Here is a 56,272-nt window from a genome sequence, read left to right as displayed (position 1 = left end):
CGCCGGCCGTCTCCTTCATCGTCGGCGAGGAGAGCCAGCCGAGCATCGGCAGCAAGCTGCTGGGCGTGGTGGAACACCTGCTGCACCCGGACGGCACGCATGACAGCCGCCTCGTCACCATCGACGGCCTTGCGCTGAACGACATCGTGAAGCTGCCGCACCTCTATGCCCGGCCGGTGGCCGCGGCCTGATCCCGGAGAAAGACCCATGAACCGCCGCCAGATCCTGCTCGCCGGCCTCGCCGCCGGCCTGCCCTTCGGCCCTGCCGCCGCCCAGGCCGCGCGCGCCACCTGCTACAACTGCCCGCCGGAATGGGCCGATTGGGGCGGCATGCTCCGCCTGCTGCAGAACCGCATCAACCTGACCGTGCCGCCGGACAACAAGAACTCCGGCCAGTCCCTCGCCGCGCTGATCGCGGAGCGCGCCCGCCCGGTGGCCGATGTGGTCTATCTCGGCGGCCAGGTCGGCCCGCAGGCGCGCGAGGCCGGCGTGCTGGCGCCCTACAAGCCGGCGCGCTTCGACCGCATCCCGGCCGGGCTGAAGGATGCGGAGGGCCATTGGTTCACCATCCATTCCGGCACGCTGGGCCTGTTCGTGAACACCCAGGCGCTGGGCAACCGGCCGGTGCCGGAAAGCTGGAACGACCTGCTGAAGCCCGCCTATCGCGGCATGGTCGGCTATCTCGACCCCACCTCCGCCGCGGTGGGCCAGGTGGGCGTGGTTGCGGTGAACCTGGCGCTCGGCGGCAGCTACGAGAATTTCGACCCGGCGATGACCTTCTTCCGCCGCCTGCGCGAAAACCAGCCGATCGTGCCGAAGCAGACCGCCTATGCGCGCGTGCTGTCGGGCGAGATCCCGATCCTGTTCGACTACGACTTCAACGCCTATCGCGCGCAGTACAGCGACGGCGCCCCGACCCGCTTCGTCATCCCGGCGGAGGGCACGCAGGTGCTGCCCTATGTCATGGGCCTGGTCGCGAATGGCCCGAACCCGGACAATGGCAAGCGCATGCTGGATTTCGTGCTGTCCGACGAGGGCCAGCGCCACTGGGCCGGCGCCTTCCTGCGCCCGGTCTTCCCGGAGCTGATGACCGAGGCGGCGCAGGCCCGCTTCCTGCCGGCCGCCGACTATGCCCGCGCCACGCCGCTCGATGTCCGCCGCCTGGCCGGCGCCGTCCGCAGCCTGGCCGAGCGCTACCAGCGCGAGGTCGGCTGATGCCCGACCGCCTGCGCGCGGCGCTGCTGATCGCGCCCGCGCTGGCGGTCTTCCTCGCCTTCTTCCTGGTGCCGCTCGGCCAGTTGGCCGTGGCCGGCGGCGCCGGCGGCTACACGACGATCCTGACGGAGCCGCGCTACTGGCGCAGCCTGGCCTCCACCCTGCTGGTGGCGGCCGGGACCACGGCGATCACCCTGGCGATCGCCACCGCCGTCGGGCTGTTCCTGGCGCGCACGCGCTTCCCCGGGCGCGGCACGCTGCTGGCGCTGCTGACCCTGCCGCTGGCCTTTCCGGGCGTGGTGGTGGGCTATCTGGTGATCATGCTGGCGGGTCGGCAGGGGCTGGTCGCCAACATCTCCCTCGCCCTGGGCGGCGACCGGATTGTCTTTGCCTATTCGCTGTCCGGGCTGCTGCTCGGCTATGTGTATTTCTCCATCCCGCGCACCCTGCTGACGGTGATGGCGGCGGCCGAGAAGCTGGATCCGCGGCTGGAGGAGGCGGCGCGCTCGCTCGGCGCGTCCTCCTTCGGGGTGCTGCGCGACGTGCTGCTGCCGGGGCTCGCGCCGGCGCTGACCGCGGCGGGTGCGATCTGCTTCGCCACCGCGACCGGCGCCTTCGGCACCGCCTTCGCCCTGGCCTCGCGCATCGATGTGCTGCCGATGGTGATCTATACCGAATTCACCCTGCAGGCGAACCTTGCGGTGGCGGCCGCCCTGTCCTTCCTGCTCGGCCTGGCCACATGGGCGGTGCTGGCGCTGGCCCGCGGCGCCAGCGGGGGCGCGGCGGCATGAGGAGGGGGATCGGCTTCTGGACCGGGCTGGGCTTCACCCTGCTGATCTCGGCCTTCCTGATCCTGCCGGTGCTGGCTTCCGTCATCGCCGGCGTCACCGCCAACCAGTTCGTCGGCCTGTCCAGCGGCCTCACCACGCGCTGGCTGGTGGAGGTCTGGGCGAATTACGGCGGCACCGTGCTGCTTTCCCTGCGCATCGCGCTGGCCACCCTGGCGGTGACGCTGCTGATCGGCATTCCCGCCGCCTATGTGCTGGCGCGCCATGCCGGCGTGACGGCGCGGCTGGTGGAGGAGGCGCTGGTGATGCCCGTTGCGGTGCCGGGCATCGCCACCGCGCTGGGCCTGATCCTGGCCTATGGCGCGGTGGGCGATCTGCGCGCTTCCTGGCTGTTCATCCTGGCCGGGCATGTCGTGTTCTGCCTGCCCTTCATGCTGCGCTCGGTGCTGGCGGTGCTGCTGGCGCTGGACCTGAAGGGGCTGGAGGAGGCGGCGCGGGCCTGCGGCGCCTCCTGGCCGCAGCGCTTCCTGGGCGTGGTGCTGCCCAATGTCAGCGGCGGCGTCCTGGCCGGCAGCCTGATGGTCGTCACCCTTTCGCTCGGCGAGTTCAACATGACGCTGCTGCTGCACACGCCCTTCACCCGCACCCTGCCGGTGGGGCTGGCGGATGCCTACACCGCGCTGCGCACCGAGATGGCCAGCGCCTACACGCTGATCTTCTTCGTGCTGATCGTGCCGCTGCTGAGCGCCATGCAATGGGCGGCGAGCCGCGCCGAGCGGCTGGGGCGATGAGCGTCGCCATCCGCCTTGCCGGCTGCGGCAGGACGTGGCCCGGCGGCAGCATCGCGCTGCATCCGCTCGACCTCGACATCGCGGCCGGGGAGACGCTGGTGCTGCTCGGCCCCTCCGGCTGCGGCAAGACCACGCTGCTGCGGCTGATCGCCGGGCTGGAGGCGCCGGATGCCGGCGGCCGGGTATTCTTCGACGGCGAGGATGTGACGCGCCTGCCGATCGAGCGGCGGCATGTCGGCATGGTGTTCCAGTCCTACGCGCTGTTCCCGAACATGGATGTGGCGGGCAACATCGGCTACGGGCTGCGCGTGCGCGGCGTGGCGCGCGCCGCGGCGCGGCGGCGCGTCGATGAGATGCTGGCGATGATGCGCCTGGACGGGCTCGGCGGCCGGCGGATCGAGGCGCTGTCCGGTGGCCAGCGGCAGCGCGTGGCGCTGGCCCGCGCCATCGCGCCGCGGCCCCGCGTGCTGCTGCTGGACGAGCCGCTTTCAGCCCTGGATGCGCGCCTGCGCGAGCAGCTGCGGCAGGAGATCGACGCGCTGTTGCGCAGCCTCGGCATCACCGCGGTCTATGTGACGCATGACCAGGCGGAGGCGATGGCGCTGGGCGACCGCATCGCCGCCATGGAGAAGGGGCGCATCGCGCAGATCGGCACCGGGCGCGACCTGTACCACCGCCCCGCCAATGACTTCGTGGCTGGCTTCGTCGGCGACACCAACCGCCTGGCCACGCCGGAGGGGGAGCGGCTGGTCCGGCCGGAGCACCTCGCCCTGCGCCGCAGCGCCACCGGGGGCTTCACCGTGGTGCAGGCGACCTTCCTTGGCCCCGTCGTCCGGGTGTTGCTGCGCGATGCGGCCGGGCGGGAATTGCGGGCCGATGTGCCGGACGAGGACGTGCCGGCGCCGGGCGAGCGGGTGGCGGTCCTGTTCCAGGGTCGCAGCCTTGAAACGGAGGCGGCGGCATCCCCCGCCTGAAGCGGGGCGTCGCCCCGGTACCCCGAAACCCCTGGCCGGCGCGCCTGGGTGGTCTCGTTCCAGCCGCACGGAGGTTTCACCTTCGTGCCCCTCAGGCGCCGCGCATCTGCGCGGCTTGGCTTCGCGGCACTCGCCGCGGCGCCCATTGGCCCGGCCTACAACGTCATCGGCCGGTCAGCAAACCGTCATTCGCCTGACCATGCCGCCGGAGGATTTTGCGGGCGCCCTGAACGGCCAGCCGGCGAAGGATCTCCCCGATGCATGCCCTCCGCAGATTCGTCCTGTTTGCCGCCCTTCTCCTGGGCCTTGCCGCCCGTCCGGCCGAAGCGCGCGAGCTGGTGATCTACAACGCCAGCGACAGCGTCAACACGCCGCTGGTTGCCGCCTTCCGCCAGGCGCATCCCGATATCCGCGTGACCTTCGTCTCCGGCTCCACCGGCCCGATCACGGAACGGGCGATCGCCGAGCGGCAGCGGCCGCAGGCGGATGTCGTCTATCTGGTGAACAATCTGGCGCTCGAGCAGCTGAAGACCGCCGGCGTCTTCGAACCCTATCGCCCGCGCGGCGCCGAGCTCGCGCCGCAGTTCCGCGAGCCGGATGATTTCTACGTCATGCATTTCGCCACCACCATGTGCATGGTGGTGAACACCGAGCGCCTGGCCGAGCGCCGGCTGCCCATGCCGGTCGCCTGGGAGGATCTGGTGCGCCCGGTCTATCGCGGCGAGATCTCGCTGCCCTCGCCGCTGCGCTCCGGCACGGGTGTGGCCATCCTGACCACCTTCGTCGACGCCTTCGGCTGGAACTTCGTCGAGAACCTGCACCAGAACGTGCGGAGCTACTCGGATGGCGGCTCGGGCGGGGCGCAGCTGGCGGCGCGCGGCGAACTGGCCATCGGCCTGTCCTTCGACACCACCTGCCACGCGCAGAAGGCGCAGGGCCGCCCGGTCGAGATCGTCTATGGCCGGATCACGCCCAACGTCATGGAGGGCGGGGGGCTGGTGGCCGGTGCGCGCAACCGCGCCGAGGCGCAGCTGTTCCTCGACTTCATGGCGAGCGAGGCGGCGGCGCGCGTGCTGACGAGGCTGGTCGGCGCCACCGCCGTGCCCGGCCACGGGCTGGTCGACCTGAACAGCATCACCCTGTGGCAGATGCGCCGCCCGGTGGACCTGGCGGCGTTCCGTCGCAGCTTCACCGAACGGTTCCAGCGCTGAGCGGCGCCGCGCCGCGGCTGCGGCTGGAGGCCGTCCGCAAGGCCTTCGGCAGCGCCCGCGCGGTGGATGGCGTCAGCCTCGCCGTCGGCGCGGGCGAATTCGTCACGCTGCTCGGCGCCTCGGGCTGCGGCAAGACGACCTTGCTGCGCATCGCCGCCGGCTTCACCGCCCCCGATGGCGGGCGGGTCGCGATCGACGGCGCCGATGCCACGGCGGCGGCGCCGGCGGCGCGCGGCATGGGCTTCGTCTTCCAATCCTACGCGCTGTTCCCGACCAAGACGGCGGCCGAGAATATCGGCTTCGCGCTGCGCGTCGCCGGTCGCCCCCGGGCGGAGAGCGCGGCGCGGGTGCGCGAGGTCGCGGCGATGGTCGCCATCCTGCCGCTGCTCGACCGCTACCCGCATGAATTGTCGGGCGGCCAGCAGCAACGCGTGGCGCTGGCCCGTGCCATCGCGCCGGCGCCGCGGATGCTGCTGCTGGACGAACCCCTGGCGGCGCTGGATGCGCGCATCCGCCACCGTCTGCGCGACGAGATCCGCGCCCTGACCGACCGGCTCGGCATGACCGCGCTCTATGTCACGCATGACCAGGAGGAGGCGCTGGCGATCTCCGACCGGGTGGTGGTGATGCGCGACGGGCGGATCGAGCAGGAGGCCGCCCCGGCCGACCTCTATCTGCGCCCGGCCAGCCGCTTCGTCGCCGAATTCGTCGGCCAGGCCACCCTGCTGGAGGCCGAGATCGTGCAAGGCGTGCCGCAGGCGCTCGGCATCGCCTGGCCGCTGGCGGCGGCGCGCGCCGACGGTCCCTGCCTGATGGTGCTGCGGCCGGAGGAACTGGCCGCGGACCCGGACGGCCCGCTGCGCGGCATCGTCGAATCGGCCCGCTTCCTGGGCGCCATGCTGCGCGTGGGCCTGGTGCTGCCCTGCGGCACCCGCATCGCGGCCGACCTGCCGGCACGGCACCTGCGCCCCGCCCCCGGCGAGGCGCTGGCGCTGCGGCCCATCGCGGCGCCGGCGCTGGTGCCACGGTGAACTGGCGGCGCCGCCTGCCGGGCTGGCTGCTGGCGGCCCTGGTCGCGCTGCCGGTGTTGCTGTTCATCTTCTGGCCGATCGCCGCCGTGCTGGGGCGCGGCTTCGTCGTCACCGGGCCGATGCCGGAGTGGCGCCTGCATGAGGCCACGCAACAGGCCCTGGCGCTGCTGCCGGAGGTGCGGCGAGAGGCCGCCCTGGCGCGCTGGTCGGTGCCGCGGAACCCGCAGGAGGAGGTGGAGGCGCTGGCCACCGCCTTCCGCCTTGCCGGCGTCACCCCGCCCTGGGACCTCGCCGCCCCCTTCGAGGCGCAGCGTGAGGCCGCCGCCGGCGCGCGCGCCGCCCTGCCGGCGGCGGCGCGGGCGCGGCTGGAGGCGGCGCTGCCGCTGGCCGCGGTGATGCGCCATCGGCGCGTCGCCCTGGCCTTCCAGGTCCGCGACCAGCTTTCCCCCGAGGCCTTCGAGGCGCTGCGCACCGGCGAGGAGTGGCGGATCGGCCTCGACCACTACCGCGCGCCCTTCGACGACCCGCATCTGCGCCGCGCCGCGCTGAACAGCCTGGGCTTCGCGCTGTTCGCCTGCCTCGTCACCACGCCGATCGCCTTCGCCCTGGCCTTCGCGGTGCATCGCGGCGGGGTGCGCTGGCCCGGCCTGCTGCGGGCCGTGACGCTGCTGCCGCTGGTCGCCCCGCCGGTGCTGGTGGCCAGCGCCATCATCATGCTGTTCGGTCGCCGCGGCCTGGTCACGGATGCGCTGCTGGAGAAGGGGCTCGGCCTGATTGATGCCGACGAGACCAACATCTACGGCATCGCCGGCGTGCTGCTGGCGCAGGTGCTGTCCTTCGTCCCGGCCGCCTTCATCGTGCTGGACAACACGCTGCGCCGCCAGGATGGGCGGGTGGAGGAGGCGGCCGGCATCCTCGGTGCCTCCCGCGCGCAGACCTTCCGTGAGGTGACGCTGCCGCTGGCCGTGCCGGGGCTGAAGCGCGCGGTGGTGCTGGTGTTCATCCTGAGCCTGACGGATTTCGGCAACCCGCTGCTGCTGGCCGGGCGCGACGTGCCGGTGATCGCCGCCGTCATCTACGATGAGATGACGGCCTTCCGGAACACCGGCCTCGCTTCCGCGCTGTGCGTGCTGCTGCTGGCGCCCGGGCTTGCCCTGCACCTGGCGCTGGAGCGCATCGGCCGGCGCAAGCGCTACGATACCGGCGCGGGGGCGGGCACGGCGCCGGAGGCGGCGCTGCCCAGGGCCTGGCGCGGCGGCCTGGGGGCGCTGGCGCTGCTGGTCGCCGGCGCCATCCTGGCGGTCTATGCGACCGTGGTCGCCGGCGCCTTCACGGTGGAATGGGGTGTCGCCTGGCGCCCGACCTTCGCGCATTTCGCCGCCGCCGGCACCGGCTATGGCAGCAGCGAGCGCGGCGTCGCCGTGGTCTGGGATACCCTCTGGGTCGCCGCCCTGGCCGCGCCGCTCGGCGGCACGCTGGGCGTGGCACTGGCCTTCGTGATCGAGCGCATCCGCCCGCCGGGGCGGGAGGTGCTGGCCTTCCTGGCGCTGCTGCCCGCGGTGCTGCCGGGGCTGATCTTCGGCATCGGCTACATCCTGGCCTTCAACCTGCCCTTCGGCCTGGAATCCCTGGCGCTGACCGGCACCGGCGCGGTGCTGGTGCTGAACATCCTGTTCGGGAACATGTTCGTCGCCGTGCTGGCGGCGCGCGCCAGCCTGCAGCGCATGGATCCCGCCATCGAGGAAGCCGCCGAGGGGCTCGGCGCGGGGCTGCTGCGCCGGCTGGCGGAGGTCACGCTGCCGCTGCTGCGCGGCGCCCTGCTGCTCGGCACGCTCTATGTCTTCGTCGACGGCATGACCACGCTCTCCTCCGTCATCTTCCTGGTCAGCGGTGACCACAAGCTGGCCTCGGTGGCCATCTTCAACCATGCCGGCAGCGGCGATTTCGGCCAGGCGGCGGCGAAGAGCGTGGTGATCCTGGCCTGGGCCGGCGTGGCGATGGCGGGCATCTGGTGGCTGGAACAACGCGGCGGACGCCGCCTGGCGGGGCTCCGATGAACGATCTCGTGGCACGCGACGCCGCGGCCTTCTTCCACCAGCGCGGCTCCTCGCCCTGCCTCGCCGCGCTGCGCGCCGTGGGCGGCTGCTGGATCGAGGATGCCGATGGCCACCGGATGCTGGATTTCCACGGCAACACCGTGCACCACATCGGCCACGCGCATCCACGGCTGATCGCGGCGCTGCAGGCGCAGTTGCAGGAGCTGCCCTTCTGCCCGCGCCGGCACACCAACGCCCCGGCGGTGGAACTGGCGGAGGCGCTGCTGGCGCGCTGGCCCGGGACGCAGGGAAACGGGCCTCGCGGGCGGGTGCTGTTCGCCACCGGCGGGTCGGACGCGATGGAGATCGCGCTGAAGCTCGCCCGCGTGGCGACCGGGCGGCATGAGAGCATTTCCCTCGAAGGCAGCTATCACGGCGATGGGCTGGGCGCGCTCGGCCTCGGCTCGGCGCGGCACGATCCGCGGCTCGGCCCGCTATTGACCGGGCGGCATCATGTGACGCCCTATTGGGTGGATGCGGACCGCATGCTGGCCGAGATGCACGCTGCCTTCGCCGCCAGCCGCACCGGCATCGCCGCGGTGGTGGCGGAGCCGATGCGCTCCAACTGCCACGTCCCGCCGCCAGGCCTCTGGGCCGCGGTGCGCGCGCTGTGCGACGCGCAGGGCGCCAGGCTGATCTTCGACGAGATTCCCTCCGGCCTCGGCAAGACCGGGCGCTTCTTCGCCTTCGAGCATGTCGGCGTGGTGCCGGATGCGGTGGTGCTGGGCAAGGCGCTCGGCGGCGGGGTGGTGCCGATCGCGGCCGTGATCGCCGATGCGGCGCTGAACGTGGCGCCGGAGCTCAATCTCGGCCACTACACGCATGAGAAGAACCCGCTGACCTGCCGCGCCGCGGTGGAGACGCTGCGCATCATCGAGGCGGAAGGGCTGGTGGCGCGGGCGGAGGCCATGGGCGCGGCCTTGCGCAGGGCGGTGACGGCGGCCACCGGCCTCGCGCCGCGCGGGCTCGGCCTGCTGCTGGCGCTGCCGCTGCAAGGCGCCTGGGCGGGAAGGGCGGAGGCGCTGGTGGCGCGGCTGCGACCGCTCGGCCTTTCCTGCACCACCAAGGGGCGCGATGCGATCGGCCTGTCGCCGCCGCTGGTCATCGCGGCGGCGGAGATCGCGCAGGCGACGGGCATGCTGGAGCAGGCCCTGCGCGACTGAACCGGGCCGCGCCCGGCGCCATGGTCCGGACAAGGCGACCGCTTGTCGTGGCGGCGGCACCACGCCGCGGTGTGTCACGACCCTGCCGCCAAGCCGTCACCGGTCGGCAGCCGAGCGCATCCTAGTGTCCGCGTCGCGAGCAGGAGATCAGGTCCGATGGCTGTACTGACACGTCGCGCCGCGCTGGCGCTGCCCACCGCGGTGCTGGCCGCGCCCGCGCTGGCGCAGCGCCGCCCGCTGGTGCTGGAGATGCCCTCCTACCAGCTGCGGGAGGGCTTCGGCCCCTGGTGGCGTGCGGCGGCGGAGGCGTTCGGCCAGCGCAACCCCGGCCTGCGCGTGAACCTCGTCGAAGTGCCGTTCGAGCCGCACCACGCGCAGCTGACCACCCGCTTCATCGCGAAGAATCCGCCCGACCTCTGCCACATCAGCGCGCGCTACTTCTACGGCTTCGCCGACCAGGGCTTCCTGGAGCCGCTGGATGCGCGGCTCGCCGCCATCGGCTGGCGGGAGCAGGACTTCATCCCGGCGCAGCGCGACATGCGCCGCGACGGGCGGGTCTATGCGCAGCTGCTGCTCGGCTACGCCTATGGGCTGTTCTACAACGAGGCGATGTTCCAGCAGGCCGGCGTCGCGCTGCCGACCAGCATGGCCGAGCTGGTTTCGGCCGCGCAGCGCCTGACGCGGGACCGCGACGGCGACGGCCGCATCGACCAGTTCGGCCTGGTCTGGCCGACCGCCAATACCTCCGGCACCTATGTCTATCTGACCTACCTCATCACCGGGCTGAACCGCGACTGGGTGGAGCAGGGGCGGCTGCTGCCGATGCCGGTGCTGCGCGAGGCGCTGGAAGTGGTGCAGACCCTGCTGCGCAGCGGCGCCACGCCGCCCGGGCTCGACACCAACCCGGCGCGCCAGCTGTTCTGGCAGGGCAATGCGGCGATGATCATCGACGGGTCCTGGGGTACCGCCTATCGCAAGGACAGCCCCGAGGCGCTGCAGCCGGCGCTGAAGGTGGCGCCCCTGCCGCTGCCGAACCAGGCGGCCGGCGCCTCCAACGTGCTGGCCATCCCGGCGGATGCGGCGCCCGAGCGCAAGGACGCGGCCTTCGCCTTCCTGGCGATGATCCAGTCGGCCGAGTGGCAGCAGAAATACGCCGAGATCGGCGGCAACCCGCCCGCGCGCCTCGGCATGCTCACGCCGGAGGCGCGCCGCATCTGGCCGGAACTGCCGATCTTCGAGAAGGCGGCGGCAGAGAGCACGGGAAGCTTCATGCCGCGCGGCAAGGAAGGCGAGTTCGCCCGCTTCAACGCGGTGGTGGGCGAGCATGTCACCGCCATGGTCGCCGGGCGGCAGGATGCGGCGCGGGCTGCGGAGCAGATGCATCGCGACCTGACGCGCGCCGTCTTCTGAGGGTGCGGCGGCGGCGCAGCGCGGTGGAGGCGGAGAAGGCCCGTCTGCTGGCCCTCTGCGCCCTGCCGGCCGCGGTGACGGTCCTGGTCCTGGTGGCCTGGCCCATCTGGCTGACCTTCGAGCTGAGCCTGCACCGCGTCCGCCTGTTCGACATCCTGCGCGACCGTCCGCTGGCCTTCACCACGGCGAATTACGAGCGCCTGCTGGGCGATGCGCGCTTCTGGGAGTCGCTCGCCAATACCGGCATCTTCGTGACCGGCTCGGTCGGGCTGGCCATCCTGTGGGGCCTCGGCAGCGCCCTGCTGCTCGATCGCCGCTTCCCCTGCCGTGCCGCGGTGCGGCTGGCGGTCATCCTGCCCTGGGCGGTCCCGGCCAGCATCGGCAGCCTGGTCTGGATGTTCCTGGCCGATGGGCATCTGGGTCTGTTCAACCACCTGCTGCTCTCGATCGGCCTGATCGCCGAGCCGATCGCCTTTCTCGTCCACCATCAATTCGCGATGCCGATGGTGATCCTGGCCCAGGCCTGGCACGCCTACCCCTTCTTCACCGTCATGCTGCTGGCGGCGCTGCAGGCGGTGCCGGCCGAGCTTCACGATGCCGCCCGGGTGGATGGCGCGACGCCGCTGCAGCGCTTCCGGCACATCACCCTGCCGGCGCTGCGCAACACGCTGGTGGTGACCGGCTTCCTCAGCGTGCTGGCCGCCATCCGCGACGTGGAGACCATCTTGGTCATGACCGGCGGCGGGCCCGGGCGGGCGACCGAGACGCTCGCGGTGCGGATCTGGAACGAGAGCTTCCGATTCTACGATATCGGCTTCGGCGCGGCGCAGGGCGTCGTCGCCTTCACGCTCTCGCTGCTGCTGATGGGCTTCGCGCTGCGGCGGCTGATGCGGAGCTTCTGGGGATGAGGCGGCTTGCGCGCCGCGCCGGCATGGCCATGGGCATCACCCTGCTGCTCTGCCTGGCGCTGTTCCCGATCTACTGGATGCTGATCACCGCGCTGCGCCCGAAATCCGTCACCATGGTCTGGCCGCCGCGGCTGCTGCCGGACCCGGGCGAGCTGAGCCTGGCGACGATCACCGCGGTGGCTCGGGACACGCCCGCGCTCGGCTGGGCGTGGAACTCGCTGCTGATCGCGGTGCTGACGACGCTGGCCGTCGTCCTCGTCGCCACCCTGGCGGGCTATGCGCTGTCGCGGGCGCAGGGCGGTGCGGCACGCGGGCTTGGCACGGTGATCCTGGTGGCGAAGATGCTGCCGTCGACGCTGCTGGTCGTGCCGCTCTACGTCATGTTCCATCGCGCCGGGCTGCTCGGCGGGCCCCTCACGGTGGTGCTCGCGAACCTGGCCTTCGCCGCGCCCTTCGCCACCTGGATGATGAAGGGCTTCTTCGACAGCATCCCGCCGATGATCGAGGAGGCGGCGCTGCTGGATGGCTGCAGTCATCTCGGCGCGCTGCGGCGCGTGGCGCTGCCGCTGGCGATGCCCGGCATCGCCGCCGTCGCGCTCTATGCCTTCATCGTGTCGTGGAACGATTTCCTCTTCGCCCGCGCCTTCCTGCCGGGCGGTGCGGACACGACCCTGACCGTGGGCGCCACGCAGTTCCTGTCCGAGACGGAGATGGAATGGAACCGCGTGATGGCGGTCGCGCTGCTGGCGACGCTGGCGGTCGGTGCCCTGTTCCTCTGGCTGCAGCGGCACTTCGTCAGCGGCCTGACGCGCGGGCATGATTGACCGGGAGGCCGCCGCCTGAAGGATCGCCCGGGCGACACCACCCGGGCGAGCGAGCATGGGCCGGTCACGGCGTCGTGGGGTGCCGACCGGGCGGGCGCCCGGCCCGTCAGGCGACGGGGATGGTGCCGCCGTCGATGATGTATTCGGTCCCGGTGATCGTGGCCGCGCGCGGCGAGACGAGGAAGGCGATCAGCTCGGCCACCTCCTCCGGCGCGTTCGGGCGGCCGATCGGGATGCCGCCGAGCGAGTCCATGAGCCCCTGCCGGGCCGTCGCCGCGTCGCTGCCGGCCTCCCTGGCCAGGCGTGCGATGAGCGCCGTGGCCGAGGCGGTCTCGGTGAAGCCGGGGGCCACGCGAACCACCCGCACGCCATGCCGCGCCACCTCGTTGGACAGGCCCTTGCTGTAGGTCGAGAGCCCGGCCTTGGCGGCGGCATAGGCCAGCGTCGCATCATACAGCGGCAGCCGCGCCTGGATCGAGGTGACATGCACGACGACGCCATGACCCTGGCGGATCATGCCCGGGAGCAGCGCGCGGTCGAGCCGCACCGCCGGGAACAGGTTGAGCTCCAATTCCTTCCGCCACTCGCCATCGTCCAGCGCGGCGAAGCCGCCGGCGGGCGCCGCCGAGCCGCCGACGACATGGACCAGGATGTCGAGGCCGCCCAGCACCCGCTCCACCGCGGCGGCGATGGCCGCGCAGCCTTCCGCGGTGGTGATGTCGGCGGCCAGCCAGGCAGGCTCATCCGCCGCATCGGGCCGCGGCGAACGCGCGGTGGCGAGAACCGCGGCGCCGGCGGCGCGAAGCCGCCGCACCACGGCCTCGCCGATGCCCTGGCCGGCCGCGGTGACCAGGGCGCGGCGGCCGGCCAGTTCACCGGCCGGCATCACGCGGCCTCCAGATCGACGATGAGGCCGTCGCGCAGCCGGAAGGCGAAGTCGATCTCGGCCGGGCTGCCGGGGAACTGGCCGGTGACCAGGCTGGTCACCACCAGCCGGCCATCGCGGGCCTGCACGCGCAGCGGTTCATGGGTGTGCCGGTACTTCGCCTGCGCCTCGGCGTGCCAGGCCTCGATGGCCGGAAGCCCGGCCATGCTGCGGCCTTCGTCACGCACGGTCGCGTCAGGCGCGAAGCAGTCGCGGAGGCTGGCGGCCTTGTCGGCGGCGAAAAACCGGGCAACCGGCGGGGGCAGGTCAGGTGACATGGCGGGTTCCTCTGGCTGTCGTCGCCCCGGGGCGGGGCCGACGGGCTTGCATCGGGACAGAGGTGCGACGAAGATATGGTTATGGCAAGTACACACAAAAAAGTAAGCTACCATCCCGATCGCGCGGATCGCGGCCATACCCCGCTTTCCGCCGCATCGGGCGTCGAACAGGCCATCGGGTTCCTCGAGGGGCGCTGGAAGCTGCTGATCCTGTTTCACCTCTTCGGTGGCAAGGCGCGTCGCTTCTCCGAACTGGAACGCGCCATTCCGGGGGTGACCCAGAAGATGCTGATCCAGCAGCTCAGGGCGCTGGAGCGCGACGGCATCGTGCACCGTGTCGCGCATCACGAGGTACCGCCGCGGGTCGAATACAGCCTCACCCCCTGGGGACAGGCGCTGTGCCCAGCCCTGGATTCCCTGCTGGCCTGGGCCGCGCAGCGCCCCGAGGAAGCCGAGACCGGGGAGGCAGCGCCCGACGGGGCGAACGCCGATTGAGCCGGTTCGGCACGGGGCGTGCGGTGCCCTGGTGACGGGCCGGGCGGATCGCGACCTGCCGCGCCGGCGCGGCAGCCGGGTCAGTCGGCTTCCGCCCGCCCGGCATTGCCGTGGATCAGGGACCGGCCCGCATCGATGCCGCCCGCGGTCTCGAGGGCGAATCGCTCGGCGTCGCGATGCCGGATGCTGCGCATCACCTCCTCCGCCGCCTCGGGCGCGTCGCCCAGTCGCAGCAGGGCTTCGCGCCCCAGCGCCATGGCGCTTTCGAAGGTCTCGCGGATCTGATACGCGGCCCCCGCCGCGACGAGAGCGAGCGCATGTTCCCGGTCGGCCGCGCGGGCCAGCACGGGGACGGCGGGAAATGCGTGCCGCGCCAGCGCGACGATGCGGGTGACGGCCTCCGCATCATCGGCGGCGGCGATGATGAGGCTTGCCTCGGCGGCGCCCGCCGCGTGCAGGATGTCGAGCCGGGATCCGTCGCCGTACCAGACCTTGAAGCCGAACGCCCCGGCATCGCGGATCGCCTGTGGATCCGTCTCGATGATCGAGAGGCTGTAGCCGCGCGCGAGGAGCGGCTGGCTGACGATCTGGCCGACGCGGCCGAACCCGATCAGCAGCACGCGGCCGGACAGGCCCTTGGCCGCTTCCACGCCGTCCAGCGACGGCGCGGGCTTCGGCGCGAGCCGGTCGTGCAGGATCATCATCAGCGGCGTCAGCACCATCGAGCAGATGATGATCGCCGTCAGCGTCGCATGCCACGCCGCGGTGAGGATCCCGACCTGCGTGGCCGAGGCGTAGAGCACGAAGGCGAACTCGCCGCCCTGCGCCATCATCACCATGCGCTCCAGCGCCTCCGCTTGCGGCGCCTTCAGCAGGCGCGCCACGGCGTAGATCACGGCCATCTTCAGGATCATGAAGGCCGGGACGGAGATGGCGACCACGACCCAGTTGGCGGCGATGATCGCGAGGTCCAGCGCCATGCCGACGCCGAGGAAGAACAGTCCCAGCAGCAGGCCGCGAAAGGGTTCGACATCCGCCTCCAACTGATGCCGGAAGGAGGATTCCGACAGCAGCACGCCGGCGAGGAAGGCGCCCATGGCCATGGAGAGCCCGCCTGCCTGCATCAGCATCGCGGCCCCCAGCACCACCAGCAGTGCCGCCGCCGTCATCACCTCACGCGCGCCGAAGCGCGCGAGCAGGCGGAACATCGGGTCGAGCAGATAGCGCCCGGCCAGCACCAGCACCGCAACGGCGCCGAGGCCGATGGCCACGCCCAGCAGCCGGTCTGCCGCCGACGCATCGGCCCCGCCGGGGGCGAGAAACGCGACCAGGGCGAGCAGCGGCACGATCGCCATGTCCTCCAGCAGCAGGATGGCGACGATCCGCCGCCCCTTGGGCAGCCCCATCGCCCCACGTTCCTGCAGCACCTGCATCACGATCGCGGTCGAGGTCAGCACGAAGCCGGTGCCCGCCACGAAGCTCGCCGCCGTCGGATAGCCGAGGGCCAGGCCGACGGTGATCAGCGCGGCGATCGCCAGGGTGACCTGCAGCAGGCCGAGCCCGAAGATCTCGCCCCGCATGGCCCAGAGCCGCGAGGGCTGCATCTCCAGCCCAATCACGAACAGGAAGAGCACCACGCCCAGCTCGGCCACATGGATGATGGACTGCGCATCGTGGAAGAAGCCGAGGCCATAGGGGCCGATCGCGAGGCCGGCAGCGAGGTAGCCCAGCACCGAGCCGAGCCCCGCCCGCCGGAAGGCCGGCACGGCGACCACCGCCGCCGCGAGCAGCACCACGATGGGCAGGAGATCGAAGGCGCCATGCGCGGCAGCCTCTGCGGCATGGGAGACGCCTTGCGCGGCCATGGGTCGGAACCTTGCCAATTGCCAAGCGAGCAATGCCGCCAGCGCGATCGGCAGAGTAACGACCGCGCGCGGGACCGGCAACTCCTGGGCAACCGTCGCGCCGGCCCTGTCGACGCCGACCCATGGGCCGGCCAGGGCAACGGCGAACCAGGCCGGGATGACGCCCCGGGCCCCCGCCGCCACGCCGGCGACGTCACCGCCCCGGAGCCGCCCGAGCCGCAGGAACAGGCCGAGGAGGCCGCACCCGCCGGGGATGACAAGCCGCCTGTGCATGGGGCGCACCGGTTCCGTGCGGAGTCACGTCCGGCCACCACCGGCCCCGGGCCTTCATCGATGACGCGCGGCAGGCGTCCCGCCTGCCCCAACGCCGCTCAAATCTGGCCACCCCCGCCCTGTGCGTCTGGCGGCGATGGCCTGGGTGGAAACCGGCAGAGAACGTGCCCCTGGTTTCGAATTGTCGCAGCCGCTTGCTGGCGCGACAGCGGACAACTGCCGGGGTCAGCCCGCGGCGGCGAGGGCAAGTCCCAGTTCACCCGCCTTCGCGAGGAGCGGGACGCGCACCGCCGCCACGAACTCGTCGGCCGACAGGCGCATGGCGGGCGCAGCGACACTGAGCGCCGCGATGGCGTGGCGGCTTCCATCCAGCACCGGGACCGCGAGGACCCGCAGGCCATTCACGCTCGCCCAGTCGATCAGCGCGACTCCCTCGCGCCGCACCTGCGCGAGGCGGGCGCGCAGCGCGTCCGGTGATTGCGGTACGCCAGGCCCGGTGCGGTCGAAGCGACTGGCGCGCAAGACGTTCTCCAACTCCTCCTCGGGGAGGAAGGCCAGCACCGCGTGCCCGATCGCCGATGCAGCAGCATGGATGCGTGAACCCACGCGGATATCCACGCCCATTCGGACGAGCCCGGCCTGCGCACGCTCGACATAGACGATGTCCGCACCGTCGAGGACGCCGAGGCTGGCCGCCTCGTTCACCTCGCCGACGAGGCTGCGGAGCGCGGGGCGGGCGAGGTCACGAAGGGCGGTGCGTGCGATCGCGTTGAAGCCGAGCTCGAGCGGCTTGAGCGTCAGGCGGAAGCGCCGCGTCCCCGGCACCTTCGCGACGTAGCCGAGCGAGACGAGCGTGTTCAGCATCCGGAAGGTCGTGCCGTCATCCAGGCCGGCACGTCGCGCGATTTCGCTCTGCAGCAGGTCCGGCTCCTCGGCCGTGAAGGTCTCCAGCACGCGGAAGCCCTTCGCGAGCGAGTGGACGAGGTTCTTGTCCTTTGCGCCGGCTGCATCGCCTTCGGCGGATTTCGACATCCGAAAGATCCTTCGCAATTCCTGTTGACAGCGGCGGAAGCGCGTCGTTACACGACGAACGCGAATGGCGAAGTTTTCTTCGCAATCCGAAGAATAGTCAAGCGACTCAGGAGGACGCGCCACCAATGCCCCTCGACCATGCGAAGACCCGCGCGCGCCTGCGCATCGCGGTCGATATCGGCGGCACCTTCACCGACCTCGCCGCCTTCGACGAGGCCGCTGGCGAGTTGCGCTTCGGCAAGGCGTTGACCACGCATGGCCGACTGGTGGACGGCATCCAGGACACGGTGGACATCGCCGGCGTGGCCTTCGCCGACGCGCATCTGTTCCTGCATGGCTCCACCATCGCCATCAACACGCTGCTGGAGCGCACCGGTGCCAGGACCGTGCTGCTGGTCACCGAGGGCTTTCGCGACATCTACGAGATCGGCCGCGTCAACCGCCCCGACGCCTACAACCTCTTCTTCAGGAAGCACGTGCCGCTGGTCGACCGCTCCTCGCGCTTCGAGGTGCATGAGCGGCTGCTCGCGAGCGGGGCGGTCCACAAGCCGCTGGACGAGGACCACCTGCGCGGCGTGTTGCGTTCCCTGGAGCCGGGCCAGGTGGAGGCGGTCGCGATCCTCCTGCTGCACTCCTATCGCAACCCCGCTCATGAGGTTCGGGTCAAGCAGATCGTGCAGGAGGAACTGCCGGGCGCCTTTGTCACCGCCTCCCACGAATTGTCGCAGGAGTATCGCGAGTTCGAGCGCGTCTCCACGGTCGCGGCCAACGCCTATGTCGGACCGCGGGTCGCAACCTATCTGGGCGAGCTTTCCGAGCATCTGGCCCGGTACAATTTCGACGGCGCCTTCTTCGTCGTGCAATCCACCGGCGGCCTGTTCCCGGTGGAGCACGCCCGGCGTGACTGCGTCCGCATGCTGGAGAGCGGGCCGGCGGCAGGCGTGATCGGCACCCAGGCGATCTGCGAGGGGCTGGGCCTGAAGGATGCCATTGCCTTCGACATGGGCGGCACCACGGCGAAGGCCGGGGTCATCTACCAGGGCAAGCCGCTGACCACCGGCTCCGCGCTCCTTGGCGGCTATGACCAGGCGCTGCCGATCCAGATCCCGATGACGGACATCTTCGAGGTCGGCACCGGGGGCGGCTCCATCGCGCGGCTCGAACAGGGCAATGCGCTGCGCGTCGGGCCGCAGAGCGCGGGCTCCATGCCGGGGCCGGTCTGCTACGGGCGCGGCGGCACGGAGCCGACCGTGACGGATGCGAACCTTCTCCTCGGCCGGCTCGACCCGGACCACTTCCTCGGCGGCACGATGGCCCTCGATCTCGCTGGTGCGGCGCGCGCCATGCAGGAGAGGATCGCCGGCCCGCTCGGCATGGAGGTGCTGGCCGCAGCCGACGGCATCCTGCGCATCGCCGTCACCACCATGTCCTACGCCGTGAAGGCGGTGACGACCGAGCGTGGGCTCGATGTCGGCGGCTTCACCATGGCGGTCTACGGCGGCGCGGGGCCGCTGCACGCCTCGGCCATCGCGCGCGAGATCGGGATCCGCCGCGTCATGATTCCCTACGCGCCCGGCTATTTCTCGGCCTATGGCATGCTGTTCTCCGATCTGCGCTACGACTACGTCCGCTCCTGCTTCCGCCGCCTGGCCACGGCCGATTTCGCCGAGATCGAGGGCCTCTATCTGGCGATGGAGGAGGAGGGCCGCGCGGCGATCGAGGGCTCGGCGGTGCGCCCCGAGCGCATCGAGATCGAGCGCGCCGCAGACATGCGCTATGTCGGCCAGGAACATGCGGTGACGGTGGAGCTGCCGCGCGACGTGTTCGGCGGGGGCGACCGCGCGGCGATCAAGCGCCATTTCGACGCCCAGCACCAGCTGCGCTACGGCACCAGCGCGCCGGGCGAACCGGCGGAGCTGGTCTCGCTCCGCGCCACCGTCTCCGGCATCATGCGCAAGCCGCCGCGCCACACCGTGCCCGCCGGCGGGCCGGTGCCGGAGCCCGAGGCGCTGATGCGCCGCAAACCTGCCTATTTCGGCCGGCTGATGGACACCCCGGTCTATGCGCGGGATCGGCTGAAGGCCGGCAACCGCCTCGCCGGCCCCGCCCTGATCGAGGAGCACGCCTCCACCACCGTGCTGCAGCCCGGCGATACGCTGGAGGTCGATGCCGCCGGCAACCTTCTCATCGCCATCGGGAGTGACGCGCGATGACCGACATCCTTTCGACCTCCGCCGCGAAGGTGGATGCCGTCACGGTCGAGATCGTCCGCCGCGGCCTGATCGCCGTGACGGAGGAGATGAAGACCAACCTGATGCGCACGGCCTACAACCTCATCATCTATGAGGCGCTGGACTTCACCGTGGGCCTGTTCACGAAGGAGGGCGAGACGGTCTCCATCGGCCTCGGCCTGCCGATGTTCATCCGCGGCATGTCGGAGACGGTGAAGGCGAAGATCCGCCATTTCGGCTACGAGAACATCCATGAGGGCGACATCCTCGTCACCAACGACGCCTACACCACCGGCTCGCACCTCAACCACTTCACCTTCACCATGCCGATCTTCCACGGGGGCGCGCTGATCGGCTTCACCTGCTGCATGGCGCATTGGCTCGATGTCGGCGGCACGCTCGGCACGGTGACCACGGACATCTACTCCGAGGGCATCCAGATCCCGATCGTGAAGTACCGCAAGCGCGGCGAGGTGAACCAGGACCTGGTAGACATCATCGCGATGAACGTCCGCCTGGCCGACAAGGCGATGGGCGATCTGCGCGCGCAGATCGTGGCGGTGACGACGGGCGAGCGCCGCTACCTCGAGCTCGTCACCCGCTATGGCTGGCAGGCGGTGCGGGATTCCATCACCGTCATCATGGACCATTCCGAGGCGCTGGCGCGCGCCAACACCGCGAACATCCCCGACGGCATCTATGAGGCCGAGAGCTTCATGGATGACGATGGGCTCGAGATCGGCGAGGCCGTGCCGATCCGCGTGCGCGTCGAGAAGCGGGGCGAGGAGGTGACGATCGACCTCTCCGAGGTCGCCAAGCAGGTGCGCGGCTTCTACAATTCCGGTGTGACCACCGGCATCGCCTGCGCGCAGGTGGCGTTCAAATGCCTCGCCACGCCGACCGACTATCCGGTGAACGAGGGCAGCTTCCGCAACCTCAAGGTCATCATGCCGATGGGCACGGTGGTCAGCGCCGAGCGTCCCGCGCCGATGCGCGTGTGGATGACCTATCCGATGACGGTGATCGACACGATCTTCAAGGCGATGGCGAAGGCCATCCCGGGCCGCGTCGCCGCCGGCCACCATGCCGACCTGGTGTTCCCCAACATCCACGGTATCAACCCGGCCGACGGCAAGTTCTACATCGTCGGCATCGGCCCGCTCGGCGGCGGCTGGGGTGCCAAGGCGACGGAGGACGGCATGTCGGCCACCGTCTGCATCAATGACGGCGACACCCACAACAGCCCGACCGAGCAGCTTGAGGCGAAGTATCCCGTGCTGGTCGAACGCTACGCGCTGCGCGAGGACAGCGGCGGCGCCGGGCGCTTCCGCGGCGGCCTGGGCTGCGAGCAGGTGGTGCAGGCTCTCGCCCCCTTCCAGCTCACCACGCGCATCGACCGCGTGCATTGCAAGCCCTGGGGCCTGGATGGCGGGCAGGATGCGGCCGGCAACGGCATCGGGCTGCGCCGCGGCGGCGAATGGCAGGCGGAATTCCCGAATGCGAAGGTGTTCAACGTGCGCCTCAAGGCCGGGGATGCCTACATGATGCGCTCGGGCGGCGGCGGCGGCTTCGGCCCGCCGGTGGAACGCGACCCCGCCCGCGTCGCCCACGACGTGCGGGAAGGCTATGTCTCGCGCGCCATCGCCCTTTCCGCCTATCGCGTGGTGCTCGATGCCACAGGCGCAGTGGATGAGGCCGCGACGCGCCGGCTGCGCGCGCAGAGCGACATTGCTGCGCCGCCGCTGCCCGGGGCCGCGGATGAGGCCGGCCCGCAGCTCGAAGTCAGCCCGGGCTGAGCCGCCATGGCGCCGCAGGAGACGGACAGCCTGGCGGAGCGGACGGCGCGACTTGCCGCGCTGTGGCGCGCCGTCTCCTCCCGCCCGCTGCATCCGGCGGGCTGCACCTGCATGGGGCATTTCCTGATCCCCGCGATGAACGCCCGCGACATGGAGGCCGACATCCTCGACTACATGCGCGGCCGCTATGCCGCGGAGGGCCTGGCGCCCCTGGCCGCGCTGCTGGATGCGCGCGAGGCGGAGCGCGAGGCCGGCGACATCCCGGCGCGCCCCTTCCGCGCCTGGCTCGCGCATCTGCCGACCGCGGGGATCGAGCCCGGCGCGCTGGACCGCTTCCTCACCGACCTGACCGCGACGCTCGAATCCTTCGAGCCCGCCGGCCCCCCGCCCAATCGCCTGATCTGCACCTGACCCTGAACCGGCAAGGATACCCGCATGCGCTTCGTCTCGTTCCTCCATGATGGCCGCCCGGCCTGCGGGCTGATGCAGGGCGAGCACATCCTCCTCGCCCCTGCCTCGGCGCATGCCGACCTCAAGGCGGCGATCGCGGCCGATGCGTTGGCCGATCTGGGCCGTGCCTGCGAGGCGGCCGGCCAGCGCGTCGCCTTCGCCGATGTCGCCCTGCTGCCGGTGATCCCGAACCCGGGCAAGATCCTGTGCGTCGGGCTGAACTACGAGATGCATCGCCGCGAGACCGGCCGCGATGTCGTCGAGAACCCCACCATCTTCACGCGCTTCGCCGACAGCCAGGCGGCGCATGGGCAGGATCTGCTGCGGCCCAGGGTCTCGACCGACTTCGACTATGAGGGCGAGCTGGCCGTGGTGATCGGCAAGGGCGGCCGCTACATCGCGCCCGAGGCGGCGATGGCCCATGTCGCTGGCTATGCCTGCTACAATGACGGCTCGGTGCGCGACTGGCAGCGCCACACGATCCAGTTCACGCCGGGCAAGAACTTCCCGCAGACCGGCGGCTTCGGCCCCTGGCTCGTTACCCCCGATGAGATCCCCGACCTCGACAAGCTGCGCCTGACCACGCGCGTCAACGGCGCCACGGTGCAGGAGGCGACGCTGGACCACATGATCTTCGACGTGCCGCGGATCATTGCCTACTGCTCCTCCTTCACACCCCTCTCGCCCGGGGACGTGATCGCCACGGGCACGCCGGGTGGCGTGGGGGCGAAGCGCAAGCCGCCGCTCTGGCTCAAGCCGGGCGATATGGTGGAGGTCGAGATCACCGGCATCGGCGTGCTCCGCAACGGGATCGCCGACGAGGCGGCCTGAGCCGCGACGAACTGCAACGACAGAAACAAGAACGGAGGAAACAGATGATTCGGCGAAGGAACATGCTGGGTGGCCTGACTGCGATGGGAACCGGGGCGCTGGCCGCCCTGCCGGCGCGGGCACAGCAGGCGACCTATCCCAGCCGACCGATCCGCATGATCGTGCCCTTCGCCCCGGGCGGTGGCGTGGATGCGGTCGGCCGGGTCGTGGCCCAGCGACTGACGGAGCGGATGGGTGTGCCGGTGGTGATCGAGAACCGCTCGGGCGCCAGCGGCACGGTCGGCGGGCAGGTGGTCCAGACCGCAGCGGCGGATGGCTACACGCTGCTCTTCTCGGCTTCGACGCATGTGATGGCGCGGCAGGTGCTGCGTCGCGCACCCTATGATCCCCTGGCCGATTTCACGCCGGTGGCACAGATCGGTGCGGCACCCATGCTGCTGGTGCTGTCGCCGAACCGACCCCAGGCAAGCATCACCGAGATCGTGGCGGATGCGCGGCGGAACCCGGAGCAATGGACCTTCGGCGCCTCGGCGCTCGGCTCCGCCGGGCACCTTGCGACGATCCTGTTCCTGAAGCTGGCGGGGCTGGACCTGGTGGTTGCGCCCTATCGTGGCACAGCGCCGGCGCTGACGGATGTGGCCGCCGGCAATGTTCAGATGATGATCGACCCGGTCCTGGCGCTGCTGCCGCTGGTGCAGAGCGGGGGCGTGAAGGGTGTGGCGATCACCGCCGCGGCCCGGAGCACGCTCGCCCCCAACCTCCCGACCACCGCCGAGGCCGGAATGCCGGGCCTGGTCTTCGCCTCCTGGTATGGCGTCTGGGGGCCGAAGGACCTGCCGGCGCCGATTGCCACGACGCTCGAGGGGCATTTGGGCGAGATCATGCGCGAGCCCGCCATGGTGCGGCGCTTCACGGCGCTGGGGCTGGAGCCTGTCTACAGCGCGGGCGAGGCCTTCCGTGGCTTCATCGCGGCCGATGTCAGCCGGAACAGCGAACTGCTGCGAAGCGCGAATTTTCACCCGGATTAGCGGGATCCGGCCGCGGATCCACCGCGGTTGGAGCGCGGCACGTCTGGCAGCCGCCGGGTAATCTGCGCCTCGCCTTCGACGACGGCGGCCGGCGGCCGGCGGTTGTCTGGGCGTCTCAACCTTACCCCTGACCTGCCCGTCTTCGAAGCGCTCCGCCTGAACGTTGGACGGGCGGCAGCGACGGGGCGGCAGCGACGGGGCGGCTGGGATGGCGGCGCAGAAGGCGAACACGCCGGAGGAGATCCTGGAGAAGCGCGGGCAGGAGGGGGCTCTGCCCGGCCAGGGCAGGACGGTGGCGGAGGCGATTCGGGCGATCGGGGTGACGGAGCCGACCGACGAGCCCGGACGGACGGCGTTCGGCGGGCTGACGCTGGACCGGATGCAGCGGCTGAAGGCATTGCCGCGCGAGGGGAAAGCGGCAAGCCGCGCGGCTGCCCGCCGCTCAGCCGATGCGGGAAGCCGCGCGAAGCGGCACCGGATCACGTATCCTGACAGCGACGGCGGCGCGAAGCAGCACATCCCAATCTCCGCAGGCGAGCAGCAACCACAAGGACACCCCATGCCGCGCCTCCACCCGCACCTGGAACGCCATCTGGTCTCGCGCATCGGATGGCTGCGAGCCGCAGTGCTCGGGGCAAATGACGGCATCGTGTCGACCGCCAGCCTGATCGTCGGCGTCGCGGCGGCCGCCACCACGCAGAGCGACATCCTCATCGCCGGCGTCGCCGGGCTGGTCGCGGGTGCAATGTCGATGGCGGCCGGCGAATACGTCTCGGTCAGCTCGCAATCCGACACGGAACAGGCCGACCTTGCGCGGGAAAGCCAGGAACTGCGGGACGATCCCGTCTTCGAGCATGAGGAACTGGCCGAGATCTACGTCCAACGTGGGGTGGAACGCGACCTGGCCCGGCGGGTCGCCGAGCAGTTGATGGCCAAGGATGCGCTGGGCGCCCATGCGCAGGATGAACTTGGGATGTCCGAAATCACCACCGCGCGCCCGACCCAGGCCGCACTGACCTCCGCCGCCACCTTTGCCGTCGGCGCCGCGATGCCCCTGCTGATGGTGATCGTCGCACCGACCCATCTCCTTGTCTGGGTCGTCTCCGGCGCCTCGCTTGCCTTTCTGGCCGTGCTGGGAGCCGTTGGGGCCCAAGCCGGCGGTGCGAATGTCCTTCGCGCCACGGCGAGGGTCACGTTCTGGGGCGCGCTCGCCATGGCATTGACGGCCGGCATCGGCGCGCTGTTCGGCACGGTGGTTCGATGTTGCCAGATCCCGGTGATCGTGACCGACCGCCGCCTCGATCGCCGGCCTGGCGACGCGCCACCTGGCGCGGCGGCCCTTCGGCCGCGCGCCTGCCTTCGGCGGGCGCCGCTTCCATCAATGGAATCCGGCAGGATCGCGGCGGAGAACCGCCTGGGGCGCGGTGGAGAACCCTCAAGCCGCTGCCACCGGCTCAGTCCAGCCGCGTCTTTCGCAGCCGAAGCGCGTTCGCGACCACGCTCACCGACGACAGCGCCATCGCCGCTGCCGCGATGATGGGCGACAGGAGAATGCCGAACATCGGATACAGCACGCCAGCGGCGATCGGCACGCCGGCCGCATTGTAGGCGAAGGCGAAGACCAGGTTCTGCCGGATGTTGCCCATCACGGCTTGGGACAGATGCCGCGCCCGCACGATCCCCATCAGATCCCCGCCGAGCAGCGTGATTCCCGCACTTTCGATGGCGACCGCCGTGCCGGTGCCCATGGCGATGCCGACTTCGGCTGCCGCCAGCCCCGGCGCGTCGTTCACCCCATCGCCCGCCATGGCGACGCGGCGTCCCTCGGCCTTCAGCCTTTCGATGATGCGCTGCTTGTCCTCGGGCAGGACCTCCGCCTCGACCTCTGTGATGCCGAGGCGCCGCGCCACGGCCTCCGCCGTCGTGCGGTTATCGCCCGTCAGCATCACCACCCGCACGCCCTCCTTCGCGAGGCTTGCAAGCGCCGCCGCCGTGGTCTCCTTCACCGGATCAGCCACGGCGACGATCCCGAAGGCGCGGCCATCCACCGCCACGAAGAAGACGGTGGCGCCATCGCCACGTAGGCGCTCGGCTTCCGCCGACAGGGCGCCGACATCGACCTTGGCCTCGTCCATCAGCCGGGCATTGCCGACCGCGACCTGGCGCCCCTCGACCGCCCCGGTTACGCCTCTCCCGAGCGGCGCGTCGAAGCCCTCGACGGGCGGCACGGTGATGCCGCGCTTCTCTGCCGCACGCACCACGGCCTCGGCCAGGGGATGCTGGCTGGGCCGCTCCAACCCAGCCGCCAGGCGCAACACATCCTCCTCGGCCACACCCGGCGCGGGAATCACCGCCACGACATCCGGCCGGCCCTGGGTGAGCGTGCCGGTCTTGTCCACCACGAGCGTGTCGATCCGCTCCATACGCTCCAGCGCCTCGGCGTTCTTGATCAGCACGCCGGCCTGCGCGCCCCGGCCCACACCCACCATGATGGACATCGGTGTCGCCAGGCCCAGCGCACAAGGGCAGGCGATGATCAGCACCGTCACCGCTGCGACCAGCGCGAAGGTGAGGCGGGGCTCAGGCCCCCAGACCGACCAGACTGCGAAAGCGAGCAGCGCAATGCCCACGACCACGGGCACAAACCAGCCGCTGACCTGGTCGGCCAGGCGCTGGATCGGCGCGCGCGAGCGCTGTGCGCCCGCAACCATGCGGACGATCTGCGCCAACACCGTGTCCTGGCCGACGCGGTCGGCGCGCATGACGAAGCTGCCCTGGCCGTTCAGCGTGCCGCCGACGACCTGGTCGCCCACCGTCTTGGTGACCGGCACTGCCTCACCCGTCACCAGGCTCTCATCGACGTTGGAGCCGCCCTCCAGCACCGCGCCGTCGAGCGGCACCTTGTCACCAGGACGGACTCGCAGCCGGTCACCGACGATGATGGCGGCCAGCGGCACCTCCTCGTCCGATCCGTCTTCGCGCAGCCGCCGCGCCTGGGCCGGTGCGAGGTCGAGCAGCGCGCGGATGGCGCCGCCGGTCTGCTCGCGCGCCCGCAGCTCCAGCAGCTGGCCAAGCAGGACCAGCACGACGATCACGGCAGCGGCCTCGAAGTACACGGCAACCGAACCATCCGCCGCACGGAAGGCGGAGGGGAAGATGCCGGGTGCCAGGGTCGCCACGAGGCTGAACACCCAAGCGACACCGGTGCCGAGCGCGATCAGGGTGAACATGTTGAGGCTGCGGTTCGCCAGGCTCTGCCAGCCACGGACGAAGAATGGCCAGCCCGCCCAGAGCACCACCGGCGTCGCCAGCACCAGCTGAATCCAGTTGCCGATGCCCGGCCCGCCGATCAGGTGCGTCATCCCCGTGAGGTGGCCACCCATTTCCAGCAGGAAAACCGGAACGGTCAGCACCAGCCCGATCCAGAAGCGGCGGGTGAAGTCCACCAGTTCCGGATTGGGCCCGCCCTCGGCCGAGGGGGTTTCGGGCTCCAGCGCCATCCCGCAGATCGGGCAACTGCCCGGGCCCGGCTGCCGGATCTGCGGGTGCATCGGGCAGGTGTGGATGGTGCCTGGTGTCACGGCCTCGGCGCGCAGGGTCGCGCGTGCTTCGAGATACTGTCCCGGTTCAGCGATGAACCTGGTGCGGCAACCGGCGGAGCAGAAATGGTAGGCATGGCCGGCGTGTTCGGCGTGGTGCGCGGTCTTCGCCGGGTCCACCGTCATTCCGCAGACCGGATCCCTCACGCTGTCTGGTCCTGCCGCATGCCCATGCTGGTTCGGGTGGTGCCTGCCGCCTGGGGCTTCGCTGCCGTGATGCGCCATCGCTGCTCGACTCCTCGATACGCGGTCGTTCTGACGATCGATGGACCGGCAGCGTCGCCGAAGGCGGCAACAGGATCCTTGTGACGAAGGGGGCAAGCCCTGAGTGGCCTCGCCCGGTCATCAGCGCGGGCGCGCCAAGAAGGCGCGGAGTTCGGCGATCTCCCGCTCCTGCTCGCGGATCACGGCTTCGGCCAAGCGGCGCATCGCCGGGTCGCGACCATGCGCAAGCTGGACCCGCGCCATCGCGATCGCGCCCTCGTGATGGGGGATCATGGAGGCGGCGAAATCGCGATCCGCGTCACCGGTGAAGGCGATGGCCATGTCGCGATGCATCTTCTCGTTCGCGGCGATCAAGGCAGCGGTCGAGGGGGAAGCCGCAGCCCTCCCCTGGGCGGCGGTTCCAGGAGCCGCGGCGCCGTGCTGATGCGGGTCACTCCCCGGCGCCTGCGCCGTGCCATTTCCCGGCGCCTGCGCGCCAGGCACCATCCGCTGCTGCATTTGCTGCATTTGCTGCATATGCTGCTGCATGCCGGGCATCTGGCCCATCATGCCGTGCTGTGCCGGATGCGAATGCGGCATGGTGCCCTGGGCGATGGCAAGGCCGGCCGCAGAGACAGTGGCGAGGCCGGCAGCAAGGGCAAGAGAGCGAGCGAGGCGGGCCATGTGCTGGGTTCCTGTGGTTCGACCTTCACGACACTGGCGCCCCAGCATGTCGGCAGGGTCACGCCGTCATGACAAAGCATGTCGGCGCGGGATCAGGCGACGATGCGCTCGACCTGCCAACCACCATCGCGCAGCACCTGCTCCAGGCGCGCCGTGTCCGTGGCCGACGTCACGGCCGCTTCCCGTGTGTCCAGCCTGATATCGATCTTCGCCTCCTGGTCGGCCTGGCGGAGTGACGCGGTAACGCCCTTCGCGCAGCCGCCGCAACTCATGTTCGCGATCCGAAAGCGATGCATCACGCCCTCCTCAGGGGTTCTCGTCTGGAAGAGGACGTGGTGATTGCCCCCATGGGAGGGTCAAGGGCACACGCCGCCGTTTTCGGTCCCGAGGCTTGCCTCACACCGACGTGCCGCCACGGAAGCGCATGAACACCAAGCGACCGCCACGCGCATCGAAGGCCAGGACGTCATAGATGTCAGGCGCCTCGCCCGGGATTTCCATGCCGGGCGAGCCCACCGGCATGCCCGGCACCGCCAGGCCGCGGATCCCGGCAGGGCGCTCCGCCAGCAGACGGGTCACCGCCGCTGCCGGAACATGACCCTCAAGCGCATAGCCCCCGACAAGCCCCGCATGGCAGGACAGCAGATCAGACGGCGTGCCGAGCCGGCGTCGCGCAGCCGCCACCGAACGCACGACATTGTCCTCGATCGGAAACCCGGCTGCCCGCATGTGGTCCACCCACCCGACGCAGCATCCGCAATTCTCCTCCCGCCAGACCTGGAGGCGTGGCAATGCCGCCGCCAAGGCCGGCAGGGGCAGGGCCACCGCGGCAAGCCCGGCGGCCAAGAAACTCCTTCGAACCATCATCCCGATAGGCTCCTTCAACCCTGGATTCTGGGCAGGCGGACGAATGCCAGAAGTCCGCCGGCTGGTCGGTTGCTCAACTGTACCGTGCCGCCTTGCTGCTCGACCGCGCGGCGCGCGATGGTAAGGCCGAGCCCGCTCCCACCCGTGCCACGATTGCGCGACGTCTCGAGGCGGCGGAACGGCTCGAACACCGCCTGCATTTCGGCGTCCGGGATCCCTGGGCCGTCATCCTCAATGCGCACCAGAATTTCTTGACCCTTGTCTTCGAGAACGACGCGCGCCCCGCCGCCATAGTTCACGGCGTTGTCGATGAGGTTCGCGAAGGCGCGCTTCAGGGTCACCGGGCTGCAGACGAGTCTGGCCTGCGTGGGGCCGGCATAGGTCACGGCAGCCCCCGCATCGGCCGCCGCGTCGCACAGGGTCTCGATCATGGCGACGATATCGGCCGGCTTCCGGGGCTCGCTCTCGGTCTCGCCGCGGAGATAGGCGAGGGTCGAATCGATCATCGCCTCCATCTCGTCGAGATCGGCATCGATGGCGCGTGCCGCCTCGCCATCCTCGACGAAGCCGGCGCGCAGCCGCAGCCGCGCGATGGGCGTGCGCAGGTCATGGCTGACGGCGGCCAGGGCCTGGGTACGGTCGGCGATCAGGCGGTCGATGCGGCCCTGCATGCGGTTGAAGGCCTGGGCAGCCTGGCGCACCTCGCGCGGGCCTTCTTCCGGCACGGGCACCACCGCGCCCGGGCCGCCGAAGCGATCCGCCGCATCCGACAGCGCGCGCAAGGGCCGCCCGATCAGCCGCACCACCAGCAGCCCGAGCAGCAGAATCCCCAAGGCCATCGCGGTGGTGGAGAGCAGCGTCGCGTGCTCCGACGCCGGCGGGCGGAACAGGGCGGCGGAGAAGTTCAGCCAGCTGCCATCCGGCAGCGGCAGCGCGCCGAGCAACTGGTGCCCCGCCATGCCATCCTCGCCGTAGCCGAGCCGCAGGCCCGTGATGTCGAATTCCGGAACCAGTTCGCCGAGCCGGCTGCGCAATGCCTCGATACGGGCGCTGCTGGCCCGCACCGGTTGCACGGTCGCCGCGCGGGTCCAGTGCATGTCGAGGCTTGCGGTGGAGAGCGCATGGGCGGTTCGGTCACGCTCCTCGATCGGAAGTTCAGCAACCGCCCGCTTGGCGGCCACCAGGCGCTCAGCGAGTTGCGCTTCCCGCGTCGTGCCAAGCACCGCCTCGGTCCCGATCTGGTGCAGCCACAGGCTGCCGAGATGGAAGGCCATCAGACCGACCAGCAGGACGAGCACGATCCGGCCGCCCAGCGTGTCCGGCAGCAGGCGCCCGAGCGGCTTCATGCGCCGCGCTTGACGGGTGGCACCAGCATGTAGCCGGCGCCGCGCACCGTCTTGATGATCGACGGACTCTCGTCGGTTGGCTCCAGCTTGCGTCGCAAGCGGCTGACCATGACATCGACCGACCTCTCGGTGCCGTTGAAGGCCATGCGGTTGCGGGCGAGGTCGAGCAGTTGGTCCCGGCTCAGCACGCGCTGCGCGTGTTCGCAGAAGGCCAGCAGCAGATCGTACTCGCCGCCGGAGAGGTCGACCGCGGTGCCGTCCGGTGCGCTGAGTTCGCGGCGCCGCGTATCCAGGCTCCAGTCGGCGAAGAGGATGCGCTCGCCCGCCTGGCCCGCCATCGGCTCGCCCGCCTCGCCGCGCGAACGCCGCAGCAGCGCGCGCACGCGGGCCAGCAGTTCGGCGCGGCCGAAGGGCTTCGGGATGTAGTCGTCCGCGCCGAGTTCCAGCCCGAGGACACGATCGGTCTCCTCGCCACGCGCCGTCACCATGATGATCGGCACGCCAGACCTGGTGCGCAGTGCCCGGCACAGATCGAGGCCGGAAGCGCCGGGCAGCATGACATCGAGCAGCACAAGATCGATCGGCGCCCCGGCCAGCACCTCCCACATCTCGCGGCCGTCGCGCGCGCCGGTGACGCGGAAGCCGTTCTGGCGCAGGAACTTGGCAATCAGCGTGCGCATCTCCCCGTCATCCTCGACGACGAGGATGTGGGCTTCCTGCGGCAGGCTGTCGGGCGCCATCACGTCAATGATGCCGGTGGCCGCCCGGCATCGGGCCACCATGCCGCGGCGTGCCGCCGGCATAGCCCCGCAGGCGGGAATAGGCGGCGATCTGCTCCGCGTTCAGGATCGCCGCCTGTGCCAGATGCGTGCGCAGATGCACGGCCCGGATCTCGCCCTGCAGGGCCGCGATGCGGGACGTGCGCGCCGAGAGGTCGGCGGGCGTGACACTGCGGTTGCGGAAGGTGGTGTCGAGGGCGCGCTCCTCCTCGATCACGCGGGCGCCGAGCGCACGCGCCGCGGCCTGCATCTCTGCCATGAGGTGCTGCGTCGCGGCGAGCTGCGCGGGCGTGAGCTGCATCGCCCCAGCCAGCTCGATGACATGGGCGGGGCCCGGCCAGCCGTTGAGCTCGGCGGCCAGCGCCAGGCCCATGCCGCGGCCGGCCAGCAGATCGGCCTGCTGCTCCGCCGACAGTGCGCGGATCGGGCGGTCCGTCATGCCGGCATAGGGCGAGGGTGTGTCGGCCGAAGCCGGGCTCGCGACGAGCAGGGCCAAGGCCATCAATGTCCTGCGCATCCGGGTCTCCTCAATTCTGGTCCATCGGCGTGAAGCGCGCCTGCACGGGACGTTGGCCGGGGAGCGTCAGCGTGACAACCGCGCGCATGCCGCGCGCGGCCAGGAAGGCGCCGGTGCCGGCCAGCACATTGTCGCCGACGGGCGCGAGCGCCACGGTGGCCTGGCGCCCGCCCGCCAGGATGAGGACCTGCGCCGTGGCTCCCGCGGCCGGGATCGGCCGGTCGGCGCCATCGAACAGGAACAGCCGCAGCGTGTTGCCGGCCGCCAGCAGCTCGGCGTGGTTGGTGCCGATATCCACTTTCTGGCCACCATTCGGCCCCCGACGTGGTTCATGCGCCTGGGCGCCGACCGGTAGGAAGATCAGGCTGGCGAGCAGCAGGCGACGTGGGATCATGGTCGGGTTCCTCGTGGATCAATAGGCCTCGGCAACCTTCCGCTCCTGCTGGACGACGCGCAGGCGTTCCAGGGCGGGACGACCGAAGCGATGGAACAGCAGCGGCGTCAGGAAGGTGTCGAGCAGCGTCGCGGTGATCAGCCCGCCGAAGATGGTCACGGCGACGGGGTGCAGGATCTCCTTGCCCGGCTCGCTCGCGCCGATCATCAGGGGGATGAGCGCGAAGCCGGCCGAGAGCGCGGTCATCAGCACCGGCGTCAGCCGTTCCAGGCTGCCGCGCATCACCAGCGCCAGCCCCCAGCGCTCGCCTTCCAGCAAGGCGAGGTTCAGATAGTGGCTGACCTTCAGGATGCCGTTGCGCGTTGCGATCCCGGCCAGGGTGATGAAGCCGATCATCGACGCGACGGAGAGCGGCTGCCCCGCGATCCACAGCGCCGCGATGGCGCCCACCAGCGCGAGCGGCACATTGCCCATGATGATCAGCGCCAGCACCGCCGACTTGTAGCGGCTGTAGAGCACCATGAAGATCAGCGACAGTGACACCAGGGAGAGTCCGGCGATGAGGCGCGCCGCCTCCTCCTGCGCCTGGAAGGTGCCCTCCAGGGTGAAGAAGTAGCCGGGCGGCAAGGTGGCCATCTCCATCTCGGCCCGGATGCGCGCGATGATGCCGGCCATGTCGCTGCCATCGGTATTGGCAAGCACGACGATGCGCCGCCGGCCATTCTCCCGCAGGATCTGGTTGGGGCCATCGGTGTCGTGCAGTTCCGCCAGCAGCGACAGCGGCACGCGTCCGGCTGGTGTCGCGATCATCACGGCGGCGAGTCCGGCGCCGGTGCGGTCGGCATCGCCGAGGCGCATCACCACGTCGAAGCGCCGCGCGCCGTCCACCACCTGGCTGACCACCTGGCCGCCCGACAGCGATTGCAGGGCTTCGGCCACCGAGGCGGCCGAGATGCCATACAGCGCCGCCCGCTCATGATCCACCGCCACCTGAAGCTGCGGCACGCGCAGCTGGCGCTCCACCTGCAGGTCGGTCAGGCCGGGGATGGCGGCCAGGCGCTGCTGCATCCCCTCGGCCAGGGTGCGAAGCGTGTCCAGGTCATCGCCGGTGATCTTGAGCGCGATCTCGGCCCGCACGCCGGACAGCATGTGGTCAAGCCTGTGCCCGATCGGCTGGCCGACATTGGCACTGCCGGGCAGCACGGCGAGGCGCGTGCGGATCTCGGCCGAGATTGCCTGCTTGCCGCGTTGCGATGCGTGGAGCGAGACGTCGAGTTCCGAGGAATGCACGCCCTCGGCATGTTCATCCAGCTCGGCGCGGCCGGTGCGGCGGCCCACGGTGCGGACTTCCGGCACCTGCATGATCAACAACTCCGCCTGCCGCCCTAGCCGGTCGGCTTCGGCCAGGCTGATGCCGGGCTGGAACTGCAGGCTGATGGTCAGCGTGCCCTCGTTGAAGGGCGGCAGGAAGGAGCGTGGCAGGAATGGCACGGTCGCCAGCGCGCCCGCCACGCCGACACCCGCCAGCAGATACACGAGGCGCGCGCGGGCGAAGGCCCAGAGCAGCGCATGCTCGTTCCAGCGCTTCAGCACGCGGACCAGCGCGCTGTCGCCGTGCTCCATCCGCTTCATGCGCGGCAGCAGGTAGTAGCAGAGAACCGGCGTGACGGTTATGGAGACAACCAGGCTCGCCAGGATCGAGACGATGTAGGCGACGCCGAGCGGCGCGAACAGGCGACCCTCGATGCCGGTCAATGCGAACAGCGGCACGAAGACCAGGATCACGATCATCGTCGCATAGACGATGCCGGAGCGGACTTCCTGGCTCGCCTTGGCAACCACGATGAGGGCGGGCAGCGGGTCCGGCTGCGCGCGGTTCTCCCGCAGGCGGCGGAACACGTTCTCCACATCCACCACCGCGTCATCCACCAGCTCGCCGATGGCGATGGCCAGGCCACCCAGCGTCATGGTGTTGATCGACAGGCCGAGCAGCTGGAACACGACGACCGTGATCAGCACCGAGAGCGGAATGGCGGTGAGCGAGATGAAGGTGGTCCGCCCGTTCAGCAGGAACAGGAACAGCACCACGGCCACCACCGCCACCGCCTCCAGCAGCACCTTCTCCACATTGGCGATCGAAGCCGCGATGAAATCGGCCTGGCGGAACTGCACGTTGTTGGCGGTGACGCCGGGCGGCATGGCGCGCTGCAACGAGGCCAGCGCCGCTTCCACCTGCGCCGTCAGCGCCACCGTGTCGGCCGAGGGCTGCTTCTGGATCGACAGGATCACCGCCGGCTGCCCCATGCTGCCGGCCTCGCCGCGCTTGAGGCGGGCGGCGTAGTCGACGGTCGCGACCTGGCGCAGCGGGATCGGCTGGCCGGCCCGCACGGCGACGGGGGTGTTCGCAAGGTCCGCGAGGCGCGTGGTGCGCCCGATGTTGCGGATCAGGTATTCCCGCCCCGCCTGGTCCACATAGCCGCCGCCGGTGTTGCCGCCGAATTGCCGCAGCGCGGCGTGCACCTGCTCCGCCGTGACGTCCAGCGCGTGCATCCGCGCGACATCGGGGGTCACGCGATACTGCCGCACCTCGCCACCGATCGGGATCACCTGGGTGATGCCTGGGATGGTCAACAGCCGCGGCCGCACCACCCAATCCGCAAGCTCCCGCAGCGCCATCGGGCTGGCGCGCCCATCGGTGGACATCGCCACCAGCATGATCTCGCCCATGATGGAGGAGATCGGCGCCATCTGCGGCGCGACATTCGCCGGCAGCTGCGCCCGCACCAGCGACAGGCGCTCCGCCACCTGCTGGCGGTTCACCCAGATGTCGGTGCCCCAGTCGAACTCCACGAAGACGATCGACAGCCCGACGCCGGAGACGGAGCGCACGCGCGTGACACCCGGCATGCCGTTCATCGCCGTCTCGATCGGGTAGGAGACGAGAAGCTCCACCTCCTCCGGCGCCAGGCCCTCGGCCTCGGTCATCAGGGTGATGACCGGCTTGTTGAGGTCGGGGAAGACATCCACCGGCAGGCGTTGCAGCGTGAAGGCGCCGTAGACCACGAGGATCGCGGCCGCGACCAGAACGACGATGCGGTTCCGCAGGCTGGCGGTGACGAGGATGTTGAACACGGCTAGCGGACCTGCGCGATCAGCCCGGCGCCGCTGGTGACCACCCGTGCCCCCCGTTCCAGCCCGGCCGTGACCAGCACATGCTGGCCGTCGAGCGGCTGGGCCCGCACGGGCCGCGGCAGGAAGCGCTCGGCGCTCGGCATCTCATAGACCACCTGGCCGCCCTCGGGGTTGCGGATTACGGCCTGGGCCGGCAGCACGATGCCGACGGTGCGGCGCGGCGTCTCCACCAGCACGGTCACGGGCTGCCCCACGGCGAGGCCGGCCGCGCCGCTCTCGATGCGGAAATGCAGGGGCAGGCCCTGCTGGCGGAGCGTCATGCCGCGGCCCACGAAGCCGAGCCGCAGCGCCTCGCCACCCGCCGTCACGGCGGAAGCGCCCGAAACCTCGGCCACCGCGGCGGGGTCGAAGGCGATGGCCTCGACCCAGAGGCGTGTGGGATCGACGATGTCGAACAGCGGCTCCTGCGCCTGGATCACCTGGCCGGCGGCGACGCGCACCACGCTGATCAGGCCGGCGGAGGGGGCCAGGATCGGCTCCCGCCCCGTCACCGCCGGCAGGTTCGCTGCGCGGCGCTGACGCAGGCCCTCCAGGTCGGCGCGGGCATCGCTGATCTCGCGGGCCGCGACGGTGCCGGCCAGCGCGGTCAGTCGGCGGACCCGCGCCTCGCCGATGACGATCAGCGCATCCAACTCGGCGATGCTGGCGCGCACCCCGACGCGATCCTGCGCCGCCATGATCGGCACCACGAAGCCGAGCACCTCGCCACGCGCCACGCGCTGGCCCAGCATCGGGAAGCCGCCTTCCGGCGGCTCGATACGGCCGGCTTCGGAGGCCTGCACGCGGCCGGAGGCATTGGGGTCTGCGACCACCCGGCCGGTGAGCGGGATGGCAACGGCGGCCTCGCCCGGCTCGGCCGTGCCGGTGCGCAGGCCCAGGAGGCGCTGCGAAGGCTTGGGGACAAAGATGCTGCCGTCCGGTTGCCGCCGGGGCGCGTCCATCGGTTGGGCCCCGGCGATCATCGGCACGAGAAGAACGGCCAGCAGGGCCACCGCGGCCGGGGCCGCGGCCACACGCCCGGGGCTCGGTGCACCGGCCGGCAAGCCCTGGGCGCGCGTGGCGGTTGCCGGTGGCTCGGCGACAACAAGCGGCGGCAAGGCTCGCGGCGTGGCGGCACGGCCAATGGCGATGCCGAGCAGCAGCAGGACCAGCCCCGCCGCCCACAGGACAGGCTCGCGCAACGCCATCGAGAGCAGCTCCGCCGAGCCTGGCGCTGCGGTCGGAGCCACGGCCGCAGCGGGTATCTCAAGCGTCGCGGGCAGCAGATCCACGTCCTCGCCGGCGGTGATGATGAAGACCAGGTTCCGTTGGCCCGGTCGTTCCAGGGCGGGGTTGGCGAGGAGGTAGGTCGCCTCGCCGGCCCGCGTCGCCGCGCCCAGATCCTCGCCGTCGAGGGTGACCTGCACCGTGGCGCCGTCGATGGGCTCCGAGGTCGCGTGCCGGTCGAGGTAGAGCCAAAGCCGGCGGTCCGGGCCGAGGACCGCCACGATCTCGAACAGCTCGGAATGCGCCTCGGCGCGCGGCGCGGCGACCGCCGGCGGTGCGGGTTCCTCCCCATGGGAATGGCCTTCATGGCTGAAGGCAGGGCGTAAGCCGGCTGCTGCCAGCAGCGCGACAAGCAGCAGAACTCGAATCAGCACGCGCGCCCCCCAAGTCCAGACCGCCACGGATCCAACCTGCCGGCACAGGACGTCGCGGGCGTTGCCCGATCATGACAAAGCATTGCAGCGGAGGCGCCAAGCCCCGGGCGGGCGGTGACTCGCCCGGCGCGCCGAGTCGCACGGCACGCACCGATCCTGGCCGATGTCGCGTCTAGGCCCGAACGCTCGCGGGGCCGGCAAAACGCGCACGAGCTTCCCGCACGAACGCCATGACGTTGGCCGAGCCACGACGGCTGGCCTGGTAGAGCAGGCTGACGGGCACCGCGGGTGGCTCATGGCTGCGAAGCAGGTGCCGCAGACGCCCGTCCGCCACCGCTTCCTCGACCTGGTATGACAGGACGCGCGTGATGCCCCGCCCGCGCAGCGCCGCGGCAATGGCGGCATCGGCGCTGTTGACGGTCAGGCGCGGCGCGAGGGAGACGCTGGACGGTGCGGCGTCCGGATGACCCGCGGCGGCGAAGCGCCAGGCGTCGGTGGCTTCCAGCCCGTCGAACGCGATGATCGCGTGCTGCCTGAGTTCGTCGGGCGATCCAGGCTCGCCATGCGCGGCGATGTAGCTCGGGCTGGCGACGAGGACGCGACGAACCTCCGTCAACGGCACCGCGATCAACGCGCTGTTCGGCAGCACGCCGATGCGCACGCCGATGTCGAAGCCTTCCTCCACCAGATGCGTCACGCGATCGACGAAGGTGAGGCGGACGGAAAGCGCCTCATGCGCGGCGGCCAGCTTCTCGGCCACCGGAAGGATGTGCAGCCGTCCGAACACGACCGGCGCGGTGACGGAAAGCGTGCCGCGCGGGGCGGCATCCTCACCGCGCACCTGGCTGCGGGCGGCTTCCAAATCGGCCAGGATCCGACGGCAATGCTCGGCATAGATCGCGCCGGGTTCGGTCAGTCGGACGACGCGGGTGGTCCGGTGAAACAGGGCAACACCAAGTTCCGCTTCGACCATCGCGACGGCGCGGGTCGCCGCGGCGGGCGACCAGCGCAAGCTTCGCGCTGCGGCGGCGAAGCTCGCGCGGTCAGCCACGGCGAGGAAGGCGCGGAGGGCGTCAAGCTTGTCCATGCATCTATTTCAGCTGCTGCAATAATGAACTGTCAACAATGCGGATTATCCGCGAGGCTGGCATGAGCCATTCCTGTTGCCCCGGCGCTGCCGCCGCGTTCCACAGGAGAAACCACCATGTCCCGCCTGACCATCCCGGCCCGCGAAGCCGCCCCCGCTGCCTCCCAGCCGCTGCTCGACGCCGTCGAGAAGTCGCTGGGCAGCGTCCCCAACCTGTTCCGCCTGGTCGGCCAGAGCCCGGCCGCGCTGTCCGGCCTGCTCGGCCTGAACGGCGCCCTGTCCAAGGCGCTCGATGCCCGCACGCGGGAACGCATCGCACTCGCCGTGGCGCAGGTGAATGGCTGCGACTACTGCCTGTCGGCACACAGCTATCTCGCCCTCAACCTGGCCAAGCTGGATGAGGCCGAGATCGCCCTGAACCGCCGCGGTCATTCCGCCGATCCGCGCGCCGATGCCGCCGTGGTGTTCGCTGCGAAGGTGGCGACCGCGCGCGGCCAGGTGAGCGATGCCGATCTCGCCGCCGTGAAGCTCGCCGGCTACACCGAGGCGCAGATCATCGAAATCGTCGGCCTCGTGGTGGTGAACGTATTCACCAACTTCATCAACAACGTGGCCGAGACCGAGATCGACTTCCCGGTCGTCCGCGCCGCCGAAGCCGCCTGATCGCGCCAGGAGGTGGGCGCCGGCGGCAGCCGCCGGCGCCCGCCTGCACATCCGATGTTCCAGGCTTGGAGTCCCACCGTGACCCTCTACAAATTCGCCACCGTGGACGGCCGCCAGATCTTCTATCGCGAAGCCGGTGATGCTGGCCTGCCCACCCTCATCCTGCTGCATGGCTTCCCGACCAGCAGCTTCATGTTCCGCGACCTGATCCCGGAACTGGCCGACCGCTTTCATGTGATCGCGCCCGACTATGTCGGCTTCGGCCAGTCGGACGCGCCGCCCGCCACCGAGTTCGCCTACAGCTTCGAGGCGCTGACCGACCATGTCGAGGGGCTGATCGCGCAACTCGGCCTGACCTCCTACATCCTCTACATGCAGGATTATGGCGGCCCGGTCGGCTTCCGGCTGTTCACGCGTCATCCGCAGGCGGTCGCGGGCTTCGTGATCCAGAACACCAACGCCTATGTCGCGGGGGTCGGCGAGATGCCGGCGCAGGTCTTCCTGCCGCTCTGGAACAAGCGCGACGCCACGACCGAGGCCGCCGCGCGGGGCTTCCTGGCGCCCGCCACCACCCGCTTCCAGTACCAGGTGGGCGCGCGCAACGTCGAGGCGATCAGCCCCGACAATTGGACGCATGACCAGGCGCTGCTCGATCGCCCCGGCCATGACCTGGCGCAGCTGGACCTGCTCGAGAACTACAAGACCAATATCGCCCTCTATGAGCGCTGGCACGAGGCGTTCCGCACGCACGCCCCGCCCACGCTGATCATCTGGGGCAGGAACGATCCGTTCTTCACCACGGCCGGCGCCGAGGCTTTCCTCGCCGATCTGCCGCAGGCCCGGTTGGTCTGGCTCGATGCCGGCCATTTCGTGCTCGATGAGAATGCCCCGGCCGTCGCCGCCGAGATCAAGGCCAGCTTCGCCCCGCAATGAACGGCTGGCCGCGCTGTGGCGCGGCCCGCCGTCCCGACAGGATACCGCCATGGGCCATCGCTTCATCGAGATCACCGCCACGCCGTCCGTCAAGGCGGCACGCGCCGCGCAAGGCAGTGCCGCCGCCTATGCGCGCTTCGAGGGCGGCCCGGATACGCATGACCGGCTCGGCCCCGCCGAGGCCGGCTTCATCGTCGCGCGCGACAGCGCCTACATCGCCAGCGTGTCCGAGACCGGCTGGCCCTACATCCAGCATCGCGGCGGTGCTCCGGGCTTCCTCGTGCCGCTCGACGACCGGCGCATCGCCTTCGCCGATCTGCGTGGCAACCGGCAATACCTCACGCTCGGCAACATCGCCGCCGAGAGCCGCGTCGCGCTGTTCCTGATGGACTACCCGAACCGCCGCCGCCTGAAGCTGCTCGGCCGCATGGCGGTGGGCGGAGCCGAGGATGCAACGCTCGCGCCGCTGCGTGCCGCCTCCAGCCGGGCCGAGCGCCTCCTTGTCGTCACGGTCGAAGCCTTCGACTGGAATTGCCCGCAGCACATTACACCCCGCTTCACCGAGGCCGAGGTGATGGCGGGCGTGGCCCCCTTGCGCCGGCGGCTCGAGGAGCTGGAGGCGGAAAACCGGGCCCTCCGACAGGGACTCAACCCGGATCAGTAACCCGCGGCATGATGCGTCCGCGCCCGGCGCCATCGGGCATGCGCTGCCGCCCGCCCCGGGCAGGCGCCAGCAGGTTGCGGGCCATGGCGCAGAAGGCGTCGCCCGTGGTGGTGGCACTCACACCTGGGCATGGGTCCGGCGCTGCTGCCGGACTGGCTGATCGGCGACGACCTGACTTCCGGGCGGCTGGTGGAACCCTTCTCCGCGCTGCGCGCCACGGCGACGGATTTCGAGACCGGTGCCTGGCTGGTCTACCCCAGCCAGGACTGGCTGCCGACCAAGGTCAGGGCGACGCTCAACTTCCTGCGGGCGCGGCTGGGGGATGGGTAGGGCGGGGCTGCCATGGGCCGGTGCCGGCCCGTTGCGGCGCCGGCCGGGATCGACGTCCGCGGACTGCCGCCGTCACCCAATCGTCGCCCCGGCGCCACGGAAGCGCCCCGCACTTCTGCTAGGGCTTTGCGCTTCCGGCAGGATTACGTCGCATGGTCGCCATCCGTGACATGCCATCCGATGTGCGTGAGGCGCTGTTGGCGCGCGCCGCCGACATGCCCATCTGGGCGAACACCGCCTGTGTCGCAGGCCCCGGGCTCGCGCAACGCCGCATCGCCCTGGTCACCACCGCGGGGCTCCATCTGCGTGGCGAGCCCCATTTCCGTTCCGGCACCGGCGAGTTTCGTGTCATCCCGGGCGATGTCGATCCGGGCGCGCTGATCATGTCGCAGACCTCCACCACCTATGATCGCACCGGCTTCCAGGAGGACGTGAACACCGTCTTTCCGCTCGATCGCCTGCGGGAAATGCAGGCGGAGGGCGTGGTCGGCTCGCTGGCGGCGCGGCACTTCGCCTTCATCGGCTCGGCGACGGAAGCGCACCAGATCAAGCCGCATGCCGAGGAAGTGGCGCGGGCGCTGCGCGCGGACGGGGTGACGGGCGTGCTCATCCTGCCGGTCTGCCCATCCTGCACGCGCGGCGCCGCCATCCTGGGCCATGTCATCGAGGCCGGCGGCGTGCCGACTGTCGGCATCAGCCTCGTGCGCGAACATACCGCGGTCATCCGGCCGCCGCGCGCCCTGCATGTGCCCTTCGAGCTTGGTCGCCCGCTCGGCGTGCCCGGTGACGCAGCCTTCCAGCGGCGGGTGATCGAACGCCTGCTCGGCATGCTGCGGCGCGTGGATGGCCCGATTCTCGAAACCTATGAGGAGGTGCCGGCCTTCCTGGGGGAGGATCGGATGGCGGGCTGGACCTGCCCGGTGCCCTTGCCGGCACCACCCGCCGGCAGCGCCCTGGGTGACGCCGTGCGGCAGGAAATGCGCCTGCTCGCACCCTGGCGCGATGAAGCGGTACGCCGCCGTGGCCGCACCACCACGGGCCTTTCCACGCTGCCCGCCGAGGCGATCGCCGAGCTGCTGATCGCCTTCCACACGGATCCGGCCAACACGGCGCCGCCGGCAGGCCAGGCGCTGGCGGCCGCGCTGCGCTATGGCGTGGATGACCTCAAGACCTGGTACCACGAAGCGGCGCTGGCGCGGCCAGGGCCGGTGCCAGGCCTGCGCATGGCCGACTGGGTCTATGGCGAGACCGCCTTCGGTCGCCTGCTGCTGGAGCTCCACGCGGCCTGCGCCGCGCATGCCGATCCGGCGGTGGTCCAGTTCGGCGCCGTTCGCCTGGTGCCGACGCACCAGCGGCACCGGCTCGGCTGACCCATCGACAAGCAGGCGATTCGTCGAATGGCCTGTCATTCACACTTCACCGCGTCCACCTTGCCATCGCGTTAGCTTCCGGGCCATCCGCCGAACGGAGAGCTCCATGCGACGCATTGCCCGACGCAGCTTGGCCGCGCACCGTCTCACCCGGCTTGCCTGCCTCATTGCCGGCCTCGCGACCCTGCCCGCCCTTGCACCGGCTTTCGCGCAGCAGGAGCCGCAGCGCGGTGGCACCTTGCGTATCGCGCAAGGCAGCCTCCGCACCGCCGACCCGCACCGCCACACGGGCGACAGCCCCGTCCAGCAGGTCTATGCGGAGGCACTGACGAGCATCTCGCATGACGGCTCGGTGAAGCCCATGCTGGCCGAGCGGGTCGAGGTATCGCCCGATGGCCTCGCCTACACCTTTCACCTCCGCCGCGGTGTGCGCTTCCACAATGGGCGGGAGATGACCTCCGCCGATGTGGTCGCCAATGTCGAGCGTGTGCGTGACCGCGTGCAGGGCGGCTGGCTCACCACCGCGATGCGGGGGCTGCGCGCGGTGGAAGCGCCCGATCCGCACACGGTGCGCTTCGTCCTCGCAGAACCCTTCGCTCCCTTCACCAACCTGCTGTCCGAGCTGTGGATCCTGGCGCCGGAGACCGAGGGATGGGCGACCACGATCAACCGCCCCATCGGCACCGGCCCCTTCCGCTTTGCCGAGTACCGGCCCAACATCCGCTTCGTCGGCGAAGCCAATCGCGACTATTGGCAGGCGGGCCTGCCACGCCTGGACGCGGTGGAATTCGACATCCGCCAGGTGGCGGACCGCAGCCTCGCGCTGCGCGCCGGCGACATCCATGTCGCGCGCATCCCCGATGATGCGGTGGAGACGGTGCGCCGCGACCCCAATCTGCGCGTGACCTTCTACGGCGACACCGAATGGTGCGCGGTGTCGTTCAACAACCGCAGCCCGCGCGGGCCCTTCGCCGATCTGCGCGTCCGCCGCGCCATCGCGCACGCCTTCGACAAGGAGGCGTTCATGCAGACCGTCGGCAACTACGTCGTCGGCAACCAGATGGCCGCGCCCGGCAGCTACCATTGGGACGAGGCCATGGAGCGTGCGGATCCCTACCGCCAGCCGGATCTTGCGCGCACCCGCGCGCTGCTGGCCGAGGCGGGCGTGGTGCCGGCCCGCACGCCGCTGCGCATCGTCTCCTGGCAGAACGACTATTCGCTGTTCACCGCGCAGACGATGCGCGGCCTCGGCTTCAACGTCGAGCACATCGCGCTCGACGACATCGGCATGCAGACGCGGCTGACGCGCTACGACTGGGACCTGACGCCGGTGTGCTCCGGCCCGCGCGCCGATATCTATCTTCGCTTCGTGCGGCTCATGAGCGAAGGCCCGCGGCCGCAGATGTGGGGCGGCATCCAGGACGCCAGGCTGGACCAGTTGATCAGCCAGGCCGTGACGACGGTGGATGATGCGGCGCGGCGGCGACGCTACCTGGAAGCCTGGCAGCATGTGATGGACAGCCACCAGGTGCTGGTGCTGGGCCATCGTCGCTCCCCCATCGGCGTGCGCGCCGAGGTGCGTGATTTCCAGCCGGGCTTCACCGTGTCGCCGCACCGGGTGGATGGCGGCGTCGCCTACACATGGCTGGCGCGTTGAGCGCCACGCCGGCCGACCGGGCCAGAGGACTGGGCGGCTGGCTTGCCGCCTGGCTGGGCGGCTGGGGCCAGCTTGGGCTGGCCATCACGGTGCTCGCCGTGGCCGTCGCGCTGCTGGGGCCGGCGCTGTCGCCCTTCGATCCGCTGGCGCCATCCGGGCGGCGCTTGCAGCCGCCCACCGCGGAGCACTGGCTCGGGCTTGATGCGCTGGGGCGCGATGTGCTCTCGCGCCTGATCACCGGCACGCAGATCAGCATCGCGGTCGGCATCGCCGCGACCCTGCTGGCCTTCGCGCTCGGCGCCGGGATCGGTCTGCTCGCCTGCGCGATCGGCGGTCCGGTGGCGGGGCTGTTCCTGGGGGCGATGGACCTGCTGCGCACGCTGCCGAGCATCCTGCTGGCGCTCGTGCTGGTGGCCGCGATCGGCACCGGGACCGGGCCGGTCACCTTCGCGCTCGGCCTGGCCTTCGCCCCGGTCTTCGCGCGCGTGGCCCGCGCCGGCTACCTGCGGGAGATGGGCGCGGGCTACGTGACGGCGGCGCGCGGCCTCGGCGCCTCGCGCGTGCGGCTCGTCCTGGTGCATGCGGCCCCCAATCTCGTGGGACCGCTGTTGACGCAGGCCGCGATCATTCTGCCGCGCGTGATCACCAAGGAAGCCGTGCTGAGCTTCTTCGGCGTCGGCGCCGCGCCCGAGGCGCCCACCTGGGGCCGCCTGATCGCCGAGGGCACGCGCTTCGTCGAACGCGCGCCGCATCTCGTGCTGGCGCCGGTGCTGGCCCTGGCCGTGGTCACGCTCGGCCTGTCGCTGCTCGGCGATGCCACGCGCCGGCGGCTCGATCCGAACCGGGTCGCCGGATGAGCCGCGCGGGCCGCATCGGCGGCGTCGCGCTGCGCCAGGTCCTGCTGCTGCTCGGCATCACCGTCGCGGTCTTCGTGCTGCTGCGCGTCGTGCCGGGCGATGCGGTGGACGTGATGGCGTCCGAGGGCGACATCACGGTCGCGCAGGAGGATCTGCTGCGGCGGATGCTCGGCCTTGATATCGGCTGGCCGGGGCAGTTGCTGGCCTGGGGTTCGGATGCGCTGATGGGCGATCTCGGCACCTCGCTGCGCTACGGGCAGCCGGTGTCCGACATGGTATGGGCGGCGCTGCCGGTGACGCTGGGCCTCGCGGCGGCAGGGCTCGCCATCGGGCTCGCCCTCGGCGTGGCGCTCGCGCTGCTCGCGATGCTGCGGCCGGGCCTCGCGGCGCTGGTCGATGCGCTCAATGTCTGGTCGATCGTGATGCCGACCTTCTGCGTTGGCCTCGCCGGCATCCTGGTGTTCTCCGTCTGGCTCGGCTGGCTGCCCTCGCTGGGCCATGGGCTGGTGCCGGCGGCGATCATCGGGCTCGACATCGGTGGGCAGATCGCGAAGCCGCTGATGGAGGATCTGCGCGAGACGGCGGAGGCGCGCTTCGTCACCGCGCTCCGCTCCCGAGGCGTGCGGCGCGGCGCGCTGGTCTGGCGCCATCTGCTGCCGAACTCGCTGACCGCGGTGCTGCCGCTCGCCGGGCTGATCGTGGCCGGGCTGGTCGGCGGCACGCTGACGATGGAGGTGCTGTTCGGCCTGCCCGGCCTCGGCGCGCTGTTGCTCGATGCGATCCTGGGCCGCGACTATCCGGTGGTGCAGGCCGCCATCCTGGTGCTCTCCGCCGCCGTGATCGCCGCCAACCTGGCGACCGAGGCGATGCAACGGGCGCTGGACCCGCGGGTGCGATGAGCGGCCTGCTGGTCCGCGACCTGCGCGTCACGCTGCCAGGCCCGGTCGAGGCGGTGCGCGGCCTGTCGCTCGCCGTGCCGCCGGGCAGCGTCGTCGGCCTCGTCGGCGCCTCGGGTTGCGGCAAGTCGGTGAGCCTGCTGGCCATCGCGCGGCTGCTGCCGAAGCGGCGGGGGCTGGTGGTGTCGGGCGAAGTGCTGCTCGATGGGCGCGACCTGCTGGCGCTGGATGAGGTGGCGATGCGCGGCGTGCGCGGCCGGCGCATCGGCGTGGTCTTCCAGGACCCCGCCGCGGCGCTCGACCCGCTGATGACCATCGGCGCGCAACTCGACGAAGCGCTGGCCGCCAACGGCGCCGCACCGGCCGGCATCGCCGGGCGCGCGCAGGCGCTGCTGGAGGAGGTCGGGCTGCAGGACACGCCGCGCCTTCGGGCCGCCTGGCCGCATGAGCTTTCTGGCGGGCAGCAGCAGCGCGTGGTGATCGCGCTCGCCCTTGCCGGCGATCCCTCGCTGCTGCTGGCCGATGAGCCGACCACCGCGCTCGACCCGACGGTGCAGGCGCAGGTGCTGCGCCTGTTGCGGGATCTCGTCGCGCGCCGCGGCATGGGGCTGCTGCTGGTCTCGCATGATCTGCCGCTGGTGGCCGGCCAGGCCAGCGAAGTGCTGGTGATGCATCGCGGCACGGTGGTGGATGCCGGCCCGCCGCGCGCGGTGCTCGGGACGCCGCGCCACCCGGTCTCGCGCGCCATGGTGGAGGCCGCGCAGCTCGCCCGCGCGCCGGCGCCGCGCGCCGCACCCGCGCGGCTGCGCGTGCAGGCGCTGCGGATCGCCTATCGCCGTGGCACGCACGTGGTGAACGCGGTGCAGGGCGTCGAATTCGAGATTGCCGCCGGCGAGGCGCTCGGCCTGGTGGGCGAAAGCGGCAGCGGCAAAAGCAGCATCGCGCGCGCGGTGGCCGGGCTGGTCGCGCCGCTGTCCGGCAGCATCGACCTGGACGGCGCGCGTCCCGGCGACCCGCGCGCCTGGGCCCGGCGCTGCCAGCTGGTGGCCCAGGACCCGCTCGGCGCGCTCAATCCGCGGCACACGGCGCGCCGCGCGCTGGAGGAGCCGTTCCGAATCCACCGCCTGCCCGATGCCGAGGCGCGCATCGCCGCCGTGCTGGCGGAGGTCGGGCTGGACGCGGCATTGCTGGGGCGCTACCCGACGCAGCTTTCCGGCGGGCAGCGGCAGCGGCTTTGCATCGCCCGCGCCCTGCTGCTGGATCCTGCCGTGCTGGTCTGCGACGAGCCGGTGACCGCGCTGGACGCCGCGTTGCGCCGCCAGGTGCTGGAGCTGCTGGCGGCGCTCTGCGCGCAGCGTGGCCTGGCGCTGCTGATGATCAGCCACGATTTCGCCGCCGTGCGCGCCATCTGCCCGCGCGTCGTCGTGCTGGATGCGGGCGTGGTCATCGAGTCCGGCCCGGCCGAGGAGGTGATGCGTGCCCCGCGCCACGCCCGCACCGCCGCCCTGGTTGCTGCGCTGCCGCCGCCCCTGGCTGCCTTAGGAAACCGCCGATGCACGACCCATCCCAGCGCCTGATCTGGTCCACGATCGGCGACATCGCCGAAGGCAGCTGCGCCGAGCTGCCGATCGTGCCGGCGGAGACGCGCCATGCGCTTCGGCCGCTGGCGGGCGACCCCTCGGTGAATGACCGCTTCGTGGCGGAGCAGGATTTGTTCCGGCTGGTGGAGCTGCGCCAGCCGGCGCCGGCAGCACCGCCGCCCGAGGCTTTGCGCCTCGGCTACTGGAACCTGGAGCGTTGCAAATACCCGGCCGCCACCGCGCGGCTGCTGGGACGCAGCGCGTTGGATGTGGCGCTGCTGGGCGAGATGGATCTCGGCTGCGCCCGGTCGGGCCAGGCGCACACCACCCGCGTGCTGGCCGATGCGCTGGGTGTCGGCTACGCCTATGGCGCGGAATTCCTGGAACTCGCGCTCGGCGACAAGCGCGAGCGCGTCTGGCATGCGGGGCAGGAGAACACGGTCGGCTACTACGGCAACGCCTTGCTCACGCGCCTGGCCCTGCGCCGGCCCGCCATGATCACGCTGGACGACAGCGGCATCTGGTTCGAGGAGCCGACGCCGCGGCTCGGTCGGCAGATGGTGCTGGTCGCCACCGTCGACCTGGCGGGCGGGCCGGTGACGCTGGCCTCCGCGCATTTCGACAGCGAGGTGCCGCGGCTGCGCGCCGCCAACATGGAAACGCTGCTGGACGCGCTGGAGCGCTACGCGCCTGGCCAGCCCGTGGCGCTGGGCGGCGACTTCAACACCAAGACCGTCGATTTCCGCCACATGAACGATGTGGCGTTCAAGCAGCGCCTGCTGGAACGCGATCCGGACCGCCTGCTGCGGCCGGAGCGCTACGAGCCGCTTTTCGCCATCGCCGCCGGCCGTGGCTATGACTGGGAGGGGTGCAATGTGGTGGCGCACACCGCCCGCCAGCGCCCGGATGGCGAGCCCAACGCGCCGTTCTTCCGCAATGACTTCTTCTTCCTCAAGGGCCTGGTGGCCAGCGCGCCGGCGCAGATCGCGGCGGTGGACGAGGACGGCGTCGCGATTTCCGACCACGAGATGCTGGCCGTCACCGTGCGCCTCTCATGACCGCCGGCCAGGAGGCGGAGGCCGGGATGACGTGCGCCTCCAGCCGGAAGGACAGCGTGTAGATCATGCCGAGGCGGAGCGCCTCGGCATCCAGCCGGCAGGCGCCGTCATCCTCGCGCGCGAGGCCGCCATGTTCCTCAAGCGAGAGGGCCAGGCGCATGATCGTGCTCTTCACGAGCCCCGTGCGGTCCGCGACGGAGGCAGCAGGACAGGTCGGGCACGACGACGATGCCGTTCGGGCCACCTGCGTTCGGCCACGGCCGGCCCCGCCTCGGCTGCCGCCGCTCGCAGCCTGCGCTTCGTCGAGCTTGGCCCGGGCCTGACATTCACCGACGTCAAGCAGCGCCTTCGGGCTCTCCGGGAGGCGCCAGTGTCTCCTGGTGGAGCGGTCAGGCAACCGCCACCCGGCGGAAACGCTGGCGATAGTGGTTCGGGGCGATGCCGGTGGCGCGCTTGAAGATCCGGCGGAACGCCGCGGGCTCCTGATAGCCGACCTCGTCGGCGATCGAATCGATCGGCGTGTCGGTTGTCTCCAGCATCTGCTTCGCCTCCTCGATGCGGAGCGACTGCACATAATCGAGCGGTAGGTAACCGGTTGCGGCCTTGAAGCGGCGCATGAAGGTGCGTGACGCCAGACCGGCGACCTGCGCCATGCCCGCCACCGGATGGGCGCAGGCATAGTTCTGCGCGATCCAGTCCTGCGCCGCGGCGATCGCCGCATCGTCATGCTGGGGCGGTCGAACGCGCGCGGCAAAGGGGAGTTGGCCGTCGCTGCGGTCGCCGAACAGGAACAGCTTGGCGGTACGCCGCGCCTCCTCCTCGCCGCAGAAACGGGCCACGAGGTAGAGCGCGAGGTCGGTCCAGGACGCCGAGGCACCAGAGGTCACAAGCCGGTGGCCCGCGCCCGTCGCCACCAGAACGCGCTCGGGGTGCAGGCGCACGGCTGGATACCGGCTGCGGATCTGATCGGCAGCCGCCCAATGGCAGGTCGCGTCCTCCCCATCGAGCAACCCCGCCTCGGCCAGCACCAGCGAGCCGGTGCAGACCGAGCAGATCAGCGCGCCCTGCGCATGCTGACGCCGCAGCCAGGCCACGGCGTCCGGCCACAGCCCACGCGTATCCTGGTGCCGCCCGATCGCAAGGTCCCCGACGATGACGATGTCGGCCCGCTTCGCCTGCGCGAAGCTGATGTCGGGCGTGATCGGCAGACCGACCACGTTGCGGAAGGTCACCGCGTCCTGCGCCACGATCCGTGGCACGAAGCGCCGTGGGCCCGACGGCCAGCCGGTCATCATCTCCCAGCCCGAGCCGACGAAGGAGAACACCTCGTAGAAGCCGTTCAGCACGCCGGTTGAGATCTCGGGCATTGCCACGAGGCAGACCGACAGCCGGGCAGGGGCATAGGGCGCGATCATCGCGAGAGGCTGGCATATTTGGACCGTTTTCGTCCATTCCTTGCCTGACGCTTGGCCGATCCCGTGTGCGATCCGAGGCGCATCGCAACGCGAACGGATCGGAGATCCCCCATGCTCGACACCACAAGACGCAAGCTCCAGGGCGCCACGCTGCTCAGCGCCGGCACGGTGCTCGGCGGCCTCGGCTTCGCCCGGGGAGAGAGCCTGACGGCCAAGGGCCGCATCCTGCTCAATTCCCTCGATCCGCGGCTGCGCGGGCTGGTCGAGGCCGCGTCCTTTCCGCTGATCGAGGCGATCCACGGCCGCCGCTCTCGCCGGTTCGCGAAGGGCGCCTCGATCCCCGCGGGGCCGCTGGCCTTCACCTCGCGCCACGCCCCCGCGCCGCTCGATCCGCTTGAGCAGATGCTGCTCATCGCCACCACGGCCGGCAATACCGGCTGGGCTGAGCTGTTCGCGCATCATCCCGGCTATGCGCCCCGGATGCCGAACTACACCACCGCGGCGGGCGGCCGCAGCTTTCCCTCCTCGGCAGGTTTCAACACCTCGGAATTCTTCTTCACTGACGACACGGGCGTGTATTTCCTGCCGACGCGGGGCATGTCGCCGCTGCCGAGCTCCGGCGGCACCGACCTGCGCGCCTGGCTCGACGCGCATCGCGCCCGGATCGTGAAGCTGGCCGAAGGGCGGCTCAACATTCCCGCCGAGATGCCGCACATGGAAGGGCACAATACCTGGTGCGCGAACGTGCCCGGCTCCACGCTGGTGTTTCCCGTGGCGGATCTCGCGCAGCATGTGATCCTGCTCCTGCTCTACCTCGTGCAGAACGGCACCGGCATCTATGACAATGTGAACCGGCGCCAGATCCCGGGGCTCGAGCGCTACGCGCACCGGATGAACCTCGAAGCCGCCTATCCAATGACCTTCCTGGAACAGACCGCGCTGACCGACGTGTCGGTGGAGATGGGCACGGCCTGTTATGCAGGGGCGCTGATGCTCCAGGCGCTCGGCCTCGGTGGGTGGCTGTACACCGGGCTGAACCCGTTCACCGTCCTGGGCGCGAGCGGCGATCCGGCCGTGCCTGGCCTCGGCTTCCGCTTCGAGATGCTGGAAGGCAATCCGCTACCCCACTTCACCGGCCTGCCAGGCGTTTTCGAGGCTCATGTTCCGCCGCACCATGCGAGCATGCGCTCGGCAGTCGAAGCGGCGGTGGCGCGCAAGTTCGGCGCGGGCGGGCCGTTCGACCCGAAGCTGGGCGGACCCTATCGGGAGAACGCGGTCGTTCGTTCTGGAGCCGCCGCGATCGATGCCGAGGCGGTCGAGATCACCACGCTGATGGCGCAGTATGTCTTCGAGACCTTTGGCCGCTTCCCGGCAACAGTGCCGGCCGTGTTCCTCAAAACCTACCTGCAGGCGCACCGGCTCGACACCGACTTCTACGATCGGCACTTCGCTCCGGGCGCCTATCTGAGGACCCACGCCGAGCACGACCGCAACTGGAGCTGAAATTGCCGGGGTGAATCGCGGGACCCGGTGCGAAGGATTGCACCGGGTTCCGCAGCCGGGCTGTGCACGGCATCCGGCAACGGGAAGGCGACCAGCGTCTCGATGCCGCGGCTGGCGGTGTTGGCGAAGACGGGGCTTGCCCTGACCTGCTCACGGCTGAGCAACAGCGCCTGCCGATCGGGCCGGATCGCCTTCGAGTGTACCAAGGTGAGCCCGCCGCTGCCGATGGCGGCCGCGCTGTCGTTCGCGCCGGCGGGCCCGACGACCGCCAGGCTTAGACCCGCCGCCATGATCATGCGGAGGAGGGACACAGGTGGGTTTCAGGCGAAGCTTTGCGCAGAGGCCACCCGTCTCAGAACCCGGCACATCGCGACAGGGCGCGCCAGGCTGCGCCGGAGCCATTGAGCGCGTAGCGAAGACGCACGCCGCCCGGAAGGCTCACCTCGAACTCCCGCGCGCTGGCGAAAGCATCCGAGGAGCCAGGCTCGTTGGGCGGATCCAACAGCGTGGCTGAGCCATTGCCGTCGGCGATGGCGGGCTGGGCCTGATCCACCTCAAATCCCCAGGGCACGACCGGGATCTCGCCGCGCATCCCCAACAGGGCGGCGGCGCCGAAGCGCAGGCCGGTATCCGCGATGTTCTGGTTGTCCGGGCTCGGCGTCGCGGCGAAGAAGGCCAGGGTGCCGCCATCCGGGTAGCGACGTTCCACCTCGCAGCGCCAGCGCCCGCCACCCTCCAGCCGCGACAGGGTCCAGGGCCCGATCGCGCGCGAGGAGACGACGCGCATGCCGGCCGTCGCGCCGCCCGGTGCCGGCGGCGCGCTTGCCGCCGGGGCCCGTGCGCCCTCCGCCGCTGGCAGGTTCTGATGGGCGGCCGGCCGCGCGCCAACCCGCCAAGCGCAGACCCGGATCACCTCCGGCCGCCCCCAGCAGGCACCATCGCGCCGCACATTGGCCACGCCCGGCGGCTCGCCGCTGGCGCTGTCCTCAAAGGAGGCGCGGCCCAGTTGGCCGTCGGACCCGACGAGCACCCGGGCGACCCGGCTGCCGAGCGTGACGGTGAAGTCACCGCTCGGATCGGCCTCGAACTCGCAGGTACCGTTGATGAGGGTGCGGCCCTCCACCTGCACCAGGCAGTCGGCCGGCCGTGCCGCCGCAAGGCCTGGCAGCAGAACGCCCGCGCCAAGCGCGGCCCCCATGATGATGCGACGCATGATCATCCTTCCTTGAGGCAAGACCTGACCGACGGAGCGGCGCCGGGCGGCACCCCCGTGGCGCGGCAGAATCGCAGCGTTGCGCCTGTTGTCTCGGACCGGTCGGCGCATCTGTTCCGGCGACGCGGCTTGCGGTGGGTGGTCGAGGTCATCGCAGATACCGCTTCTGGCCGGACGGCGTGAGGTCGTAGCGGCCGCCGCGGTCGACACAGGGGACCGGCGGCGCGCATCTTTGGGCCTGGGGGCGCGGCCCAGGCACTCGAGACGGGCGGCAGGGGTGGGCAGGCTGTTGCAGCCCGGGTCGAAGGGGTCGCCCGGCGGCGGCCGCGCCCCCGCGCATCGCAGGCGCGCGGCCGAGGGGCATCCGCCCCTTGATCGGCGGTCTCATCGCCGGCCCATGGCGCAGTGGGCGCCGTTCTCGACCTCGACGAGGATGTCCTGCATCGGGGCGTTGCCCAACGCGTCTGTCGGGCGACGATTCGCCGCCTCCAGCTTGGTCCGGCCTCGGATCCGCAGCACCGGGCCGATGCTCCGGCCATCGATCCGGGCGCTGACTCGCTGCCCGTTGGTGATGGCGTCGAGGCGGAGGGTGCCGCCGGGCGTGTCCACCAGCCGCAGCATGAGCGGGCCGGCTGCCGCCACGGCCGGCGTGCTGATGGTGTCGACGTGGCTGCGACCCCTGGAGATCCGCATCGGCCCGGCGCTGATACGCGCGGCGCAGCGGTTGAAGCGGCGGTTGGCGCTGTTGCGGAGGATCTGCGCGGCGCCCTTCTGGCCCTGCTGCGCCCGGCGGTACTGCGTGGCGGCGGGGCTGGGCGGAACGACAAGGCCGCATGCCACCGCGGCTGTCCACAAGCCGCGCACGGGGCGGGCCTGGAGAAGCGGGATGGTCAAGATGCGTTCCTCCTCGCCAGGTAGGCCGGTTTGCATCGAGGGCCCGCCCGTGAGCCGCCAAGCGTCCGCAGGATGTCAGACCTGATGCGGCGCCTCAATACCTGGAATCCGTCTCAGGAGCCGCCTGCAAGCATCCGGGTCAGAACGAAGCGCCAGCAGGACAACCCGACGCGAGCAGCCCGACCCGTTCAACAGCGTGCCCCTCTCGGCGGCACGGCGGAAGGCGCACCGCTCGCCAACCCCGACGACCTTTTCGGCGGCGAGGGGGTAGCACCGGGCCGCCTACCAGGTGTGCCCGCGCGACCTAAGGTGGCGCATTGGCAGGCTCATTCATTCAGATCGTCCCGTCTCGTCCCGCTGAACATGGCGTCCGGTTGGTTGTGCAGCGGGCATCCCCTTCTGGAGGGCAGCGGGGCGTGATGCCCCGCTGCGATCCGGCCGGTGCCGTCCCGGCGAGCTGGTCGCCGACCCCGTTGCCTCCGCCGGCGGCGGCTACAGCCCGTGCGACTGCCGGATCATCGCTGCGGCCCGCTCGCCGATAATGGCGCAGGGAGCCTGCGTGTTGCCGGTGGTCACACGCGGCATGATCGAGCCGTCCGCCACGCGCAGGCCCTCCACGCCATAGACCTTGAGCGTGCCGTCCACGACCGACATGTCATCCCGCCCCATCTTGGCCGTGCAGCTCTGGTGCCAGTAGGTGACGGCGGCATCGCGGATGTAGGTATCGAGCGCCTCTCCCTTCAGCGCGCCCGGCATGGCTTCGCCGCGCACGAAGGGGCGGAAGGCCTGCGCATTGCCCAGCGCGCGGCAGAGCTCAATGCAGGCGCGCGCCGTCGTCACATCCCCCGGATCGGACAGGAAGTTGGCATCCACGGCGATGGGCGCCAGCGGATCCGAACCTTGCAGGCGCAGGCGCCCGCGGCTGATGGGCTGCGCGAGCCCCGCGAACATCGTCCAGCCATGCTCCGGCACACCGCGCATTGCCGTGCGGTCGCTCGGCACCGGGAACTCGACCTGGCAGAACAGCAGGTCCGGCGCATCGAGGTCTGGCCGGCTTTTCCAGTACAGGGTCGCCTCGCTGCCATTGTTGCGGGGCGCGATCGGCGCGGCATAGTCCCAGGTGCAGCCGAAGGAGACATGGTCCTGGAAGTTCCGGCCCACGCCCGGCAGGTGGTGCCGCAGCGCAATGCCGACCCGACCGAGTTCCTCGCGGTCACCGATGCCGGAGTGCATCAGCACCTTCGGCGTCTGGATCGCACCCAGCGACAGCACGACCTCGGCGCTGGCGCCTATGATCGTGACCTGCCCGTCGCGGATGTATTCCACGCCGGTCGCCCGGCGGCCTTCGAAGACGACGCGGCGCACCAGAGCGCCGGTCAGCACGGTCAGGTTCGGCCGGTCGAGCCAGGGGCGGAGATAGGCCCGGTACAGCGAGTGGCGGCGGCCGTCGCGGACCAGCATGTCGCTGATGGCCGCACCGCCCTTGCCCTCCATCATGCGGCCGTTCGGATGCTCGAAGGTGGGGATGCCGATCTCGCTCGCGGCGTCGAGCATCGCGCATGCGATCGGGCTCGGATCGGCAGCCGGCTGCACCCAGACAGGGCCACCCGTGCCGCGGAACTGCGGGTCGGGGATGCCCTGCCAGTTCTCGATGCGGCGGTAGATGTCGAGGACGTTCTCGTAGCCCCAGGCCGCATCGCCGGCCTCGGAGGCGAAGAAGTCCCAGTCGCTGCGATGCCCGCGCGCCCAGACCATCACGTTGATGCTCGACCCGCCGCCCAGCCCCCTGCCCATCGACAGGGGAAGCTGGCGTCCGTTCAGGTGCGGATTCGGCTCCGCCGTGAAACCCCAGTCCCGCTCGCTGCCGAGATTGGTCGGCCACAGTGCCGGGTCGAGCACGGCCTCCGCCTCGTCGCTGCCGCCGGCTTCCAGCAGCAGCACCTTCACCGCCGGATTCTCCGCCAGCCGTCGCGCGAGCACCGAGCCGGAGGCGCCGGCGCCGCAGACGATGAAGTCATAGTGCGGCCGCAGCCTGGCTGCGAGCCGCGCCTGGTTGTCACGGGCCCGCAGGGAGAAATCGTGGTCTTCGGAAGAAGCAACATCGCTCATGGTTCTGGCTTCCCTTTATGGAACGATCAGCACGTGCCGGCCCGGGGCGATCTGCCGCTGCGTGGCATGTCGCGGTGGCCGGCGCTGGTTCGGGAAATGCGGGGCCTGCATTGCCGGCCGATGTCGCGGTGCCGGCCGGACGGTTGCAGCCGTAGCCGAAGGCCGCTGCCGCCTTCGACGAGTGCGCCGACAGCGCAGGCCCATTGTGGGAGGAGCGGCGTGACGGCGCGCGTCAGTTCAGCGCGATGCGCCGAACGCCGCCTGCCGCAGGAAGGTGTGCAGGTGATCCACGACCAGCTGCGGCGCCTCGAGCGACGCGATGTGGCCGACGCCCGGCAGCAGGACCAACGGGCAGGCAAGCGCCGTGGCCATGCGTCGTGCCTCGTCCGTGCTGCGCGGCATGTCGACCATGGGCGAGCCGTCCACCTCCACCACGTGCAGGCGTTCGGCGTTGTCGGTCGGCGCCGCGCCTTGACCGGGAAAAGTCGGCCGCATGGCGATCACTCGCGCCTGCCGCGGCGCGCGGCCCGGGCCAGTTCGCTCCGCCTCACGCCGATGTCGGCCAGCAGGTGGTCGCTCCTCGCGGCAAGCTCCGCCTCGGCGATGCGTGCGCGTTGATGGCGCACGACCCATGACCAAAGCTGGCGGGCGAGACGCGGCAGCGCTGCATCGGGTCGGCGGCTCTGGATGGATGAAATCAGGTCAGGCGTGGCGCTCAATGACCTGGGATGCGGGATGTGCATGAGGAGACCTCCGTGTGCCGCGCCCTCGGGGGCGCAGTGGAGGCATCGCCGCGCGGTGTCGCAGCCGAATGTCCGAAGCGGGTACTTCCGCTACGGCTGAAACACGGCGTCGGCCCGCATCAAGGGCGGGACGCGATGGTGAAGGCCTCCGCCACGATCTCCTCCTCATCCATGTCGGCACCGCGCGCCACCATCTGCTCCAATTCACCCGGACTCCATCGGCGAAGCAGCACCGCCAGCAGCCGATCATGGACCGCCTGGGAGCCGAAGCTGCGCAGGATGCCGCGCCGCGCGTGATGGGACTGGACATAGCCGAGAAGCCGCCCTGCCGTGGCCAGGCTGCCCTCAAGCGCCGCGATCAGCGCCAGCCTCTCGAGGTTCGCCGCCACCTCGTGTGGCAGCTGCATGAGCCGGGCCGCGACAAGCCTTTCCGCGATGATCGGCCGCGCCCGGGCGATGTCGC

General features: G+C 71.0%; 53 protein-coding genes and 1 pseudogene (2 of these 54 only partly in view). 30 read left to right on the top strand and 24 right to left on the bottom strand.

Going from position 1 to position 56,272, the window contains the following annotated elements; translation table 11 throughout:
• From HEQ75_RS09855 to HEQ75_RS09800, 12 genes are all read left to right on the top strand, one after another.
• Nucleotides 1-191, top strand: partial view of a metallophosphoesterase family protein gene (locus HEQ75_RS09855; protein ID WP_168029800.1) — the final stretch only. It extends 643 nt beyond the left edge of the window; 191 of the gene's 834 nt are visible here — the last part of the coding sequence; its start codon lies off the left edge, out of view; the stop codon is at nt 189-191.
• A 16-nt stretch (nt 192-207) separates the two neighbouring features.
• On the top strand, nt 208-1,215 hold the full coding sequence (locus HEQ75_RS09850) for an extracellular solute-binding protein (RefSeq protein ID WP_168029798.1): 1,008 nt from the start codon (nt 208-210) through the stop codon (nt 1,213-1,215).
• Entirely contained in the window at nt 1,215-2,006 is a 792-nt protein-coding gene (locus tag HEQ75_RS09845; protein ID WP_168029796.1) for an ABC transporter permease, read from the top strand. The genes HEQ75_RS09850 and HEQ75_RS09845 overlap by 1 nt, the downstream gene beginning before the upstream one ends.
• Nucleotides 2,003-2,794, top strand: a complete 792-nt coding sequence (locus tag HEQ75_RS09840; protein WP_168029794.1) for an ABC transporter permease — start codon at nt 2,003-2,005, stop codon at nt 2,792-2,794. Before HEQ75_RS09845 ends, HEQ75_RS09840 begins: the two co-directional genes overlap by 4 nt.
• Entirely contained in the window at nt 2,791-3,768 is a 978-nt protein-coding gene (locus HEQ75_RS09835) for an ABC transporter ATP-binding protein (protein WP_209318461.1), read from the top strand. Before HEQ75_RS09840 ends, HEQ75_RS09835 begins: the two co-directional genes overlap by 4 nt.
• A gap of 257 nt (nt 3,769-4,025) precedes the next feature.
• On the top strand, nt 4,026-4,979 hold the full coding sequence (locus tag HEQ75_RS09830) for an extracellular solute-binding protein (protein WP_168029790.1): 954 nt from the start codon (nt 4,026-4,028) through the stop codon (nt 4,977-4,979).
• The gene (locus HEQ75_RS09825; RefSeq protein WP_209318460.1) at nt 4,910-6,010 is read left to right on the top strand and encodes an ABC transporter ATP-binding protein; all 1,101 of its coding nucleotides are present in this window, start codon (nt 4,910-4,912) and stop codon (nt 6,008-6,010) included. The genes HEQ75_RS09830 and HEQ75_RS09825 overlap by 70 nt, the downstream gene beginning before the upstream one ends.
• Nucleotides 6,007-8,067, top strand: coding sequence for an ABC transporter permease (locus HEQ75_RS09820; RefSeq protein ID WP_168029781.1), 2,061 nt, complete (start codon nt 6,007-6,009; stop codon nt 8,065-8,067). Before HEQ75_RS09825 ends, HEQ75_RS09820 begins: the two co-directional genes overlap by 4 nt.
• Nucleotides 8,064-9,269, top strand: coding sequence for an aminotransferase class III-fold pyridoxal phosphate-dependent enzyme (locus HEQ75_RS09815; RefSeq protein ID WP_168029779.1), 1,206 nt, complete (start codon nt 8,064-8,066; stop codon nt 9,267-9,269). Before HEQ75_RS09820 ends, HEQ75_RS09815 begins: the two co-directional genes overlap by 4 nt.
• A 156-nt stretch (nt 9,270-9,425) precedes the next feature.
• Entirely contained in the window at nt 9,426-10,679 is a 1,254-nt protein-coding gene (locus tag HEQ75_RS09810; protein WP_168029777.1) for an ABC transporter substrate-binding protein, read from the top strand.
• 2 nt (nt 10,680-10,681) lie between these two features.
• The gene (locus HEQ75_RS09805) at nt 10,682-11,587 is read left to right on the top strand and encodes a carbohydrate ABC transporter permease (protein WP_168029768.1); all 906 of its coding nucleotides are present in this window, start codon (nt 10,682-10,684) and stop codon (nt 11,585-11,587) included.
• Complete coding sequence (locus HEQ75_RS09800; RefSeq protein WP_168029766.1) at nt 11,584-12,411, top strand: carbohydrate ABC transporter permease; 828 nt, start codon at nt 11,584-11,586, stop codon at nt 12,409-12,411. The genes HEQ75_RS09805 and HEQ75_RS09800 overlap by 4 nt, the downstream gene beginning before the upstream one ends.
• A gap of 106 nt (nt 12,412-12,517) precedes the next feature.
• Here the strand turns inward: HEQ75_RS09800 and HEQ75_RS09795 are convergent, their stop codons facing one another.
• Entirely contained in the window at nt 12,518-13,297 is a 780-nt protein-coding gene (locus tag HEQ75_RS09795) for an SDR family oxidoreductase (protein ID WP_168029764.1), read from the bottom strand.
• Nucleotides 13,297-13,614, bottom strand: a complete 318-nt coding sequence (locus HEQ75_RS09790) for a nuclear transport factor 2 family protein (protein ID WP_168029762.1) — start codon at nt 13,612-13,614, stop codon at nt 13,297-13,299. The genes HEQ75_RS09795 and HEQ75_RS09790 overlap by 1 nt, the downstream gene beginning before the upstream one ends.
• Before the next feature lie 81 nt (nt 13,615-13,695).
• Here HEQ75_RS09790 and HEQ75_RS09785 point away from each other — a divergent pair, with 81 nt between their 5' ends.
• Nucleotides 13,696-14,109 (top strand): winged helix-turn-helix transcriptional regulator, encoded by a 414-nt coding sequence (locus HEQ75_RS09785; RefSeq protein WP_168029760.1) that lies wholly within the window; start codon nt 13,696-13,698, stop codon nt 14,107-14,109.
• 80 nt (nt 14,110-14,189) lie between these two features.
• On the opposite strand, the gene HEQ75_RS09780 is transcribed toward HEQ75_RS09785, so the two are convergent.
• Both HEQ75_RS09780 and HEQ75_RS09775 read right to left on the bottom strand, forming a co-directional pair.
• Complete coding sequence (locus HEQ75_RS09780; RefSeq protein ID WP_168029758.1) at nt 14,190-15,974, bottom strand: monovalent cation:proton antiporter-2 (CPA2) family protein; 1,785 nt, start codon at nt 15,972-15,974, stop codon at nt 14,190-14,192.
• A 498-nt stretch (nt 15,975-16,472) separates the two neighbouring features.
• Nucleotides 16,473-17,279 carry an IclR family transcriptional regulator gene (locus HEQ75_RS09775; RefSeq protein WP_168029756.1) on the bottom strand — a complete coding sequence of 269 codons (807 nt, stop codon included), beginning with the start codon at nt 17,277-17,279 and terminating at the stop codon, nt 16,473-16,475.
• Between the two features lie 125 nt (nt 17,280-17,404).
• On the opposite strand from HEQ75_RS09775, the gene HEQ75_RS09770 reads away from it, so the two are divergent.
• The 6 genes and pseudogenes from HEQ75_RS09770 to HEQ75_RS09745 form a co-directional block, all read left to right on the top strand.
• A complete protein-coding gene (locus HEQ75_RS09770; protein ID WP_168029754.1) occupies nt 17,405-19,492 on the top strand; it encodes a hydantoinase/oxoprolinase family protein in 2,088 nt (695 codons plus the stop codon).
• Nucleotides 19,489-21,306: a hydantoinase B/oxoprolinase family protein gene (locus HEQ75_RS09765; protein WP_168029752.1), complete on the top strand. Its 1,818-nt coding sequence runs from the start codon at nt 19,489-19,491 to the stop codon at nt 21,304-21,306. Before HEQ75_RS09770 ends, HEQ75_RS09765 begins: the two co-directional genes overlap by 4 nt.
• 6 nt (nt 21,307-21,312) lie before the next feature.
• Nucleotides 21,313-21,717 (top strand): hypothetical protein, encoded by a 405-nt coding sequence (locus tag HEQ75_RS09760; RefSeq protein WP_168029750.1) that lies wholly within the window; start codon nt 21,313-21,315, stop codon nt 21,715-21,717.
• Between the two features lie 24 nt (nt 21,718-21,741).
• Entirely contained in the window at nt 21,742-22,587 is an 846-nt protein-coding gene (locus tag HEQ75_RS09755) for a fumarylacetoacetate hydrolase family protein (protein WP_168029748.1), read from the top strand.
• A gap of 62 nt (nt 22,588-22,649) precedes the next feature.
• A complete protein-coding gene (locus tag HEQ75_RS09750) occupies nt 22,650-23,615 on the top strand; it encodes a Bug family tripartite tricarboxylate transporter substrate binding protein (protein ID WP_168029746.1) in 966 nt (321 codons plus the stop codon).
• A 559-nt stretch (nt 23,616-24,174) separates the two neighbouring features.
• A pseudogene (locus tag HEQ75_RS09745) lies at nt 24,175-24,864 on the top strand (VIT1/CCC1 transporter family protein); the annotation flags it as partial.
• Between the two features lie 205 nt (nt 24,865-25,069).
• On the opposite strand, the gene HEQ75_RS09740 reads toward HEQ75_RS09745, so the two are convergent.
• The 11 genes from HEQ75_RS09740 to HEQ75_RS09690 form a co-directional block, all read right to left on the bottom strand.
• On the bottom strand, nt 25,070-27,340 hold the full coding sequence (locus HEQ75_RS09740) for a copper-transporting P-type ATPase (protein ID WP_235961454.1): 2,271 nt from the start codon (nt 27,338-27,340) through the stop codon (nt 25,070-25,072).
• Between the two features lie 219 nt (nt 27,341-27,559).
• Nucleotides 27,560-28,102, bottom strand: coding sequence for a CopM family metallochaperone (gene copM, locus HEQ75_RS09735; protein ID WP_235961452.1), 543 nt, complete (start codon nt 28,100-28,102; stop codon nt 27,560-27,562).
• A 92-nt stretch (nt 28,103-28,194) separates the two neighbouring features.
• The gene (locus HEQ75_RS09730) at nt 28,195-28,398 is read right to left on the bottom strand and encodes a heavy-metal-associated domain-containing protein (protein ID WP_168029742.1); all 204 of its coding nucleotides are present in this window, start codon (nt 28,396-28,398) and stop codon (nt 28,195-28,197) included.
• Nucleotides 28,399-28,498: 100 nt separating this feature from the next.
• On the bottom strand, nt 28,499-28,948 hold the full coding sequence (locus HEQ75_RS09725) for a DUF411 domain-containing protein (RefSeq protein ID WP_407925892.1): 450 nt from the start codon (nt 28,946-28,948) through the stop codon (nt 28,499-28,501).
• 35 nt (nt 28,949-28,983) lie between these two features.
• Nucleotides 28,984-30,315 (bottom strand): ATP-binding protein, encoded by a 1,332-nt coding sequence (locus tag HEQ75_RS09720; RefSeq protein WP_168029738.1) that lies wholly within the window; start codon nt 30,313-30,315, stop codon nt 28,984-28,986.
• Complete coding sequence (locus tag HEQ75_RS09715; protein ID WP_235961450.1) at nt 30,312-31,055, bottom strand: response regulator transcription factor; 744 nt, start codon at nt 31,053-31,055, stop codon at nt 30,312-30,314. The genes HEQ75_RS09720 and HEQ75_RS09715 overlap by 4 nt, the downstream gene beginning before the upstream one ends.
• Before the next feature lie 4 nt (nt 31,056-31,059).
• A complete protein-coding gene (locus HEQ75_RS09710; RefSeq protein WP_168029736.1) occupies nt 31,060-31,611 on the bottom strand; it encodes a hypothetical protein in 552 nt (183 codons plus the stop codon).
• A gap of 10 nt (nt 31,612-31,621) precedes the next feature.
• On the bottom strand, nt 31,622-32,005 hold the full coding sequence (locus HEQ75_RS09705; protein WP_168029734.1) for a hypothetical protein: 384 nt from the start codon (nt 32,003-32,005) through the stop codon (nt 31,622-31,624).
• An 18-nt stretch (nt 32,006-32,023) separates the two neighbouring features.
• Nucleotides 32,024-35,137: an efflux RND transporter permease subunit gene (locus tag HEQ75_RS09700; protein WP_168029731.1), complete on the bottom strand. Its 3,114-nt coding sequence runs from the start codon at nt 35,135-35,137 to the stop codon at nt 32,024-32,026.
• Between the two features lie 2 nt (nt 35,138-35,139).
• Nucleotides 35,140-36,837: an efflux RND transporter periplasmic adaptor subunit gene (locus tag HEQ75_RS09695; RefSeq protein ID WP_168029728.1), complete on the bottom strand. Its 1,698-nt coding sequence runs from the start codon at nt 36,835-36,837 to the stop codon at nt 35,140-35,142.
• A gap of 172 nt (nt 36,838-37,009) precedes the next feature.
• Nucleotides 37,010-37,924, bottom strand: a complete 915-nt coding sequence (locus HEQ75_RS09690) for a LysR substrate-binding domain-containing protein (protein WP_168029726.1) — start codon at nt 37,922-37,924, stop codon at nt 37,010-37,012.
• A 117-nt stretch (nt 37,925-38,041) separates the two neighbouring features.
• Here HEQ75_RS09690 and HEQ75_RS09685 point away from each other — a divergent pair, with 117 nt between their 5' ends.
• The 10 genes from HEQ75_RS09685 (at nt 38,042) to HEQ75_RS09640 (ending at nt 47,932) form a co-directional block, all read left to right on the top strand.
• Nucleotides 38,042-38,587, top strand: coding sequence for a carboxymuconolactone decarboxylase family protein (locus HEQ75_RS09685; protein WP_168029724.1), 546 nt, complete (start codon nt 38,042-38,044; stop codon nt 38,585-38,587).
• A 78-nt stretch (nt 38,588-38,665) separates the two neighbouring features.
• Nucleotides 38,666-39,520 carry an alpha/beta fold hydrolase gene (locus HEQ75_RS09680; RefSeq protein ID WP_209318459.1) on the top strand — a complete coding sequence of 285 codons (855 nt, stop codon included), beginning with the start codon at nt 38,666-38,668 and terminating at the stop codon, nt 39,518-39,520.
• Nucleotides 39,521-39,569: 49 nt separating this feature from the next.
• The gene (locus HEQ75_RS09675; protein ID WP_168029721.1) at nt 39,570-40,184 is read left to right on the top strand and encodes a pyridoxamine 5'-phosphate oxidase family protein; all 615 of its coding nucleotides are present in this window, start codon (nt 39,570-39,572) and stop codon (nt 40,182-40,184) included.
• Between the two features lie 129 nt (nt 40,185-40,313).
• Nucleotides 40,314-40,514, top strand: a complete 201-nt coding sequence (locus tag HEQ75_RS09670; RefSeq protein ID WP_168029719.1) for a LysR substrate-binding domain-containing protein — start codon at nt 40,314-40,316, stop codon at nt 40,512-40,514.
• Nucleotides 40,515-40,666: 152 nt separating this feature from the next.
• Nucleotides 40,667-41,884: a glycine/sarcosine/betaine reductase selenoprotein B family protein gene (locus HEQ75_RS09665; protein WP_168029717.1), complete on the top strand. Its 1,218-nt coding sequence runs from the start codon at nt 40,667-40,669 to the stop codon at nt 41,882-41,884.
• A 106-nt stretch (nt 41,885-41,990) separates the two neighbouring features.
• Nucleotides 41,991-43,541 (top strand): ABC transporter substrate-binding protein, encoded by a 1,551-nt coding sequence (locus HEQ75_RS09660; RefSeq protein ID WP_168029715.1) that lies wholly within the window; start codon nt 41,991-41,993, stop codon nt 43,539-43,541.
• Nucleotides 43,538-44,398, top strand: coding sequence for an ABC transporter permease (locus tag HEQ75_RS09655; protein ID WP_209318458.1), 861 nt, complete (start codon nt 43,538-43,540; stop codon nt 44,396-44,398). The genes HEQ75_RS09660 and HEQ75_RS09655 overlap by 4 nt, the downstream gene beginning before the upstream one ends.
• Nucleotides 44,395-45,297 (top strand): ABC transporter permease, encoded by a 903-nt coding sequence (locus HEQ75_RS09650; RefSeq protein WP_168029711.1) that lies wholly within the window; start codon nt 44,395-44,397, stop codon nt 45,295-45,297. The genes HEQ75_RS09655 and HEQ75_RS09650 overlap by 4 nt, the downstream gene beginning before the upstream one ends.
• A complete protein-coding gene (locus HEQ75_RS09645) occupies nt 45,294-46,871 on the top strand; it encodes an ATP-binding cassette domain-containing protein (protein ID WP_168029709.1) in 1,578 nt (525 codons plus the stop codon). The genes HEQ75_RS09650 and HEQ75_RS09645 overlap by 4 nt, the downstream gene beginning before the upstream one ends.
• Complete coding sequence (locus HEQ75_RS09640) at nt 46,847-47,932, top strand: endonuclease/exonuclease/phosphatase family protein (RefSeq protein WP_168029707.1); 1,086 nt, start codon at nt 46,847-46,849, stop codon at nt 47,930-47,932. The genes HEQ75_RS09645 and HEQ75_RS09640 overlap by 25 nt, the downstream gene beginning before the upstream one ends.
• Here the strand turns inward: HEQ75_RS09640 and HEQ75_RS09635 are convergent.
• The gene (locus HEQ75_RS09635) at nt 47,913-48,107 is read right to left on the bottom strand and encodes a hypothetical protein (protein WP_168029705.1); all 195 of its coding nucleotides are present in this window, start codon (nt 48,105-48,107) and stop codon (nt 47,913-47,915) included. The two genes, HEQ75_RS09640 and HEQ75_RS09635, sit on opposite strands and share 20 nt — an antisense overlap.
• A 214-nt stretch (nt 48,108-48,321) precedes the next feature.
• Nucleotides 48,322-49,347, bottom strand: a complete 1,026-nt coding sequence (locus HEQ75_RS09630; RefSeq protein ID WP_168029703.1) for a GlxA family transcriptional regulator — start codon at nt 49,345-49,347, stop codon at nt 48,322-48,324.
• A 111-nt stretch (nt 49,348-49,458) separates the two neighbouring features.
• Here HEQ75_RS09630 and HEQ75_RS09625 point away from each other — a divergent pair, with 111 nt between their 5' ends.
• Nucleotides 49,459-50,850 (top strand): hypothetical protein, encoded by a 1,392-nt coding sequence (locus HEQ75_RS09625; protein ID WP_209318457.1) that lies wholly within the window; start codon nt 49,459-49,461, stop codon nt 50,848-50,850.
• Here the strand turns inward: HEQ75_RS09625 and HEQ75_RS09620 are convergent.
• From HEQ75_RS09620 to HEQ75_RS09590, 7 genes are all read right to left on the bottom strand, one after another.
• On the bottom strand, nt 50,808-51,146 hold the full coding sequence (locus tag HEQ75_RS09620) for a DUF4424 family protein (protein ID WP_168029701.1): 339 nt from the start codon (nt 51,144-51,146) through the stop codon (nt 50,808-50,810). The genes HEQ75_RS09625 and HEQ75_RS09620 overlap by 43 nt on opposite strands.
• Nucleotides 51,147-51,202: 56 nt before the next feature.
• Entirely contained in the window at nt 51,203-52,174 is a 972-nt protein-coding gene (locus HEQ75_RS09615; RefSeq protein WP_168029699.1) for a hypothetical protein, read from the bottom strand.
• 273 nt (nt 52,175-52,447) lie between these two features.
• Nucleotides 52,448-52,957, bottom strand: a complete 510-nt coding sequence (locus HEQ75_RS09610) for a hypothetical protein (protein WP_168029697.1) — start codon at nt 52,955-52,957, stop codon at nt 52,448-52,450.
• Between the two features lie 492 nt (nt 52,958-53,449).
• Nucleotides 53,450-55,066: a GMC family oxidoreductase gene (locus HEQ75_RS09605; protein WP_168029695.1), complete on the bottom strand. Its 1,617-nt coding sequence runs from the start codon at nt 55,064-55,066 to the stop codon at nt 53,450-53,452.
• 237 nt (nt 55,067-55,303) lie between these two features.
• Entirely contained in the window at nt 55,304-55,570 is a 267-nt protein-coding gene (locus HEQ75_RS09600; protein WP_168029693.1) for an alpha/beta fold hydrolase, read from the bottom strand.
• A complete protein-coding gene (locus tag HEQ75_RS09595; protein ID WP_168029691.1) occupies nt 55,567-55,809 on the bottom strand; it encodes a DUF1127 domain-containing protein in 243 nt (80 codons plus the stop codon). The genes HEQ75_RS09600 and HEQ75_RS09595 overlap by 4 nt, the downstream gene beginning before the upstream one ends.
• Before the next feature lie 119 nt (nt 55,810-55,928).
• Nucleotides 55,929-56,272, bottom strand: partial view of an ATP-binding protein gene (locus HEQ75_RS09590; RefSeq protein ID WP_168029689.1) — the 3' portion only. The gene runs 2,245 nt beyond the window's last position; 344 of the gene's 2,589 nt are visible here — the last part of the coding sequence; its start codon lies beyond the right edge, outside the window; the stop codon is at nt 55,929-55,931.

The sequence above is a fragment of the Falsiroseomonas selenitidurans genome (assembly GCF_012103215.1).
Classification (GTDB): domain Bacteria; phylum Pseudomonadota; class Alphaproteobacteria; order Acetobacterales; family Acetobacteraceae; genus Falsiroseomonas; species Falsiroseomonas selenitidurans.
Note: the sequence above shows the minus strand (reverse complement) of the source record. Positions and strands in the feature narration are given on the sequence as shown.

What these genes read in the sequence shown, in the direction of transcription:
- HEQ75_RS09845 (WP_168029796.1), top strand. Translation starts at nt 1,215, where the DNA reads ATGCCCGACCGCCTGCGCGCGGCGCTGCTGATCGCGCCCGCGCTGGCG.
- HEQ75_RS09800 (WP_168029766.1), top strand. Translation starts at nt 11,584, where the DNA reads ATGAGGCGGCTTGCGCGCCGCGCCGGCATGGCCATGGGCATCACCCTG.
- HEQ75_RS09770 (WP_168029754.1), top strand. Translation starts at nt 17,405, where the DNA reads ATGCCCCTCGACCATGCGAAGACCCGCGCGCGCCTGCGCATCGCGGTC.
- HEQ75_RS09785 (WP_168029760.1), top strand. Translation starts at nt 13,696, where the DNA reads ATGGCAAGTACACACAAAAAAGTAAGCTACCATCCCGATCGCGCGGAT.
- HEQ75_RS09620 (WP_168029701.1), bottom strand. Translation starts at nt 51,146, where the DNA reads ATGATCATGGCGGCGGGTCTAAGCCTGGCGGTCGTCGGGCCCGCCGGC.
- HEQ75_RS09750 (WP_168029746.1), top strand. Translation starts at nt 22,650, where the DNA reads ATGCTGGGTGGCCTGACTGCGATGGGAACCGGGGCGCTGGCCGCCCTG.
- copM (WP_235961452.1), bottom strand. Translation starts at nt 28,102, where the DNA reads ATGGCCCGCCTCGCTCGCTCTCTTGCCCTTGCTGCCGGCCTCGCCACT.
- HEQ75_RS09835 (WP_209318461.1), top strand. Translation starts at nt 2,791, where the DNA reads ATGAGCGTCGCCATCCGCCTTGCCGGCTGCGGCAGGACGTGGCCCGGC.
- HEQ75_RS09675 (WP_168029721.1), top strand. Translation starts at nt 39,570, where the DNA reads ATGGGCCATCGCTTCATCGAGATCACCGCCACGCCGTCCGTCAAGGCG.
- HEQ75_RS09780 (WP_168029758.1), bottom strand. Translation starts at nt 15,974, where the DNA reads ATGGCCGCGCAAGGCGTCTCCCATGCCGCAGAGGCTGCCGCGCATGGC.
- HEQ75_RS09660 (WP_168029715.1), top strand. Translation starts at nt 41,991, where the DNA reads ATGCGACGCATTGCCCGACGCAGCTTGGCCGCGCACCGTCTCACCCGG.
- HEQ75_RS09685 (WP_168029724.1), top strand. Translation starts at nt 38,042, where the DNA reads ATGTCCCGCCTGACCATCCCGGCCCGCGAAGCCGCCCCCGCTGCCTCC.
- HEQ75_RS09715 (WP_235961450.1), bottom strand. Translation starts at nt 31,055, where the DNA reads ATGGCGCCCGACAGCCTGCCGCAGGAAGCCCACATCCTCGTCGTCGAG.
- HEQ75_RS09815 (WP_168029779.1), top strand. Translation starts at nt 8,064, where the DNA reads ATGAACGATCTCGTGGCACGCGACGCCGCGGCCTTCTTCCACCAGCGC.
- HEQ75_RS09760 (WP_168029750.1), top strand. Translation starts at nt 21,313, where the DNA reads ATGGCGCCGCAGGAGACGGACAGCCTGGCGGAGCGGACGGCGCGACTT.
- HEQ75_RS09705 (WP_168029734.1), bottom strand. Translation starts at nt 32,005, where the DNA reads ATGATCCCACGTCGCCTGCTGCTCGCCAGCCTGATCTTCCTACCGGTC.
- HEQ75_RS09625 (WP_209318457.1), top strand. Translation starts at nt 49,459, where the DNA reads ATGCTCGACACCACAAGACGCAAGCTCCAGGGCGCCACGCTGCTCAGC.
- HEQ75_RS09650 (WP_168029711.1), top strand. Translation starts at nt 44,395, where the DNA reads ATGAGCCGCGCGGGCCGCATCGGCGGCGTCGCGCTGCGCCAGGTCCTG.
- HEQ75_RS09615 (WP_168029699.1), bottom strand. Translation starts at nt 52,174, where the DNA reads ATGCGCCGACCGGTCCGAGACAACAGGCGCAACGCTGCGATTCTGCCG.
- HEQ75_RS09630 (WP_168029703.1), bottom strand. Translation starts at nt 49,347, where the DNA reads ATGATCGCGCCCTATGCCCCTGCCCGGCTGTCGGTCTGCCTCGTGGCA.
- HEQ75_RS09720 (WP_168029738.1), bottom strand. Translation starts at nt 30,315, where the DNA reads ATGAAGCCGCTCGGGCGCCTGCTGCCGGACACGCTGGGCGGCCGGATC.
- HEQ75_RS09830 (WP_168029790.1), top strand. Translation starts at nt 4,026, where the DNA reads ATGCATGCCCTCCGCAGATTCGTCCTGTTTGCCGCCCTTCTCCTGGGC.
- HEQ75_RS09730 (WP_168029742.1), bottom strand. Translation starts at nt 28,398, where the DNA reads ATGCATCGCTTTCGGATCGCGAACATGAGTTGCGGCGGCTGCGCGAAG.
- HEQ75_RS09710 (WP_168029736.1), bottom strand. Translation starts at nt 31,611, where the DNA reads ATGCGCAGGACATTGATGGCCTTGGCCCTGCTCGTCGCGAGCCCGGCT.
- HEQ75_RS09790 (WP_168029762.1), bottom strand. Translation starts at nt 13,614, where the DNA reads ATGTCACCTGACCTGCCCCCGCCGGTTGCCCGGTTTTTCGCCGCCGAC.
- HEQ75_RS09670 (WP_168029719.1), top strand. Translation starts at nt 40,314, where the DNA reads ATGGGTCCGGCGCTGCTGCCGGACTGGCTGATCGGCGACGACCTGACT.
- HEQ75_RS09775 (WP_168029756.1), bottom strand. Translation starts at nt 17,279, where the DNA reads ATGTCGAAATCCGCCGAAGGCGATGCAGCCGGCGCAAAGGACAAGAAC.
- HEQ75_RS09665 (WP_168029717.1), top strand. Translation starts at nt 40,667, where the DNA reads ATGGTCGCCATCCGTGACATGCCATCCGATGTGCGTGAGGCGCTGTTG.
- HEQ75_RS09850 (WP_168029798.1), top strand. Translation starts at nt 208, where the DNA reads ATGAACCGCCGCCAGATCCTGCTCGCCGGCCTCGCCGCCGGCCTGCCC.
- HEQ75_RS09755 (WP_168029748.1), top strand. Translation starts at nt 21,742, where the DNA reads ATGCGCTTCGTCTCGTTCCTCCATGATGGCCGCCCGGCCTGCGGGCTG.
- HEQ75_RS09765 (WP_168029752.1), top strand. Translation starts at nt 19,489, where the DNA reads ATGACCGACATCCTTTCGACCTCCGCCGCGAAGGTGGATGCCGTCACG.
- HEQ75_RS09640 (WP_168029707.1), top strand. Translation starts at nt 46,847, where the DNA reads ATGCACGACCCATCCCAGCGCCTGATCTGGTCCACGATCGGCGACATC.
- HEQ75_RS09690 (WP_168029726.1), bottom strand. Translation starts at nt 37,924, where the DNA reads ATGGACAAGCTTGACGCCCTCCGCGCCTTCCTCGCCGTGGCTGACCGC.
- HEQ75_RS09795 (WP_168029764.1), bottom strand. Translation starts at nt 13,297, where the DNA reads ATGCCGGCCGGTGAACTGGCCGGCCGCCGCGCCCTGGTCACCGCGGCC.
- HEQ75_RS09840 (WP_168029794.1), top strand. Translation starts at nt 2,003, where the DNA reads ATGAGGAGGGGGATCGGCTTCTGGACCGGGCTGGGCTTCACCCTGCTG.
- HEQ75_RS09605 (WP_168029695.1), bottom strand. Translation starts at nt 55,066, where the DNA reads ATGAGCGATGTTGCTTCTTCCGAAGACCACGATTTCTCCCTGCGGGCC.
- HEQ75_RS09595 (WP_168029691.1), bottom strand. Translation starts at nt 55,809, where the DNA reads ATGCACATCCCGCATCCCAGGTCATTGAGCGCCACGCCTGACCTGATT.
- HEQ75_RS09645 (WP_168029709.1), top strand. Translation starts at nt 45,294, where the DNA reads ATGAGCGGCCTGCTGGTCCGCGACCTGCGCGTCACGCTGCCAGGCCCG.
- HEQ75_RS09740 (WP_235961454.1), bottom strand. Translation starts at nt 27,340, where the DNA reads ATGACGGTGGACCCGGCGAAGACCGCGCACCACGCCGAACACGCCGGC.
- HEQ75_RS09810 (WP_168029777.1), top strand. Translation starts at nt 9,426, where the DNA reads ATGGCTGTACTGACACGTCGCGCCGCGCTGGCGCTGCCCACCGCGGTG.